We start from the raw sequence: 57,671 nt of genomic DNA, 5'->3' as shown, positions 1-57,671 counted from the left end.
CGGACGGAAAAACATCAATTGCTGCACCTGAAAGTTGGTCTTTGTCGAGAGCATTTTTTAACGCTTTCAGATCAACGACATCGCCTCGGCTGTAATTGAGCAAGATACCGCCTTTTTTCATCGACTTAAGCGTATCGGCGTTGATCATGTTTCGCGTGGTCGCGTCCGACGGCACGTGGAGCGTCACGATGTCAGAGTTTTTCAATAGCTCTTTCAAATCCCGAAACTGTTTTGCATTCCCAAGCGGCAGCTTTGTCGCGATGTCGTAATAAATAACCTGCATCCCCAACGATTCAGCCATCGCCGAAACCTGCGAACCGATATTGCCGTAACCGACAATGCCAAGCGTCTTGCCGCGAAGCTCAAAGCTGCCTTTTGCTTCCTTCAACCATTCCCCACGATGTGCCGCCGCGTTCTTATCCGGAATCTTCCGTATCAACATCACGCACAGCCCGATCACAAGCTCCGCGACCGAACGCGTATTAGCATGAGGCGCATTAAACACCGCAACACCTTTTTCGGTCGCCACTTTGAGATCGACCTGATTGACCCCAATACAAAAACACCCAACCGCAAGCAGCTTATCCGCCGCTGCGATTACATTTTTGGTGATTTGCGTCTTTGAGCGAATCCCAACCAAATGAACACCCTTGACTGCCTTTATCAACTCAGCTTCGCTCAACGCGCCGTTGATCTTCTGAACATTCGCATACCCACCCACGCGCAGTTCCTCAACCGCTGCATCGGAAATGTTCTCAAGCAGAAGAATATTGATTTTATTGCGAGGGTACGAGGTTGACGCCATTACATATGTATCGTCAGATCGTGCACGCCTTCGGCGGCTTCCATTACGGATTCGCTTACTGTGGGGTGGGCGTGGATGATGCGGCCTAGTTCGTCGGCGGTGGATTCGAGGGCCATGGCGACGCAGGCTTCGGCTAGCAACTCGGTCGCGTGCGGGCCGATGATGTGGACGCCAAGGACCTCGTCGTATTTCTTTTCGGCGACGATCTTTACAAAACCGTCGGTCTCGCCGAGGATGCGAGCTTTGCCGGAAGCGGAGAACGGGAATTTGCCTACTTTGACGTCATAGCCTGCTTCTTTGGCTTTGGCTTCGGTAAGGCCGACGCTTGCTACTTCGGGGTCACAGTAGGTGCAGTTGGGGACGAGGTTTTGTTTGATCGGCTCGACCTTTTTGCCGGCGATCTTTTCGATGACCAAGATGCCTTCTTTTGAAGCGAGATGGGCGAGCCAGGCAGTGTCGATGACGTCCCCGATGGCGTACACGTTAGGTTCGCCGGTTTCGCAATATTCGTTGACCTTGATCGTTCCGCGCGGGTTTACGACTACCTTGGTGTTTTCGAGGCCGAGATTTTCTAAATATGGCATACGGCCGACTGCAACCAGCAGCATTTCCGCTTCAAACGAAACATCGTCGCCTTTCGCGTTTTTGCCCGAAACCTTAACGCCTTTTTTGTCTTTCGTTAGCTTATCGAGCTTTACGCCCGTTTCGCATTTGATGCCCTGTTTTTTGAAACTGCGTAGCAATTCCTTAGAAACGTCAGCGTCTTCGATCGGAACGATGCGGTCGAGTAACTCGATCACCGTTGTGTCGCAACCAAACCGAGCATAAACGCTTGCAAACTCAACTCCGACAGCACCAGAACCCATTACGATCATCGATTTTGGAACGTTGGTCAATTCAAGAATATGATCGGAATTAACAACCTGCTTGCCGTCGGTTTCAAAACCTGGGATCGGCCGCACGACTGAACCAGTTGCAATGATAATGTTCTTGGTTTCGATGGTTTCTTTTTTGCCGCCGTCAAGAGCGACCTCGACCTTACCTTTGCCCGCGATTTTGCCAAATCCGTTGAAAATAGTGACCTTATTCTTTTTCATCAGATAGGTCACGCCGGCTGAGTTTTTTGAAACGACATCGGATTTGTATTTCTGGACAGCCGGAAAGTCGTAACTCAAGCCATCCACTTTCAAGCCGAAATGCTCGAATTCGCCGGCTTTTTGATAAAGATGAGCTGCGTTTAGGAGTGCTTTTGTCGGGATACAGCCTCGCAGGCCGCAAGTGCCGCCTAGTCGTGCGTCTTTCTCTTTTTCGATGATCGCGACCTTTAATCCAAGTTGTCCGGCACGCACCGCAGCGACATAGCCGCCAGGTCCGGAGCCGATAATTGTTACGTCAAATTGTTCTGCCAATGTAGTTAACCTCGTCTAAAATAATTAAAAAACATGCGTAAGACTCATTATATGGCTTTAGCCCGACTCAAGCTAGTGAATCGGTCGCGGTTTGCGGTAAACTGAAGGCATTATGATACTTTCTGAAGAGTTTTTGGCTATAGTTCACGACGCAAAAAGCCGTGTCAACGAATGTGGTGTTGTAAAGGCACGCGCACTGGTCGCAAAAGGTGCCGTGCTGATCGATGTTCGCGAGGACAACGAATACGCCGCCGGACACGCTGCCGGTGCAAAACACATGGGGCGCGGCATTATCGAACGCGATATTGTTCAAGCCCATCCTGATAAATCGACAGAGATCGTTCTTTATTGCGGCGGTGGTTATCGCTCTGCCCTTGCCGCAGATAATTTGCAAAAGATGGGCTATACCAACGTCTGGTCGATGGACGGCGGCTGGGCGGCGTGGAAGGAATCTGGAGCTCCGACCGTATAAAATGGGCGAGACTAAAGATATCGAAGAACGAAGAGCTCGCGTTCGAGCCATCCAGGAAGAGTTTGCCGCGCGCGGCGACACCTTAGGTTGGTTTGACGCACTTTACAAAGAAGCGGCTGGCGATAATGACGTGATCCCGTGGGCCGATCTCGAGCCGAATTCGTATTTTCGAAAATGGGCAGAGGCCAACGAACTGAAAGGCAATGGCCGCAGTGCGTTGGTTGTCGGCTGCGGGCTTGGCGACGATGCCAAGTATCTGCATGATCTTGGCTTCAAGGTGACTGCGTTTGATATTTCACCGACGGCTATCGAGTGGGCAAAGAAATTGTACGGCGAGACGGAGATTCAATTTGAGGTCGCCGACCTTTTTCAGCCGTCTCGCGGGTGGTTAAGCGCATTCGATCTTGTGCTTGAGATCTATACGATACAGCCGCTGCCACCCGAAATGCGGCCATCTGTCATTGATGCAGTCGCTGCTTTTGTTGCAGAAAACGGTAAGTTGGTTGTTGTGACACGCGGGCGCGAGGACGAGGAAGAGCCGAATGAAATGCCTTGGCCTTTATCACGTCGTGATCTAAGCCGATTTGAGCAGAATGGCTTGATGCAGACAGATTTTGTAGTTATGGATGCGGAAAACGAGAATGAACCGCATCGGTTTGTTGTCGAATATACCCATCGTCCCAATTAGCCGAACATAGCGCTTCGTTCATTGAACCGCTGCTTCAAACTGCCGCAAACTACGTCGCAAAGAGCGAAGACAGATTCGTCGGCGATGCGGTAATAGACCGTGTTTCCATCCTGGCGCCGAGCGACAAGATCTTCATCCTGAAGTATCTTCAAGTGTTTGCTGATATTTGGCTGAGTTGAATTTACGGCCTGAGTTGTTGCGGAAACGCTCGATTCACCCTTCTGCAGATGCTGAAGTATCTGCAATCGCAGCGGCTCCGACAGCACCTTAAACCTTCCGGCTACATAACTTATGGCCTCGGCAGACATTTCTTGATCATTTTGCATTTTATTAGTTGACAATATAACGATATAGTTATATGCTCATACATAAGTTGAGTATATAGACCAATAGGAGAGAAATCAAGAAAAATGATCAAACAAGCAACTGTAAATGAGGTCAATGAGATGCTGGGAGCCGGCGGCGAATGTCAGGTGATCGACGTACGTGAATTTTCTGAGTTCCATAGCGAGCGCATCGCCGACGCGCAGTTGATGCCGCTATCCAATTTTGAAAAGCACGCGGAAGAGATTGATCATTCTAAACCGGTCTATCTGATGTGCCGTTCGGGCAATCGTGCGAAACAAGCCGCAGAAAAATTGGCAGCGAAGGGTTTCAGTGACATTCACGTCGTTGAGGGTGGCATGACAGCATGGGCAGGAGCGAATCTGCCGGTTGTTAAGGGCGAATCAAAAGTCTGGTCACTTGAACGACAGGTTAGATTCGCGGCCGGCAGCATCGTGCTCATAGGCGTGCTGTTGAGCCTATTTGTGCATCCATATCTCGTGCTGTTGTCTGCGTTTGTCGCAGCCGGCCTAATGTTTTCAGCTCTCACCGATACATGCGGAATGGCAATGGTGTTGGCACGAATGCCTTGGAATAATGGACCGGCAGCTTGCGAAAAGACCAATTAGGTTATCAAAGGAACAAAATGTCAGTACTTTTCATTATCGGTTTGATCCTGAGTGCGGTCATAGGATTGTCTTTAGGGTTGATCGGCGGCGGCGGATCGATCTTGACCGTACCTATACTGGTATATTTTCTAGGTGTCGGGCCGCATGAAGCGGTGACCATGTCGCTCGCGGTCGTCGGTGCGACGAGCCTTTTTGGATCGTTCATGCATTACAAAAAGAACAACATTGACCTTAAGGGCGGTGCGATTTTCGGAGCGGCTGGCATCGTTGGGGCGTTCATCGGTTCGCCACTGACGACCTTAGTCTCGCCGCAGGTCTTGTTGTTGTCGTTCGGCCTGCTTATGGTGGCAGTTGCCTTGTTAATGATATGGCGACGTAACGCTTCAATTGAAAATACCGAGCATTCACCTCATCTGATCCAAGGCGTCTTTGCCGGGTTAGGCGTGGGGGTGTTGACAGGCTTCTTAGGAGTTGGCGGCGGCTTTATGATAGTACCCGCACTGGTGCTGTTTGGCGGCCTCGATATGAAAAAGGCTATAGGCACGTCACTATTTGTGATCTTTCTTAACTGCGTCGCCGGCCTCATCGGTCATTTGGGCGAAGACGTACTCGATTGGACTCTGACCCTAGGGGTGATAGCGTTGGCAGTAGGCGGAGCCATAGGTGGAACGCTGTTTTCTCATAAATTGCCAGCGAATCGCCTACAGAAGGTGTTTGCTGTCTTGGTCCTAGGCGTTGGAACTTTTCTCGTGTTCAAAAATTACACGATCATTTTTTAGGCTGATAGAATTAAATAAGGAGAACAAGGGCATGCAATTCAAGCAATTTTATTTAGGATGTTTGTCTCACGCGTCTTATTATCTCGGCTCCGATGGTGAGGCCGCGATCATCGATCCGCAGCGTGATGTGCAGCAGTACGTTGATGAAGCCAAATCGCACGGGCAAAGGATCAAGTACGTCATCGAAACGCATTCGCACGCAGATTTTGTGTCGGGCCACATTGAGCTGGCCGCAAAAACCGGAGCTGAGATCATTTACGGACAGCGGGCAAATACGCAGTTTCCGACGCACAAGGTGAAAGACGGCGATGAGCTAAACGTTGGCAAAATAAAGCTAACGTTTCTCGAAACGCCGGGACATACACCGGAAGGCATAACGATAGTTGCGACGGATAAAGAAAATCCTTCGGAGCCGCTGAAGTTGTTTACCGGCGACACACTTTTTATTGGCGATGTCGGACGACCCGATCTGATCGGTTCGAAAGGCTTTACTGCTCAGCAGATGGGCGAGATGCTTTATGATTCTCTGCATAACAAGATTCTTCCGCTGCCCGATGAGACTGAGGTTTATCCGGCACATGGAGCGGGAAGTCTGTGCGGCAAATCATTATCAAAAGAGACTTGGTCAACGCTCGGCAATCAGCGTAAATTCAATTACGCACTTCAGCCGATGAGCAAAGATGAATTTGCAAAGATCGTAGCCACTGACCAACCTGAGGTGCCAGCATATTTTCCGAAAAGCGCCGCCAAAAATCTCGAGGGCTCCTCGGACCTTTCAGACCTGCCAAAACCCAAAGAATTGTCATCCGAGGAGGTTAACGGATTTGCCGGTGTCGTGATCGATATTCGGCAAAACTTTGAGTATGGCGCCAGCCATATTCCAAACTCAATCAACATCGGCCTCGGCGGACAGTTTGCATCGTGGGCCGGAACACTGATTCCTATTGGGACGTCGATCGCGATCGTTGCTGACAATCAAGAAAAGATCGACGAGGCCATTATGCGTCTTGCTCGCGTCGGCCACGAAACCGTGACCGGCTTTATTATGTTCGACAATTATGAAGGGGAGAAAAATACTGTAGAACAGGTATCGGTCGAGGAGGTTAGCGAACTTACTAAGGCTGACAAAGGTATACAATTTGTCGATGTCCGCCGGGCTGGCGAGCATGCAGCCGGACACGCGGTCTGTACATTCAATATCCCACTCGACAAACTCGCCGCTGATTTTTACAAGATCGATCCAAGCACGCCGACGTATGTCATCTGTCAGGGGGGATATCGTTCTAGCATCGGCACGAGCATCCTGGAAAACGCAGGATTCAAGAAAATATTCAACGTCACTGGCGGTACGGCTGCGTGGATCGCCGCCGGACTCGAGACAGAAGTTTCGGCGACCGCCTGTGCAAACTCGAAGTAGGAGGAGACAATGAAGATCTTAATATTTATTGCCGCGACAGTTTTTATTCTTGGCGGTTGCCAAACGACTTTATTAAGTAAAACCGATTCGAATGTCGCGACGGATGTTAAAGAAGTTTCCCCGGCTGAGGCTCAAGCTGCCGTGTCCAAAGCATATTCTCAGTTTGTCGATGTTCGCACACAGGAAGAATATACCGGCGGACATGCGGCTAGGGCGGTAAACATTCCGCTCGATACGCTCTCGACCAGGCTCGATTCACTCGAAAAGAACGAGCCTGTATATGTTATTTGCCAAACCGGAAGTCGTTCAAAAAAGGCGGCAGACATTCTGAAAACCGCCGGATTTAATAACGTGCTGAGCGTCATTGGCGGAACCGCTGCTTGGCAAGCCGCGGGATTGCCGATGGAGACCTTATCGCCCCATACGGCTGCTTTCACTTCGAGCAAGCTTGATCAGAAGACGCAGGATGCTCTGATCGCCGCAATAGCTGATGAGCGTCTCTCTCAGGCAACATATCAGGCTGTGTTGAACAAATTCCCGAGTTCACGCCCTTTCATCAATATTGTCGAGGCGGAGAAAAAGCACGAATCATTTCTACTGCCTTTGTTTGCAAAATACGGTGTCGCGGTTCCGGCGAACGAATTTGATCCGGCCAAGATCACCGTGCCGGCGGATCTGATCGAGGCCTGCAAAGCAGGAGTAAAGTTGGAAAACGATAACATTGCTCTCTACGAAGGGTACTTTCGGTTTGTGAAGGAACCGGATATCAAAGAGGTTTTCACGCGGCTTCAAAGTGCGTCACGCGACAATCATCTTCCGGCGTTTATGCGTTGCAGCGAAGGCGTCACGGGTGGTGGACGAGGAAAAGGACGGCCTTTCTAGGAGTGAGATAAAATGTACGAGCTTTTAATATTGGGTGGAATTTTGGGGTTGTGGCTCTTGCTGCAGCTTGTTGTCTTGCCCCGGCTGGGCTATAGCACCTGACTGCGCGGAGCATGTGACGTCGGGTCCCGAGGTCAAGATATTGAAAAAAAGGTTGGTTGTTCCGACAAGAACGGGGAGGTGTGAAATGGAAAAGAAACAACACTGGGAAAATGTGTATTCGACAAAGGCCCACGATCAGGTCAGCTGGTACCGTGACCACCTGGACAACTCGCTGCAAATGATCTTGAATACCGGTGTTGAGAAAGATGCTGCGATCATCGATGTCGGCGGCGGCAGCTCGACCCTTGTTGATGATCTCTTGCTCAATGGCTTTGTAGACGTTTCGGTTCTGGACATTTCTGGGACAGCTATATCAAAAAGCAAACAAAGGTTAGGGGATTCGGCAGAAAAGATCGAGTGGCTGGAGGCAGACATTACCGAAGTTGTTCTGCCGGAGAACCACTTCGACATTTGGCATGATAGGGCTGTATTCCACTTTCTGACCGATGCCGAAGATCGCCGCAAGTATGTCGAACTCGTAATGCGTTCGCTCAAGGTTGGCGGCCACATAGTTGTTGCTTCTCTTGGGCTTGACGGCCCGCAAAAATGCAGCGGTCTGGATGTTGTTCGTTATGATCCCGAATCGATGCACAATGAATTTGGCGAACAGTTCAAAGTCATCAAGAGTGTCGGCGAAACTCATGAGACGCCGTTTGGAACCACTCAGGAGTTCATCTATTGCTACTGCAGGAAGGTGGTATGAGTTACAAATTTGATCCAAGCAACGCTATTCAAGACTTTTTGATTTTTGGCGAATTTGGCGATGTAAATCCATCTATCACTGATTCGTCGACATTCACCTTCATGAACCCGGACCGTATGGAGGAGCTTTTTGAGCACGAGATCGAAGGGTGTTTCCTTTATTCGAGGCATTGGAATCCCACCAACAAGTTCCTTTCTGACGCTTTAGCCCGAATGGAAGACAGTGAGTCCGCGCAGGCAAAGGCTTCAGGAATGGCAGCGATCTCCTCGACCATACTCCAGCTTTGCGACAGTGGCGACGAAGTTATCTCTTCAAGAACGATCTACGGCGGTACGTACGCATTCTACAAGAACTTCGCTCCGAGATTTGGGATCAATGTTCATTTCTGTGATCTTAACGACATTGACAGAGTGCGTTCGCTGATAACCGATCGAACGCGTGTTGTCTATTGTGAATCAATGAGCAACCCACTGCTCGAGGTTGCCGACATACCAACTCTTACTGCCCTTTGCAAAGAATACAGCCTGAAACTCGTCGTTGATAATACTTTTAGCCCGATGATATTGTCGCCGATACGACTCGGTGCCGACATCGTCGTTCACAGCCTTACAAAATACATCAACGGGACGAGTGATTGTGTTGCAGGAGCAGTCTGTGCGAGTGACGAGTTCATTCATAAACTAACTGACATAAATTCCGGGGCTTCGATGCTTCTTGGTGCCGTGCTCGACAGTACTAGAGCCGCCAGTATCCTAAAAAACATGCATTCTTTACATTTGCGAATGCGGCAGCACAGTGCGAATGCGATGTTTCTTGCTGAAAAATTTAGTGGGCTCGGCCTGACCGTCCATTATCCCGGCCTGCCCGAGCATCCGCAGCATCAATTGTTGACGCAATTAATGAATCCCGGTTATGGGTATGGGGGAATGCTTACGCTCGACGTTGGCAGTCTCAGTAATGCAAATATGCTAATGACTCGGATGCAGCAGGAAAAGGTTGGATACCTTGCGGTGAGTCTTGGTTATTTCAAGACGCTTTTTAGCGCGCCGGGCCACAGCACCTCGTCCGAGATCCCGATCGAGGAACGCGAAGCGATGGGCCTGAGCGAGGGGCTCGTGCGATTTTCGGTGGGGCTTGACAACGACATCGGACACTCATTCGAACGTATCAAACGCTGTCTAGCCGACATTGGTGTGATCTGATCTTTTGGTTGATCCAGATCCAAAACTGTTTTGTTGCCTCAGGTCTTTTGGGGTTTGCGAAACTGTTGTAAAATTGCGTTTTCGGTGGAAAGCAAATATATGTCAGACGCAACAAAAAAATGATAAAGACTAGAATTGAAACCGATTCGATGGGCGAGATCGAGGTGCCTGTTACGGCGTATTGGGGAGCGCAGACTCAGCGTTCGTTAAAACATTTCGACATTGGGTTCGATGTGATGCCGCGTGAGGTTATTCGAGCACTTGGAATTTTGAAAAAGGCCGCTGCGATCGTTAATTTCGATCTCGGCAAATTGGACGGCGACAAGCTGAAGCTTATCGAACAGGCGGCGGATGAAGTGATCGAGGGAAAACTTGATGATCATTTTCCTTTGCGCGTTTGGCAGACAGGTTCGGGAACGCAGACTAACATGAACGCCAACGAGGTCATCTCGAACCGTGCGATCGAGATCGCCGGCGGGGAAATGGGTTCGAAGACGCCGGTCCATCCGAATGACGATGTAAATAAATCGCAATCGTCGAACGATACTTTTCCGACGGCGATGTATATTGCGGCGGCAGAAAGAATGACTGCGTTAGTTCCCGAAGTTCAAAAAGTTCGCGATGCTATCGACGCCAAAGCACAGGAATACAAAGATGTCGTAAAGATCGGCCGGACGCATTTGCAGGATGCGACTCCGATGACAGTCGGGCAGGAATTTGGCGGCTGGGCTTCGCTTGTCGAACGCGATATAGAGCGCTTGCGACTGGTAATGCCGGGCCTGTTTGATCTTGCGATCGGCGGCACGGCGGTTGGTACAGGATTGAACGCTCATCCCGAATTTGCCCAGCGCGCGGCGGATAAGATCGCAGAACTTACAGGATTACCGTTCAAATCACATCCTGACAAATTTGCGGCGCTTTCCGCGCACGACGAAGTTGTCTTTGCATCCGGCGGATTGAAAACGCTTGCGGGCAGCTTGATGAAAATCGCCAATGACATCCGCTGGCTTGCGTCAGGGCCGCGATGCGGTGTTGGCGAAATTTCGCTGCCGGAAAACGAGCCGGGAAGTTCGATCATGCCTGGAAAAGTTAACCCGACTCAATCCGAAGCAATGACGATGGTTGCCGTTCAGGTTTTTGGCAATGACGCGGCGATAGGATTTGCCGGTTCACAGGGCAATTTTGAGCTGAATGTTTTCAAGCCGGTAATGATCCACAATTTTCTGCATTCCGTGCGGTTGATTCACGACGCCTGTCACGGTTTTGTCGATTACTGCATCAAAGGCATCGAACTCAACCGCGACCAGATCGATCATTATTTGCGAAATTCACTGATGCTCGTTACAGCGCTAAATCAGCACATCGGCTACGACAACGCCGCAAAGATTGCGAAAAATGCACATAAAAAAGGCATTTCTCTTAAAGAATCTGCGGTTGAGCTTGATCTGCTGACAGCAGAGAAATTTGACGAGCTTGTAAAAGCTGAAGACATGACACATCCGTAATAAGTCGAACGGAAAACTGAAAATGAAGATTCTAACAATAGCATTGGTGTTGCTCGCAAGTGCGAGCGCTTTTTCTCAAAAAACTTTCGATATCAAAAACGCCTCGAAGTATTTCGACATTTCGGTCAGAGTCGAAAAGTGTGAAGACAGTGTTTGCTCCGGCGAGACAGCGTTTTCGTTTTTCAAGAAAGGCGGAGCTAAGCCGTATCAGGTCATAATGCTTGACGATACTTACATGGATATTTCGAATGACGGTAAGCCGCTGGTGAATACGACCATGCTGTATGACGAGCAGAGCGTTATCAGTGTCGATGATTACAATTTTGACGGCATGGAGGATGTTGCATTGTGTAATGGACAAAACGGATCGTACGGAATGCCGTCGTACGATGTGTATCTTTCATCGAGAAAGCAAGGAAAGTTTGTCCACAGCAAAGCATTTTCGGATCTTGGAGCACATCTCGGATTGTTTTCCGTAGTGAAAAACAAAAAGCAACTCGAAACTTTTGATAAAAGCGGCTGCTGCTGGCATATTACCGAGCGTTACGATGTCGTTGGCAACAAGCCGAGAAAGGTCTTTGAGATGGTCGAGGACGCAACCATTCCTGATGAAGCGAAAGTAAAAGTCACGACAAAAACGTTGGTCAACGGCAAGTGGAAAAAGTCCGTTAAATATGAAAAACGCGAAGAGTAAACGGAAACGAGTTCATTGGGTCTCGATCTGACAAGCTTCAATTCAGTAGACTATTTCTTCAGCGCAAGAAAATAGTATAAGGCTCCTAAGACTACCGCAATGATCAACACCAGAACATAAGCAGAAAAACCAGATCCAGCCGTGTCAGGCTTCGCTTCGGTTGTTTCCAAGGATTCTTTTGCGGTAACTGATATCGGTTTTGGCTCGTCGATATTGGGTGTCGTCGGAGCATCTGCGGGAATAGTCGTTTTTGGAGTGGGTTCGGTTTTGATTTCCGGCTCGGTTTCGAGAATATCTTCTTCGTCGGATACGGCTAAATTTTGAACGTACTGATCTGGCAAAGACGCATCCATGATGCCAAGGATGTCGTCGTCTTCATCGATCTCTACAGTTTCTGCATTTGCCATAAATGATGTTGAGATCGTTTCTTCGAGGCTTCTTGGCAGCGAGCCCTCGGAACTCTTAAAGACCGGTTGCGGCATTTCCCAATTGTCGTCTTTTTTATCACTCATGATTTGTCTCCAGTGAGCTAAATCGGCAGATCTAAAACATCCGATCGCGTAATTATAGCAGTAATTCGTTTAAAATCTTCAATAAGCACAGCAGGGTTTCGCTGTAATTTGGATTTGATCTCGACCAGGCTAGCGTCCACATCAAGAACAGGAAAACTCTTGTCCATAACCTCGCTGACTTTGCCATTGAGCAATTCGCGGTCCTCTAAAAGCTTTGCCAATATGTGACTTTCGCGAAGACTGCCGATAGAGATGTGGTTTTCTAAAACAGGCATCTGCGTCACGCCGTTCTCGCTCATCAGCGTCAGGGCCGCGCTAAGCGTCTCATCGGGCGAAACGAATATGAGTTTTGCCGGCGAACCCGAATTCTTTGTCTCGGCTAGCAGTCCGGCAGTGATGCGCTGCGGTTCGAGCAAGAGTTTTTCTTTCATCCACTCGTCAGAATGGAATTTCGAAAGATAATGTTCGCCGGTGTCGCAGACAATAAACACGACCAATCCGGAATCATCAAGATCTTTCGCAACCTTTAACGCTGCGGAGAAATTCGTTCCGGTCGAACCTCCGCAAAAAATGCCCTCGCGACGCGACAACTGCCTTGCAAGATCAAACGAATCGCGGTCGGTTACATTTATGATCTCGTCGATCACGCTCATATTAGCGTTGGTCACAGGCAGCGACTGGCCGATGCCTTCGACCAAATACGGCGTCGCCTCCGGCACGCGGCCGGATTCCTTATATGTTTTAAATATCGAGCCGTATGGATCGGCTCCGATGATCTTAATGTCGGGATTTTGTTCTTTTAGGTATCTACCCGTTCCGCTGATAGTGCCGCCGGTTCCGATGCCGGAGACAAAATGGGTGATCTTGCCATCGGTGTCATTCCATATTTCAGGGCCGGTCGAGATATAATGTGCCAGCGGATTTGCCGGGTGCTGGTATTGATCGGGATAAAAAGAATTCGGTGTTTCGCGGGCGATGCGAGCTGCGGTCTCATGATAATGGTCCGGCGTGCCCAATTTTGCCGAGGCGGGAACTACGACAACGTCAGCTCCCATCGATTTCAGATAACGCACCTTTTCGACGGAAACCTTATCGGTTAGAACGAAGACGCATTGGTACCCGCGAACCGCTGCAACAAGTGCCAAACCGATTCCTGTATTTCCCGAAGTTGCCTCAACGATCGTGCCGCCTTTCTTTAAGGTGCCGTCCTTTTCGGCCCAATCGATCATCGAGATACCGATGCGGTCCTTTACCGAGTAGCCGGGATTCAGGCTCTCCATTTTTGCCAGGATCGTCGCCTTTATCTTGTGCTGTTTTGTGATGTGGTTGATGCGGACGAGCGGTGTATTGCCGATCAGACCAAGAATGTCATTGTAAAATTTCATTTTCTATAGAGCGCTCAGATTGATGTGCAAGTAGTTTATGCGGAAAGCGGTTTCGAGGCAAGAATAGGAGCGTATGAGAGCCGCTTTTGATAAATTTTTGTTTCATTGCATGTGAAGTTGGGCTTATCGGAGAGTACGCCAATGTTTGATGTTAAATCCACCCTCAATGCTTGACATCCGGTGCATTATGGATATAAATGGAATTGATTTTGAGTCTATAAAAATTTAAGCAATAGCATTTACTTGGCCGTGTGTACTAAGCGTAGCGTGCAAAGACTTGTTATATCAATCGACCGAGACTTATTGCCCAAGAATCGAACGGAGGAGAATAGTTATGTTTACGTCGTCAAGAGTGTCGTCCCGTCTAATTGTTGTTTCACTTGCCCTGATCGTTGTAGCCGCCATTGCAGCAAACGCAAAGTGGGGCAGCGGAGCAATTTCATTTGCGTCTGAGCCATCTATATCTATGACCGAGGCTAAGCAAGAGTCTGCTGGTGCGACCGCGATGTTTACCATCGGCACCTGCGACACTGCCGGCCCGATCGAGGTCGAGGCAACGGCGGGAACGACGGGGCCAACAGCCTACGCTGATCTCAAGACAGCCTTCGATGCGATTAACGCCGGAACCCATCAGGGAAGCATCGATGTTGAAGTATGCGGCAACACTACTGAGACTGCGACGGCTGCTCTTAATTCTGGAACGGTGGCACCCGCAGCTTACACTAGTGTAACGGTTCGCCCGGTCGGAGCCTCCAGAACGATCACCGGCAGTATCATCGGTGCCATCATTAAACTCAATGGTGCTGATAACGTCACGATGGACGGACGCATAGGCGGTACCGGTCGCAATCTGACCGTGTCGAATTCGAACACAGCCGCGGCAACAGCCGCGATCTGGTTAGCCAGCGTGGCTGCCGGCAACGGAGCGAGCAATAACGTGATACGCAATCTTGAGCTTGCAGCAGGCGCTACTCAGAATACGTTGACTGTCTCCACGTTCGGAATAATAATGTGCGGAACTACCATCAGTACTAGTTCCGATGGCGTCGATAATGATAATAATCAGTTTATTTTCAATCGCATTATAAGGGCAAGATACGGCATAGTGACGCGTGCAGGCACTACAGATTTCGCCATAAATCCTGTGGTAACTGACAATATCATCGGGCCATCAAGTTTCGGTGCGGATCAGATCGGAAAAGTGGGAATTCTCATGCAGTCGGACACTGGGGCCGTCGTCAGCCGTAATACCGTCCAGTTCGTTGGCGGCGATTTTGCGAATACTACTGGTGGAGCCGATCGCGTTGGAATAGGAATTGGCAGCGAATCGTGGGGTATTGCGACTCCCGGTACCCGTGCATCCAGTAATTACACCGTAACCAAAAACATTGTTCATGACGTGATCGAAGAAAGGACATTCTCCGCCGCCGGTATTGTGTTGGCCACCATCAACGGAACGTCTGCGACAAACGATCTGGTTGCGAATAATTTTATCTACAACGTCAAAGCGAATGGAACCTTTGGCGATCAAGTAGTGGGACTTGGTATTGCCGGAGGCCATACTTCGACCGTCGCGTTCAACTCAATTTTCTTGTCCGGTGACGTTGATCCGAATGCTTCCGCGGGAGCTACAACAATGTTTGGAAACGGCATCCGCGTTGGTAACAACAGCAGCACCGGTTTTGCCAACCTCACAGTAAAAAATAACAGTGTACACATGGATCTCAGTTCTTCAAGCGGCCCAACGGTTAGGTTTTACGCGATCACGGGACCAGCTGCAGCCTATGACTGGGGAACCGGCGGCGAAAATAACAATAACCTCTACATTAATCCTGCCAATACGCAGCAGGTCACAGGTGGTTTAGCTACCGCAAGTGGAGCTACTACAACAACTCAGTTCGCAACACTTGCAAATTGGCAGACGGCGTACACGACTCCTGCTACACAGGACGGAGCCTCGATTCAGGCAGATCCGCTCTATGTAACAGGGACGGACCTGCATATTCAGCTAGCATCTCCGAATGAAAGCTCGGCGGTAAGCATAGCGGGGGTTTCTGATGATATTGATGGACAAACTCGTCCGGGCACACCTGATATAGGTGCGGATGAGATTTTCCTTGGAACGCCGACAAATACAGCAACAGCATCGCCTACTCCAACAAATACGTTTACGCCGACAAATACCGCAACGGCGACTAATACGGCAACAAGTACGCCGACTCCTCTCGGCTGTGGAGGTACTTTTAGCTACACAGGACCTGCGGTTGCTATAACCGACAATGTTCCGGCCGGTATTAATTTCACGATCCCGGTCAGCGGCATTGGAAATCCGATCGCGGATATCAATTTCAGTTTTGATGGTACACAAAGTGCCGATCCTCTCTCGACTACTCCCGGCATCAACCATTCTTGGGTTGGTGATCTTATAGTAAAGGTTACGTCTCCTCTGGGAACTACCGTAACAGTCTATGACCGTCCCGGTGTTCCGTTATCAACATTCGGCTGTAGCAGTAACAACCTTGCCCAGTTGGCATTGGATGACGACGGAGGATTCCCATCGATCGAGACGCAGTGCGGAGTAGACACGAATGCAGCATTCCCGACGGGAACATTCTCGCCGAACAACCCACTGAGTGCGTTTGACGGTCAGACGACAAATGGAGACTGGATTATAAACATTAGTGACAACGGCGGCGGAGATACAGGCTCAGCGAGAGCATTCTCGCTTACGATCGACAGTTCGTGTGGTACTGTAACGCCGACAAACACGACGACCCCAACAAACACGACGACGCCGACAAATACAACAACTCCTACAAATACGGCGACTCCGACCAATACCGCAACTGCAACCAATACGCCGACTGCATCACCCTCGGCTACGTTCACGGCAACTCCGACAGCTGCTTGTACGCCATTCAATTATGCAAATACGACGGCGATCACTATTAACGATAACGCCGCTGGTGCTCCATACCCTTCTGATATTGCGGTTTCAGGGCTTACAGGCACCGTTTACAAGGTTAGCGTTAAACTCAATGGCCTAAGCCATACGTTCCCGGACGACATTGACATTATGTTGGTTGGCCCAGGCGGACAGAATGCTCTTGTCATGTCGGATGTGGGAGGATCTGATGATGTCACGGGTATAACACTAACTATCGATGACGATTCCGCTCTAGCTCTGCCTGATGGCACTCTGCTTTCTACAGGATCCTATCGAGCAGCTAACTATGACACTACGACAGATGTTTTCCCGGCTCCGGCCCCGGCCCCAGCGGCTCCACCGGCGAGCGGATTGTTACTACAGACATTTGCAGGAACAAATCCAAACGGAACTTGGTCGCTTTATGTGCGAGACGATGTTGGCACTGATCTCGGCAGCATTGCTGGTGGATGGGAGTTGAACATTACGACGGATTCGCTGACATGTGCAACGCCAACGAGTACGGCAACAGCATCACCGACGCCTACGAGTACATTTACCGCGACAAATACGGCGACCGCGACAAGCACGGCGACGGCGACCTTAACAGCATCGCCTACTCCGACGAATACGAATACTGCGACCGCAACTGCGACAGCGTCACCGACGCCGGGCGGGGAGTTGGTGGTGGTTGATCTGACCACAGCAAACCAGATCACGATCACCGCGACCAGCGGTGTGTCAGCGGCCACCGTTAGCGGCGACACCACCACGGGCTTCTACTTTGAGAATATGTTCGCTAATGCGGGAGCATTCACGTTCACCACGCCGACCTTGGTCAGCGGTACTCTGACGGCGGCCTCGGTGCCGACGGACAACTCGCCGGCGCTGTTCCGTTCCAGCAGTACCACCGAACCGGGTCTGAACTCATGGAGCTACTCTGCAACAGCAACAACAACCTTTACCTCCGGACAGGTGGCATTCAGCGGTACTGGCACTTGGACGACCAATGCAGTCGTATATGCGGCCCTCTTGACCGCTTCGACCACCGGCAACATCTATTTCCCTGCGGATGATGTGAGCGACTTGGGCACCGCCACGCTGCTCGGTACTTACAGCGTTATCCTGCCCGGCGGCTCGACGCCGACGGCGACAAATACGGCCACAGCGACTGCTACCAACACTGCAACGCCGACTGCGACTGTAACTCCGGGCGGAGCGTCATCAGTTGCCGGAACAGTAACCTACGGCAACCCTGCATCGCCGACCACTAAGTTCATCTCGAACGCGACGGTGGCGAGCACGGTTGGTTCGCCGCTCGTTACGACGACGACAGCGGCACCGGGCGGAACAGCGGGACAGTATACGCTGACCGGATTCGGTGCGGGTAACTACACGATTGGTGTTACGAAGACGACCGGTCAGAACGGCATCTCTTCAGCTGATGCGGCGAGGATTGCCCAGCACGTTTCAGCTGTTTCTGTTATCCCAACTTCTCGTCAGAGGATAGCGGCAGACGTAACGAATAACGGAGCACTGTCATCGACCGACGCAGCACAGATCGCGAGATTTGTGTCGGGCCTAGGGCCACCAATTGGTATCACCAACACGTGGAGGTTCTTTGTCCCGAGCGTAACCGAACCGACGTTCCCGATCGGAGCATCACCGACTACAAGGTCATACACAGACCCGATCGGTGTTCAGACCGGACAGGACTACATCGGTATCCTTGTGGGCGAGGTGACGGGTAACTGGGCAGCAGGTCCGCTTCGACCGGCAGCAGGTCCTGAAAGGAGCACGGCAATAGCAGCTCCGAGACTTGTGACACCGGCAGACAGCGAAGTGATCATACCTGTGGCTATCAACGGAGCGGTGAATAAGGGAATTATCTCTTATGAATTCGATCTCCGTTATGATCCGACAGTGATCCAGCCTCAAGCAGAGCCTGTTGACCTGGCAGGAACGGTTAGCCGCGGCTTAACAGCAGTGGCAAACCCGAACGAGCCGGGACTGCTGAGAGTGGTCATGTACGGAGCGTATCCGATCGACAGCAACGGATTGCTGCTCAATCTCAAGTTCACGGCAGTCGGAGCCCCTGGTTCCACCTCGCCGCTTACTTGGGAGAACGTGATGTTCAATGAAGGCGATCCGGGAACACTTACAACGGACGGAGCGATCGAATTGTCAGCCTCGGCACCAAACCAGGCCGAGCTGACAGGCCGTGTGGTGAACACGATGGGACAGGGCATTGCAAATGCCCGCGTCACATTGACGGACACCACAACGGGAGCTGTCCGTTCTGCAATGTCGAATGGATTCGGAGTCTATCGTTTCGGAGGGCTGACAGTCGGCCAGACGTACACGGTCAGCGTCGATTCCAAGCACTCAACATTCGCCCCGCTGACAGTCAGCATCACCGGCCAGTCAGTTAGCACAGACATGATCGCCGCTCAATAACGAGACGACGATCAATAAGACTAAAGGGCGGGCTTCGGCTCGCCCTTTTTATTTGAATAAATTAAGTTCTTATTTTCCTTAGTGGTTAAGCCATATAGTATAATCTGGCTATTCGTCCAGACACTTCCGACGCGGACTTACGGATTTTGTATTATGAGCCGGTCAAAGAACCTTATAAAAACCACCTCAGAACGTATCGGGCAAAACAACTCCGCTCTTACATTCATTCTTCGGCGGGCAAGAATCACATTGGTGAGTATATTTTTGATGGTGTGTCTCATCATTGGGGCAGACCACTACAAGGCTACCGCAGGTTTGATGACATCAAAAGAAGTAATTATTGCCGATAATAGAAGGTTGGCCAGCCGTCCGTTTGAGGGAGGCGACTCATGCGGCGCAGCAACTGCTATAGGAGCGTTTCCCTACAATGATACCGGAACAACGCTGGGAATGACGGACGACTATGACCTCCCGGTTTCAATCGTAGCTCCGACTGTAACCGGATGTCCGACTTGTATCGCTACCGGCGGCGGCCCGGTCGAAGCGGCCCCGCGCGGGGGCGTTTTTCTCGGTACGGGCACGGGGCCTGATGTGGCATACAGCATCACGTTTACAAGTTCGAATAACAGCATTGACGTAACTTTGACGCCTACCGGCTCTGAAGATCTGGCTTTGATCGTGTATACGGATGTATGCAGCAATTCATTGGCTGATGCGATTGTTGTGGACGATGATAACGCCGAGGGCGAAGCCGAGCATGTTGTTATTTCCAACATGCCTGCCGGAACATATAATATTGTGGTTGATGCCTACTCGACTGGAGGAACGCCTCCGGGCCCGAGCGGACCTTATTCAATCGCGATCACAGGCACGGGAACGATTGCCGGCGGAGCGACGCCGACTAATACTCCAACGTCAACACCAACTAACACACCAACCTCAACGCCGACGCCTTCCGGCACTCCGGAAATATATGGAACGATAACCTACGGCAATGCAGCCGTTCCGCCGAAGTACATTTCAAATGTCACGGTCACCGGAACGGGTTCGCCCAACGTTAGCACTACGACCGCTGCTCCGGGAGCCACGGCTGGCCAGTACGTATTGAGCGGTTTTGGTGCTGGTTCATACACCGTTTCACTGTCTAAAACAACCGGACAAAACGGCATTACATCGAATGACGCCGCGCGGATAGCTCAGCACGTTTCCGGTACTCTAATTTTGGCGACGAATAATCATAAAGTATCGGCTGATGTCAGCAATAATGGCGCTATTTCGTCATTTGATGCGTCGCTGATAGCTAACTTTGCTGTCGCCGCTTCGCCATCAGGCATTGCTGGAACCTGGAGATTCTTCGTCCCGCCCGGGCCGACATTTCCAGTTGCTTCTTCGCCAACGAGCCGTACATATCCGTCAGTGTCTGGAACCATCACCGGAGAAGACTATGTCGGCCTATTAATGGGCGAAGTTACGGGTAATTGGGTGCCAAGCGCTGCAAGGCCGGTCAATATAGGTCCTGAGAATAGCGCATCCGTAGAACTGCCGAATTTGGCAACCGTGCGTGAAAAGGAAGTGGTCATTCCAGTGAAAGTACAGGGCATTGCAAATAAGAATGTTATTTCTTATGAGTTTGATCTCAGATACGACCCAACCGTGATACAGCCGCAGGCCGATCCTGTAGATCTAGCGGGAACAGTCAGCCGCGGTCTCACTTCGGTAGTTAACGCTCGGGAGCCTGGACTTTTGCGAGTTGCGATCTACGGCCCGATGCCGATTGACGAAAACGGATTGCTTTTAAATCTTAGGTTCGTTGCGGTTGGAACGCCTGATTCAGCATCTCCGCTCACTTGGGAAAGATGGGTGTTCAACGAAGGAGAGATTCCGACCTCACTGACAAACGGCAAAGTCGAGTTGGATTAGCTGTTCAGATCGCGACAGCACATTTTGTGGCGTCTGATTCTCTGGCAGCATCAAGCACACGCTGAATTTGAACGCCGTCATCGAACGTCGCAGCATTTTCTATAAAATTCTTACCCTTACTTATTGCATCCACTATCTTCGGGGCAAAGGCCGTAAATCCGCGTGCAAAGCCTGTATCGGGCACACCTTTGATCGATTCGCCGAGTTCGACTTCGATCTCATTCCAGTCATCTTCACCGGTCTTGGCGACAAAAAGTTCGCCGCGGTGATCGATCCTCATGACACCATCCGTGCCGAATATTTCCATGCGATTCTGATATTTAGGACCCGCAGTCATTGAAACAGAGACCATTCCTGTCGCATCCTCAGTCAGTTCGCTGTCAGCAAAACGCAGCAGCATATTCGCTTCGTCGTCTGATGTAACTTGCCTAAGAGTTCCGGACTGATCTCGCCGTTCTTTAATGACCGTGTGCAATTGGCAGAACACACTTGAAATGCTTGTTCCAAGAAGCCAGTGAAATGAATCAACTATGTGAGAATTTATCGCTCCCAAAGCTCCGCCGCCCTGCTCTTTGTCCGACCACCAGTTCCATTGCCTGTTCGGATCGCCGCGATGCGGAGCTTGGAAATTATATTTTGCGTGACGGACCTTTCCGATCTCACCAAGCCGCAGCATCGCAAAAGCGGTCTGCCTTCCATGTTGAAAACGCAGCTCGTGATCGATGAGAGACAGTACATTTACTAAATCAGCCGCCTTAGCCATCTCAACCGCTTCGGCGATGTTCATCGACATCGGTTTTTCACACAAGATGTGCTTTTCATGTTCGAGAGCCAGAAGGACCATCTCGCGGTGAAGGTAAGGCGGTGTTGTGATACAGACAAGATCCAACTCGTCGTGACGAATGGTCTCTTTCCAATCATCGGTATAATGTTCAACGCCAAACTCGTCGGCTGTCGAACGTGCGTTTTCGATGCTGCCGCTTGCCACCGAAACTATCCTTGCATTTTCGCAGGACAAAAAAGCCGGAATCTGAACACTTCTGGCGAAACCGGTTCCAATAATCCCAATACCAACCATGTTTTTCATAATAAAAAAAGCGTAAGGATTTATCCTTACACTTATTCAGCTACTGCACAATGATTCTACTACTCAATTGCCAAGCTCCATACTTGCCGCGCCACGTGCGGGCCGATTGCCGTTTTGTAGGAATGTTTCGTAGTTTTCTTTGTCGACGCCCGTGAGATTCAGTATTTGAGCTCCTACGAAAAAACGCTCCGCTGACAAGTGGACACCTACTTTTTCGTAACGGCATCCGACTGCCCGCATAAAAATTTTCCCGGTGGGAAGTTCAATCTCAATATTGAGGTTGCGTTGCTGGCCGACCAGATATTTCTCTTTGATACGAATCGATGGAACTATGAATCCGATGCCGGTTCGACTTATATCAGCGATCTCACCACAAATGCAGGCCGAAAGAGCTTCATCTCGCGCTTGATCCGTATTCACTTCCGGCTCGAACCAAACCTTCATCGGAGCCTTATGACGACGCCGAGACGAGACCATGCGTTCGGACAGCGAGCGGTTGAATCTGGTTATTAGTTCACGTATCATACCGAAACCAATAAGGAACTACACACAATATATAGTACTCTATTACACAAATATCAATAGATTTTGTACATATTTTTACTTAGTCATCGGCTTGCCGCCGGTGTCTTTGCTCTTAACATGGGAAACATTTTTTGCATCGAGCTGCAAAAGATATGATATTTTTCCGCTCTTACCGTATTCGGCGGGAGTTGCGGTTGCGGTGTATTTTCTCTTGTCAGCGGCCAGATTGATCGTGTAATTATAGCCAGTGGACGCGCTTGTTTTTATGTCCTCAGGCAGCAAGCCGGAGCTGACCAAGGTGTCCATATCGGCAAAAACGCCGCCGTTCTGGAGACCGTGCACAAGCTCAGCTTTGGAAATGCGCTCAAGCATCTTCTTAGCTTCTTCCTCATGCGTTTTTATCCGAAGGCTGTAAAAATAATTCTTACCTTCCTTTTTAATGTCGCCTTCTGAAGCCTCGTCAACGATCAGGATTACCCAAACTTCGCCCTCTTTCCGCAGCCTCATCGTCTGTGTCTCAATCTTTCCGTCTTCTTCATTCGGAAGATCGAATGTGACCGTTGCCTGATCGCCGGTGACTATCTCGCCATTAATCTTTACCTCTGCCGGAATCTGGCCGGCTATCGCTTCAAAATCTAGTGAAAAGTCTTTTAGTTCGATGTCGTTAAGGCTAGCTATCGCGGGCTTTAAATTCGTCAAAAAGATCGCTTCGCGGAATTTTTGTTCGCGAAGGTGTTTGTAAAACACACGAACAGTGTCCGCCGGCCCATTAGGATCGATCGGAATAGTGGCTCCCTGAGGATTTGCGGATGTGGAATTTACAGAATCTGACTTGCTAGCAACTGTTTTGGAATCAACATTTGCCGAGATCTTTGGCTCGGCTACAGAACAGCCGGCGATACAACTGGAGAGGAGCAGTAACCCGCAAAGGCTCCGGCGCGAAGAACTAAAAGGATTCAAAATTCTCATTCGTAAAGATCTGTTGGAAAACGTCAAAAGGTGGAAAACCTTATAAGTAACCAAAAAGCGACACGTCTTAACTTCATAATAACGTGTCGCATCAAAAATGTAAAACAATATTTTGCGCTTCGGACTAAGCCGTCTTCTTACCCGCCAACCACCATTCGCGGCCGACCGTATAGAGCACAACCATCAATACGACAAAAGGCAGAATACCGAGAATGTCCGAGTAATCTCCGGTAAAGAAAGGATTGCTGCCTTTCGACCAGTGTTCAGCCGCATCCTGAATTCCTTTAAGCGTCGGCTGAACTGCAAAAAGAGCAATAAGGATACCTGCTATCGCTCCACCGGCGATGTAGCCTGATGCCATCAGAACGCCGCTCGATTTGTCGGTTTCGGCAATGATCTGTTCCTCTGTCAGATTTTCGGCCGCCAGTTTGCGTTTCAGATATATATCGACTAGATATCTGACGATGCCGCCGAAAAAGATCGGTGCCGATGTCGAGAGTGGTAGATATATCCCAACCGCGAATGCCAGCGACGGCACCCCCGCAAGTTCAAGAACAATGGCGATCATTGCGCCGAGAATCACGAGTCCCCACGGCAAATTCTGACCAAGTACGCCTTTGATGATATAGCTCATCAGCGTCGCTTTAGGTGCGTCATATCGCGTTAGATCGTTGCCGTCTTCGTCTTTTTTGAGAATACCGTTGATGCCGGGATCGACGAAATATACAGGCTTTCCAGATTGATCGATCAGATACTTGCCGACCTGGCCGTCTTTTGGCTCAGTGTTCTGCCAAACACGATAGGTAGTTGTATCCGTATCTTTGTATTTGCCGTTGCTGACCTTCTCGATTTGTGGCTGGCCGCCCTGTTTGAAGAGTTTATCCTCAGTGATCGTTTTTGAGAAAACAGGATTTGCCGCGTCTATTTTTTGGAAGTATGTCTCATTGTTGTTGAGCATAATGAGCAGCGAACCGAGGACCAAGGCAGATGCGAGAGCACCTACAAGGATCGCGATCTGCTGGCGCCACGGAGTTCCGCCAACCCAGAAACCTGTTTTCAGATCCTGTGAGGTCGTGCCGCCATTTGATGCCGCGATACATACGATGCCGCCGATCGACAACGCCGTTACAAAGTAAGGGTCAGCCGCCGTCCATCCCAATCCAAGAAAAACCAGACAGGTAATTAGCAGGGTCGCGACCGTCATTCCCGAAATCGGATTTGAGGACGAACCGACCTCACCCGTCAGCCGTGACGAAACAGTCACAAATAAAAATCCGAGGACAATAATAAGGATCGCGCCGAATAGCGACACAAACGGGCTGACAAAAACACTCAGCCCCAGTTGAGGGAACAGCATTATTGCGGCGATCAAAACTATCACACCGATAATGACCCATTTCATCGAGAGGTCCTGATCGGTTCGAGGCAGATTAGCGTTCGATTCCGCCGATCCTCCGCGAAGATCTGCAAGGCCGCCTTTCAGCCCGCTCCATATCGTCGGCAGACTGCGAGCAAGTGAGATCATACCTGCCATCGCAACCGCACCGGCTCCGATATAAAGAATATAGGCGCCGCGAACCTGTCCGGGCGACATCTCGCTAATAGTTTTGCTTATTTCTGGTGCGACCGGGCTTGTCACTGCGTCGCCAAAAAACTTGATGATCGGTATAAGGACGAGGTAAGACAATACACCGCCGCCCATCATCAAACCGGCGATCTTGGGGCCTATGATGTAGCCGACTCCGAGCAGTGTCGGGTCATTGTCAGAACCGATAGAGCCACCTTTAAACCCTTTTTCAGAAAAATCATAACCCGGCGATTCTTTCCAGAAAAAGAGTACCTTCATCAATGCATTGAATAGAAACCCTATCGCAAAACCTATCGAGATGATCTTGCCTCCGCGAAGAGCAGCGCCGTCGTCACCATGAGTGTCCCCTTCGTGCGACGCTTCACGAGACTCTTTAGATGCACCGGCCTTAAGGACCTCGGCGCAAGCCGTACCTTCCGGATATTTGAGAAAGCCGTGCTGTTCTTTTATAAGCGCCCGACGGAGCGGGATCATCATCAAAATTCCCAGTAAACCGCCCAGAATCGCGACCAGCATCACTCTTGTGATATCTAGATCAAAGCCGAGGATCATAATCGCCGGCATGGTCACGCCGATACCAAAAGCAATCGATTCGCCCGCCGAGCCGGCCGTCTGCATCACATTAGCTTCGAGGATCGTTGCGTCTCGCATTCCGATCTTTGAAAGAAGCCGAAACAACGTGATCGCGATAACGGCCACCGGAATCGAAGCCGAGACCGTCAATCCGGTCTTGAGCACGAGATAAAGAGACGAAGCTCCAAAGACAATGCCCAGCAGCGTGCCTACAATCAATGGAACCGGTGTGAGTTCGCGCAGAGTGGTTACATCAGGTATATAAGGCCGGAAATTCTCGAGAAAAGGATTTTTCATGCAGTTCGATCTCCTTTGCGTTGTTTACATTGCCTGCTTTTGAGGTCGCAGGCTTCGATTTTGGGGAAAGGTCTTGACTTGCGTTAATTTACATCGCATTTGCCAAACAAGCAAGTCATATTCACCACAAAGGCACAAAGTTCACAAAGGTTTTGCTTGAGTTTTAAGGTGCCTTTGTGATTTCAAATGTGGTAGATTCTAAATTTCGTAATGACAGAAGATATAAAAGAAACGCGGCTCGAAAACGGCTTGGTTATTCTCACAGATCGCATGGCGGGCGTTCGCTCAGCAACGTTGGGGTTCTTTTTTCGCGTGGGATCGAGGCATGAGCCTGATCATTTGAACGGCATCTCGCATTTTATTGAACACACAGTATTTAAAGGCACTGAGAAACGCACGGCTCTCGACATCGCGATTGAGCAAGACCGCCTTGGCGGTAATCTCGATGCTTTTACGACGCATGAGGAAACTGGCTTTGCCATCAAGGTGATCGACGACCAACTACCGAATGCGTTCGATTTAATTTCCGACATGCTCATCAATCCACGCTTTAACGAGGTCGATCTCGAAAGCGAACAGCGCGTGATCATCGAAGAGATGAAAATGATCGAAGACTCGCCGGAGGATTACCTCGGCGAGATCTTTAGCGAAGCATTTTTTTCGGGTCATCCGTTAGGAATGAACATTGCCGGAACGCCAAAGACTGTTCGAAGTTTTGATCACGAAGTCACGCGAAGGTATCACGAGGAAGTTTTTAACTTCTCAAACCTCGTCATCGTTGCCGCAGGTAACGTCGAGCATCAACAGATAGTCGATCTGGTTTTGAATACCAATTTTAATCGCCCTAAAACAGAAGGAAGCCTGCTAAAGCAGGGACTCAAGACGCATAAGCCGGTTTTGGCAGCGCCGTTGTTGATCAAACAAAATCCGAATCTGGAGCAGGCTCACTTAATTATCGCAACGCCTTTTGTGTCCGAGACCGACGAGCGCCGTTACGCCGCTGATCTGCTTGAAAGCATAATCGGCGGCGGCACTTCGAGCCGTTTATGGCAGAAAGTGCGCGAGGAGCGCGGCTTGGCATATAGTGTCGGTGCTTCGGCGATCATGTACCAGGATTGCGGGATGTTCTCGATCTTCGCCGGAACTTCGCCGGACCAAGTTAAGGAAGTCGTCGATATTTCAATTGCCGAAATGAGGGACATGGTAAACAATGGAATTACGGCTGAAGAACTCGAACTTGCCAAGCAGCAGACCGTTTCATCGATCCTGCTGAGCCTTGAAGATTCCGCATCGCGTGCAGCATCACTCGCACAATGCGAAATTACTCACGGACGCCAGATCTCGGTTGAAGAATCTATCGAAAATGTTAAGGCTGTCGAGGCAAATGATATTAAGGCTCTAGCTCGAGAATATTTCCGCTCTGAAAAACTGGCGTTTGCGGCATTGGGTGACTTGAAAGACTTGGAGATAGAGAGGTCAAGACTTACGATCTAAAGATGAACTATCGAAAGTTGCTTTATAGTGGAGTTATCATTTTCCTTCTTAGCATTTTGCTAGGGATTATTGGGACTCTGTGGAATATTTATGGTAGTTTCGATGCCTTGGAGAAAACTGAATCCGCAGGGATTGGGGCAGTCGGTGATGGAATTGCGCGTGCCTTGATCTTCACTATTGTTAGCCTGGCAGGTTGCGCGGTTGGATTTGGAATGATGATATATGCAGGCGTGAAGCTCAGAAAGTAATTTTACTTCTCGTATGTGATAGGGTCTGCGACGCAGGCTTTCTCAAACCCCCTCAACCGCAACGCACACGAATCACACGTTCCACATGCCAGATCTTCGCGGCGATAACATGACCAAGTCAGTTGCAGCGGGGCATCGATCTCTATTCCTTTTTTAACTATTTCTGCTTTAGACAATTGAATGATCGGAGTACGGACCTCGATATGCGTGTCAGGTTTTGTTCCGGTGTTTATTGTCTTTTGAAACGCCGCATAAAATTCGGGACGGCAATCTGGATATCCGCTTGAGTCCTCTGCAACCGCTCCGATATAAATGCTGTTTGCTCCTATAACCTCAGCCCAACTTACCGCTATCGACAACATATTCGCATTGCGAAACGGCACATAGCTGGTTGGCACTTCGTTGGATTCTAGGTCGGCTTCGGTAACATTGATATTCTCGTCCGTCAGCGACGAGCCGCCGATCTTGGCAAGATGCTCGATAGAAATATCAAGCCGCGTTTCGACGCCGTAATGGTCTGCAATCTCGTTAAAAGCCTTTCGCTCGCGGTTTTCGGTTAGCTGGCCGTATGAAATGTGCAGAAACGCGAGGTCATCATTTTCAGTGCGCGCAATTGCCGCAGTGACGCACGAGTCCATTCCACCGGAAACTAGAATTATTGCTTTAGACACCTCGTGCATCCGCTCCCCAAATGTACTTGTGTAATTGCAGATTCAGCCGCACCTTAATGCCGCTTTTTGAAACAGCTTCCGCAATTTCTGATAAATTTTTGATTCCGTGAACCGGTGAGATCAATATCTCTTTTGCCTGGTTTTCGAGATCGTATTTTACGATAGTTTTCTTTGTAAATTCCCAATCGGGTATATCGGCGATGACAAATTTCACTTCGTCTTTATCGGCTCGGAGGCGTTCGAGATTTGGCCAATGGTTGCGTTCGGCTTCCTCTGAAGCGGGGCATTTTATGTCGAGGATGAGCTTTGCACGAGGATCGACTGTTTCGGTTGAAACATAACCGCCGGTTTCGATTAGAACCTCGTAGCCGCGATCACAAAGTTCTGTGATAAAAGGAAATACGTTCTTTTGAGCAAGCGGCTCGCCGCCGGTGACCTCAACCAAGTTGCAGCCAAATTCTTCGAGTTTCTCAAAAATATCGTTAAAACTTATGTGTTCGCCGCCGGTGAAGGTATATTCGCTGTCGCACCAGACACACCGCATCGGGCAGCCCGTCAGACGCACAAAAGAACACGGCCGGCCGGCATGAGACGACTCGCCTTGAATTGAAAGAAATATTTCGGTTATTCTCAGGTCCATTAAAAAATGAAAAGACAGATTAACACAAATGAACTGACAGTCTTTCATTTACGATTTTTCGATAGTCTGAAAAAGCCATCGGACAACCCCCAAAAAGCCATCGGAGACACCCAAAAAGCCATTTCACTACCCCCAAAAAGCCGTCAAAAAACTGGGCAGCTTTGCTTAGCTGATATGCTCCTTCATCATTTTGCGGACATCGATTCATCAGGCAATTTGATAGTGCCGTTCATCACTACATACATGTCTCAAGATTTTTATGACCTCAGCGGGAAAAAGATCTCCCTCGAAGCCGCAAATCGCAGCGTTGAATACTACTTATTTTTCAGGGAGAATCCTACTTAACAAGGAGCTGGTCATTAGTGTTATTTGTATGGCACTTTTGTTGGTCAATCTGGACGCTGTTATATGCAACATTCCGTTAATTAAAATTAGCGTCCGCCCTGATGTGCTTGGCCTTTTGGCGATATACAATCATCTTACGCCCTCCAAATAACGTCAGCCTGCATGAACTACATATGTTCACCCGCGGGCTGGATATAGAGGAGTTTTGTAACGTGCAAGATTATTTATTTTAATTGTTGGGCGTTATGGCTGATTGTATTACAATGCTTGATTCGGGTTTTTCACGCAAGTGCTTTGTCGGCAGTAGCGCATTTATGAAAAAGGAAGATCATTCAGCTTTTTTTATTCTGTTATCTATTGGGAAAAGTTTGTTTCCCGAAAGAAGTATAGCGATATATAAAAAATAAGATCTATTTGGCGCTCACGTATAGCTTTGGTCGCCAAAATAAGCGGTTGGTTTAGGCCTGAACGCCAGCCAGGATTCCAATTATGTTTCACTCAAAATATTCGTCTCATCTCTCATTTGTCCGAAATGGTGCCGCTGCGGTTCTTCTCGGTTTTGTACTTGTATTATCTGCCAGTGCTTCGACGGGCGCAGGTTATTCGTTCCTTGATTCTGTAGCATCTTTCCTTGGCTTCGAACAGTCAGAGCAGAATAGCGCCTCGGCGGCTTTTACCAACGTGTCTGTAGAACCGGTGATGTTTTTTGCTCCTTGTACAAAAACAAGTACAGGTACCGGACCATGGACCACCTCGGGAACTTGGACACCTAGCGGAGTTCCTGGAGCGGGCGACGTAGTTTGTATTGCGAATGGTCACACGGTAACAATTGCAGCATCAACGACAATTGCCGAATTGCAAGTTGGCGGCGGTGCAAGCGGAATCTTGTCGCTTAGCAGCAATACGGATTTTGCACTTACAGTAACCGGCGATGTTTTGATAAACGCAGGAGGAACTCTGCGCGTACTGGATTTAACTGGTACAGATACTCACGCCATTAACGTTGGAGGAAATTACACAAATAACGGTACTTTCACGGCAACTAATGGATCGGATATCCTGAATGTGACCCTCAATGGTGGAACATCTCAAACGATGGGCGGTACTTCCACAACGACTTTTGAGAATTTGACCCTTACTCCCACTGCGACTGCAACAATCACCGCGAATACGAACATCAACATCAATGGAACGTTCACGGTCAACGCGAATGCTACCTTTAATCCGGCTGCTGCAGTCATTATTGGCGGGGCGACAAATGCGATCACCGGAACCGGCACGATTAGGGTTACTCGCGTTGCCGCAACCGCTGACTATAACACTCAATATCCGTTTTCAACGGACACCTTGACGGGAATGACAGTTGAATATTCTGGTTTAGGTGCTCAGACGGTTAATCCTTTCACCTACGGAGCTCTTCGCACCAGCGGAAGCGGTACAAAAACTATGGGAGGGGCAGTCGTTGTCAACGGTGTTTTGGACGTAGGTTCCGGAACAACGCTCGCGACGGCAAATTTTGGTCTTACATTGAATGGAAGTTTTTCAAATGGCGGCATCTTTACGGCAGGAAGTTCAGCAATAGCTATAGGCGGTACTGCGACGCAAAGCATCGATGGTTTTACTACCACGGGTCTTGTAACGATGAGCAAAACTGGCGGTATTGCTACTTTTCAAAGCAATGTAAACAGTAACGGCCTCACAATAAACGGAACGGGTGGAACTCTCAATTTAGGAGCCGGCCTTACTCATACGCTTACGGGAGTAGTAACACTTACGGCGGGGTCGTTGAACGGCGGATCTAGCACACTAAATGAAAACGCAACAAGCGCAACAGCTTGGAACGGTACGGGTTCACTTTTCACGGCAGGAACGGGAACGGTTAATTTTGGCGGAGCCTCTCAGACGATCGCTACCGCAACTACATTCAACAACCTGACCACCAGCGGCACAGGCACGAAAACTCTCAGTGCCAGCGTTGTTGTGAACGGTACGATGAATATCGGAGCTACTGCCCCGCTTTCAATTGGAACCACCACGTTGACACTCAACGGAGCGATAACCTGCGGCGGCACTATCACGAGTGGTGGAGCGGGAACCGTGATCTACGGAGCATCAGCGAACCAGAGTGTTTGTTCAGGCACATATGGAAACCTGACGTTGCAGGGCAGCGGAATAAAATCCTTGGGAGCTCTTACAGGGGCGGCTGGAAACCTGACATTAGCCGGAACAGCGTCGGCAATAACAGGCGCAAATTTTGCAGTTGGCGGCAATTTGAATGTTGGAAGCGGTTCGAGTCTGACGGTTGGCGCTAACTTTACGTTTGGCGTGACCGGAACAACAGCGGTAACAGGAACACTAACACTAGCTGGCACAGGAACTAAGACATTTACAGGAGATACAACATTAAACGCCGGCAGCGTGTGGAATGAAACGGGTCTGGCCTCGATCAACCACGGCGGCAGCTTAACGAATAATGCCGCAACATTTACTGCCAACTCCGGTACGCATACATTCAGCGGCACAACCGAGGTGTTTAGCGGTTCAACCGCTACTTCGATCCCGAACGTAACAGTCACCGGAACTTATACCAACAGCGGAACGCTTACAGTTGGAACTGCTTTGTCAGGAGCGGGCTCTTTAACAAACGGAGCAACCGGCACATTGAATTTAGGCGGTTCGGCCGGAATCACAACACTTACCGCAACAGCCGTAGGCAACACGGTCAACTACACTGGAACCGGCCAAACACTCAAAGTGGTCCCATATCATCACCTAACGCTTAGCGGCGGTGCTAAAACATTTGGTGCCATCACAACTGTCGCAGGCAATCTGACGGTGAGCGGAACAGCGACCGCAACAACTGCAGCTAACCTGGCCGTTGGAGGCAGCCTGAATATCGGAAGTGGAACAACCTTTTCGGTAGGGCCGAATTTTACCCTTGGCGTCACCGGCACAACCATTGTGAGCGGCATTTTTAATCTTGGTGGAACAGGAACTAAAACTTTTACCGGCGACGTCACTCTTAACGAAGGTTCTGTATGGAATGAAACAGGGATCGCGTCGATCAACTTTGCTGGAAGTCTCATTAATAACGCCGAAACATTTACTGCCAATACAGGGACACACACATTCAGCGGAGCAACAAAAACACTAAGCGGCGGAAAGCTGATCTCAATTCCGACGGCAACTTTCACCGGGGCGTACACTAACAACGGAACATTTACTTCCACCGCAACACTTACGGTTACGGGTGTGACTCTGACCAATGCCGGAACCATGACTGCGAGCGGCACTTTGGCCGGGACAGGTGGAGTTACGAACAATGCAACGCGCACATTGAACCTCGGCGGAGCATGTTCTATTACGACACTGACAAATGCCGGAACTATTGCACGAACAGGCAGTGGAAACACGACGACAGCACTCGCGAGTTTCACAAACACCGGAACTATCAATCTGAACGGTTCGGGAACAATAGCCGGCATCACAAATAATGCCGCCGGCGTTGTAAATCTTAATAGTTCTGGAACGATCACATCGTTCAACAATGCCACCGCAACCAGTACAATAAATATAGTCCCCGCGACGGTTCCGATAACAACTCTTACCACAACAACCGCGGGGAACACAGTCAACTACACAGGCGGAGCACAAACCGTTAAAGTCCAGGCGTACAGCAACCTTGGTTTCTCAGGAACGGGAGTAAAATCAATAACAGCGGCGAACCCTGTGTCGGTAGCTCGTAATCTCGATATTGGTAACAGCGTTGCCAAGGCAAATATCGGTGCTGGCCTTTCTGTAAATGTTAACTCACTTTCTCTGGCCGGTGCTGCTCAGGTTTCAGGCACGTGGGGATCGAATGCCAGCGCTGCGACCAATAAGACAGACACATATTTCAGCAGCACAACAGGAATACTCAATGTAGCAAGTTCACTGGCGACAGCAGCAGGCACCGCGACAGCTACGACCGCCAGCAATACTTCGATAAACGTATCGATGCCCTACACTCTGGATTCAAATGCTAACAACACTTACACAGTTGATTACTGTTTGACATCTTCAAACTGTCCGACAAATGGCGGCTGGACCAATCACGTCACAGCAGCGGCACACGTCGCATCACCCTACACAACAACGATAACCGGACTTTCAAATGGAACGAGTTATGACGTAAGAGTGACGTATAACGATGCTGACGGTGTAACCGGAACAAATCCACAGACGATCACCGGAGTTATAACCCGAACCCGTTTGTATTTGCAGAATGTTGCTTCAGGAGTTACCACTACTAATCAAGGAACCTGGGGCGTAACGGCAGGAGCACCAACATTTGTTCTGTCACGAACAAAGTCAGGAGCAATATCCAGTCGAGGCGTACAGCCTGGCTCCACTTTGACAACGAATGTTCTGGTTTACAAACTCGTTGGCGAACCGCTCGCGGCTCAAACCATCGCAGCAGCATCAACTCTCGACTGGGTGATCGGTGCTCAAGAAAATAACTCCGATGCTGATATGGCATACCGCATCCATGCGTATGTGGTAAGTAATGACGGGACAACAGTAAGAGGTACCCTACTTGGAAATAACAACGATGGTGACGAGTGGACGACAACAGCGGCGGGAAGGGCTCCTTCGGCGGCGAAGTCATTGTCGGCAGTTACGGCGCAGACCGGAGACCGAATAGTGATCGAGATCGGCTACGTGGCAACCACACCTGGAGCCACAAACCGTGTTGGTACCCTTTGGTATGGCGGCACCGGCGCTACTGATCTGACGGACGGAAGTACGGCCCACACTACCAATCCCGGCTGGTTCGAATTTAGTCAGGGCATCGCGTTTCAGCCTCCGGGCCCGACGCCGACGGCAACCGCAACATCGACCGCGACAAATACTGCGACTGCTACCGCAACCGCGACCCCGACATGCGGGAACACGTTCAGCTACACGGGACCTGCAGTTGCAATAGCTGATAACGTCGCCGCCGGAACTAATTTCATTATTCCTGTGAGCGGAATTGGGAACATTACTGATCTTAATTTCCGCTTTGACGGCACACAGGTTGCGGATCCTGCATCAACTACTCCGGGCATTAACCATTCATGGGTTGGTGACCTGATCGTAAAGGTTACCTCGCCCGGCGGAACCACCGTAACGATCCTTGATAGGCCCGGCTCTCCGGCGACTACAAACGGCTGCAACAGCAATAATCTTGCTCAGCTCTTGTTGGATGACGACGGTGGATTCCCTGCGGTTGAAAGTCAGTGTGCGGCGGACGCCACAGCGTTCCCGACCGGAACCTTTTCACCGAATAATGCTTTGAGCGCTTTTGACGGACAAAATCCTAACGGGAACTGGACGATCAATATCAGTGACAATGCCGCGGTTGACACCGGCTCTGCGCGTGCATTTTCGTTGGTCATAGACAGCGCGTGCTCTACACCGACCGCTACGCCCACAAACACAAATACCAACACGCCGACGAATACACCTACAAATACTGGAACAGCGACAGCAACGTCAACTGCGACATCAACTGCGACCGCAACAGCAACGGCAACGCCGACAGCATCTCCCGGCTGCACTCCTCAAGACGTTACTACGACCTTTGCCGGCGGTAATGAGCAAAGCGGAAATATGTTTGATATTACCGCGATCAATACGATAAGCATTTCGTCATTTGAAGAGAATCTCCTTCATAGTGGAAACATCGAAATATACTACAAGCCCGGCACACATGTCGGTTTTGAACAGACTCCGGGAGCGTGGACGCTTATTGGAACTGCCTTCGGAGTAGTGACGAATGGGCCAGGTGTCGCTACGGCGATACCATTACCTGTAAATGTCGTGATTCCGGCGGGACAAACTTACGCGTTTTATATTACATATAATGATCCATTGGATCAGTCGCGGCTGATCTATACAAACGGATCAGCGATAGGAAGTGTTTTTGCCAGCGATGCCAATATACAGGTCAGGGAAGGAACAGGAAAAGCATACCCGTTTCTGAACAGTTTTGCTCCGAGACAATTCAATGGGGTCGTTAACTATACAAGCGGTGTAGATTGCCCGATAGTTACACCGACAAATACTGCAACTCCAACAGCAACTGCAACATCGGCATTCACGCCGACAGCAACTGCGACGGAGACCTTTACTCCAACCGCCACAGCGACGGAAACATTTACTCCGACAGCTACTGTCACAGCAACACCGTCGGAATCGCCGACCTTTACCGCTACCAATACGCCCTCGGCGACGGCGACCAACACCTCCACTGCGACCGCTACCGCAACTGCATCAGCGACGTCTACACCGTCATGTCTCAGCGGCAACGTGACAACAACTTACACGGGCGACCGGGCGAACAATGGAAATATGTTCGACATCACGGCCATCAATTCCATAACGATCGACTCATTTGACGAGAATCTTCAAAACAATGAGCCGCTCGCTATTTATTATAAAGCTGGAACCCATGTCGGCTTCGAAAATGATCCGGGAGCATGGACTTTAGCAGGAACTTATACCGGCGTGGTATCGAACGGTTCTGGAAATCCGACTGCCGTACCGATTCCCGTAAATGTTACGATCCCGGCGGGCGAGACTTATGCGTTTTATATAACCTACACGACGGGCCAGGGGTCGATGGTATATTCGGCCGGAACGACCATTGGCGCCGTTTATGCAAGTGATGCGAATATTCAGGTCAAAGAAGGAACTGGCAAGACGTATCCCTTTGCCGACAGTTTTGCTCCGCGGGTATTTAACGGCACCGTTTATTACACTGCCCTTTGCCCAACACTAACTCCAACGGCCACAGCTACGGAAACATTCACTCCGACAGCAACTGCGACTGAAACGTTTACACCGACTGCGACAGCCACGGAGACGTTCACACCGACTGCAACCGCAACGGAAACGTTTACTCCAACAGCAACCGCAACGGAAACGTTTACTCCGACGGCCACAGCTACGGAAACATTCACTCCGACAGCAACCGCAACCGAAACGTTTACTCCGACTGCGACAGCTACGGAAACATTCACTCCGACTGCTACAGCCACGGAGACGTTTACTCCAACGGCGACAGCCACGGAGACGTTCACACCGACTGCAACCGCAACGGTAACGTTTACTCCAACGGCAACTGCGACGGAAACGTTTACACCGACTGCGACAGCCACGGAGACGTTCACACCGACTGCAACCGCAACGGAAACGTTTACTCCAACGGCAACTGCGACGGAAACGTTTACACCGACTGCGACAGCCACGGAGACGTTCACACCGACTGCAACCGCAACGGAGACGTTTACTCCGACGGCCACAGCTACGGAAACATTCACTCCGACGGCTACAGCGACTGCAACATTCACTCCGACCGCTACTGCAACCGAGACGTTCACTCCGACTGAGACAGCGACTCCAACTGTCACGCCGACGTGTGCGCCACCGCCGCCGAATATGATCGCGTGGTACAAAGGCGAAGGTAATTTTGCCGATAGTGCGCCTCCGACCTATGAGACCGGTTCAGCCAGCGGTACGGTCGGTTTTGCGTCAGGAATGGTCGATCAGGCGTTCAGCTTCAACGGAAGCGGTAGTTTTGTGACCGTACCCGCGGACTCTGGCTCGCTGAATATCACCGGTAACGCCGTCACGATAGACGGTTGGATCAATCCATCCGTTTCCTCTGAGGCAGTTTATTTTGGTAAGACGGTTAGCGGCGGTAACGATTACTTGCTGTATAACGGTTTTGGCGTTGGTGTGTTTGCCATCGTCAACACCACTGCCGGCGAAAATCAGCTCGCTGCGTTTGCCGACTATCCGGCGAACACTGCCTTCTACCAGCCGCCGACAAACCAGTGGACACATCTTGCACTTACGTATGACGGTTCGCTCGTCAAGATCTACGCGAACGGAGTCCAGGTCGGCCAAAGCTCACATAGCGGCAATATTGCCGGCGGAAGTGCTCCGTTCAACATCGGCGGTCGCGCCGACGGCCTTTCGTTCAACGGACGTGTCGACGAGGTTGAGGTATTTAACCGTGCGCTTCTAGAAACCGAGATCGACGACATTTACAACGCCGGACCAACGGGCAAGTGCTCGATCCCGACACCGACTGCAACGGAAACATTTACTCCAACGGCAACCGCAACCGCAACGGAGACGTTTACACCGACCGCAACCGCAACGGAAACGTTTACTCCAACGGCAACTGCGACGGAAACGTTTACTCCGACGGCCACAGCTACGGAAACATTCACTCCGACAGCAACCGCAACGGAGACATTTACACCAACGGCAACTGCGACTGAAACGTTTACTCCAACAGCGACGGCAACGGAGACGTTCACACCGACTGCAACTGCGACGGAAACGTTTACTCCGACTGCTACAGCGACTGAAACATTCACTCCGACTGCAACCGCAACGGAAACGTTTACTCCGACGGCCACAGCTACGGAAACATTCACTCCGACAGCAACCGCAACGGAGACATTTACTCCGACTGCTACAGCTACGGAGACGTTTACTCCAACCGCGACTGCCACTGAAACGTTTACTCCAACGGCCACAGCTACGGAAACCTTTACTCCAACGGCTACGGCTACAGAAACGTTCACTCCAACCGCAACCGCAACTGAGACTTTTACTCCGACTGCAACCGCTACGGAAACATTCACCCCGACAGCGACTGCAACGGAAACGTTTACTCCGACAGCTACCGCAACTGAGACTTTTACTCCGACTGCAACCGCAACGGAAACGTTTACTCCGACTGCAACTGCGACAGAAACGTTCACCCCAACAGCGACAGCCACGGAGACATTTACTCCAACGGCAACTGCTACCGAAACATTCACTCCGACAGCGACTGCAACGGAAACGTTTACTCCGACAGCTACCGCAACTGAGACATTTACTCCAACGGCGACGGCAACCGAGACATTTACTCCGACAGCTACCGCAACCGAGACATTCACTCCGACTGCAACTGCAACGGAAACTTTCACTCCGACTGCAACTGCGACGGAGACGTTTACTCCGACTGCTACGGCAACGGAAACGTTTACTCCAACGGCAACTGCGACTGAAACGTTTACTCCGACTGCTACGGCAACGGAAACGTTTACTCCAACGGCAACTGCGACGGAAACATTCACTCCGACTGCTACCGCGACTGACACGCCTACGGCTACGCCGACCATTCCGCCGTCGGTATCTGGCAGCGTGACATATGGCAACTCTATTGGTTCGCCCGCGACGCGTCCTGTTCCGAGTGTGTTGCTTAGCGGTAACGGATCGGTGTTTGTTTCTGACACCACCGCAGATCCTGGAACTTACTCGCTCACCGGCTTCGGATCAGGCTCTTACACAGTTACTCCATCCAAGACCGGCGGAGTTAACGGTTCGATAAGTTCATTCGACGCGGCACTTGTAGCCCAACATGCGTCATCGGTCATCGTCTTTAACCCGACACAGCTAATTGCGGCGGACGTCAGCGGTAACGGCGAGGTCTCGTCATTTGACGCGGCAATGGTTGCTAGTTACGCAGTCGCCGCACCGTTGGTACCATTGGGATCATCGGGAACCTGGAGGTTCACTCCGTTGAGCAGAACTTACGGGTCTGTTGAAGGTGAGACAACGAACGAAAACTACACCGCGCTGTTAATGGGCGAAGTTTCCGGGAACTGGACAGGTTCGTTTGGCGGACGTCCTGCGGGTAGCGGCGGGCCTGAAAGAAGCTCGGCAGTGGCTGCTCCGCATCTTGTCACGCCTGCTGATGGCGAGGTTCTTATACCTGTAAGCATTCAAGGAGCGGCGAACAAGGGCATCATCTCTTATGAGTTTGACCTGCGTTATGATCCTGCTGTGATACAGCCTCAGGCCGAACCGGTTGAGTTGACCGGAACTGTCAGCAATAGGCTCTCGGCTGTTTCCAATTCGTCTGAGCCGGGACTCTTGAGAGTCGCGGTATATGGAGCACTACCGATCAACAACAGCGGACTTCTGCTTAACCTCAAGTTCACTGCCGTCGGAGCACCTGGTTCCATTTCGCCGCTTACTTGGGAACGCTTTACATTTAATGAGGGCGATCCTGGAACAGCAGCAGTTGATGGACAAATTGAACTTTCCGCTGCAGCGCCAAATCAGGCAGAGATTACCGGAAGGCTGATCAGTTCGATGGGCCAAGGCGTTCCAAATGCCCGCGTTACATTGACGGATAGTGCTGGTCAATCTCGCGTCGTTCTTTCAAACGGCTTTGGCCTTTATCGCTTTGGCAACCTTCAGGTTGGCCAGACCTATACGATAAGCGTTCAATCGCGAAACTACTCATTTACGCCACTGACGATCAGCGTTACAAATCAGGCGGTAAATGCCGATGTGATCGCCGAACCGTAAAATGACTTTGATCAGGGCATAAAGGGCGGGAGCGATCCCGCCTTTTCTTTGCTCAAAAGCTGGCAAGGTGTCTTTGCGGCTTTGCACGTTTGGGTTAAACTCTTGTCATATGCGAGGACAACTAAAACGATTTATTGAGGCGATGGACGAAAATTCGATCGCGATCATTCCGGCGGCACACGAAGCGACACGCAGCTACGACACCGAATATAAATTTCGGCAGGACTCAGATTTTCTATACCTGACAGGCTTTCCCGAGCCTGATGCAGTTGCAGTCATAGATCCGAAAGCGAAAAAGCCGTACACGCTCTTCGTCCGCCCGCGCGATCTCGAAATGGAAACGTGGTTCGGGCGCCGCGAGGGCGTCGATGGCGCTGTTAAGAATTACAAAGCCGATAGAGCTTTTCCAATAGAGAAATTTGAATTGGAACTCGGTAAATTGCTTGATGGCCACGACACGCTTTATTACCGATTCGGCGTTGATGAAAAACTCGATCAGCAAATTATTCGATACCTGTCTAATCAACGTCAGCGCCGGCTAAAGTCGCCATATCCGCCGCACACGATCGTCGATCCGACGATCCTCATACACGAGATGCGGCTGCACAAAATGCCAAACGAGGTCGAATTGATGCAAAAGGCTGCGACCATTTCTGCCGAGGCACACATTCTCGCGATGAAAAAGGCCAAGCCCGGAATGAACGAGTTTCAGATTGAATCGCTGATCGAGGCTTACATGCGTGACAACGGCGCGAGCGGCGTTGCGTACAATTCGATCATCGGCAGCGGCGAAAACGCGACGATCCTTCACTATGTCGAGAACAATCGCCCGCTAAAAGACGGTGATCTGCTCCTGATCGACGCCGGTGCTGAGTATCAAGGCTACGCTGCCGACATCACTCGCACATTTCCGGTCAACGGCAAATTCAGTAAGGCCCAGCGTGAGATCTACGACGTTGTACTTGATGTTCAGCTTCAGTGTATCGAGGCAACAAAGACAGGCAACACTGTTGTGAAACGCCAGGAACTTTCGATCGAGCTTTTGACCGAAGGGATGAAAAAACTCGGACTCCTAAAAGGCAAGACGAAAGATCTCATCAAAAAGAAGTCTTACATGAAATACTACATGCACGGCGTCGGCCATTATCTTGGCCTCGACGTTCACGATGCCGGAAGATATTTCACCGACCAAACCGCAAAGAATTCACGCCCCTTCGATCCGGGCATGGTACTCACGGTCGAGCCGGGCCTTTACATTCCACCTGATGACAAGTCCGCACCCGCAAAATATCGCGGCATCGGCATCCGCATCGAAGACGACGTTCTCGTTACAAAGGAAGGCAATTTAAACTTAACCGCCAAAGTGCCAAAAGATCCCGCCGAGATCGAAGCAATAATGCAGAAGCCCGTGCGTGCAGAAGCCCGCACGAAGTAAGGGCATGATTACTGCCATGCAGCAAAACGACATCATCGGCAATCTCCCCGTTTTATTCAGCGCTCTGCTGATGAGCATTCTCTTTATTCAATCAGGCCTGGATAAAGTATTCGACTGGAAAGGCAATCTCGAATGGCTCACCGGCCATTTTTCCAAGACGTTTCTGAGCAGCATGGTGCCGATGATGCTTGCGACCATAACCGTGATGGAACTTGCCACGGGATTTTTGTCTCTAGCAGGGATAGTTTATTTCCTTGCCATCGGCTCGACGGTTTTGATCTTCTACGCTTCGGTGCTTGGAGCGGCATCGATTACCGCACTCTTCTTCGGCCAACGAATCGCCAAAGACTATCCCGGCGCCGCCGTCCTTGTTCCTTACTTCATTTTGCTGATCGTGATGATGTATCTGACAAAGATCACGTCGTGAAAATAGTTGATTCGTATTCATGTCTACTGACTCGATCAATACCCAATAACAAAGTCAATCACTCGATAGTCTTGTCCGCGTTTTTCTATCCAAATCGTCATGTCTTCACCCCACTGATGTTTTTGGGACATGTGATTGTAGATTAATTCAGAAGTGCTATTTTTTGTTTCTGTATCGATCAAATGCCATCCCTTCAATGGATACTCAATTTGTCTCCGGCAAATATAATCCGACTTTTCATCCGCTAGATCGGCTGTGGCTTCTAAGCATTTACCATCTCTCAGTTGTTCAAAAAAAGATTCTGCTACAGCTTCCGGTTCTTTGTCGCGAAACGGATTCAAAACTAAAAACAGCGGCTTTCCTCGGATAGAATCTGGGTCGGGAATTCTGATCAGAAATGGCGACTGGTTGACGAATAAAATCAGCGGAACAATTATTGCGGTCCCCAAAAGTAACCCAAACAAAATTGCTATTTTCTTCCCAACCATAATCTCAACAAAAGTGGTGTCTGACACCTTTTTGTTTATTCTATCTAATAATATGACCACGGAACGTTGCGCGGTATTTTGAAGCTGCGTTCGATTTCCGTGACCTCAAAAATAGGTCTAGACGGCGAACTGGTAGGAGCGGGAGGAACTACGAGTTTGCCTATTAAAATCGCTTCAACACGGACGACATCGCCATTACCATCACTATTGGCAGCCATTCGGTTTCTGGCTTTGTCGCATTTAGGTTCTCCCGAACAATTAAACAATGGTTCAGGACTTATCCCGTTGCATTCACGGGAAGCCATGTATTTACTGTGAAAAAGAGCTAGAACTGCTACTCGGACACGCACCGTCTTTCCGGCGTATTTTCCCGGTTGAGCCACCAAGTCACAATATGCAACCGTCGGAACTTTCTGTTTTTGTCCAAACACCGTTGCCGGACCTACAAATACCCCAAATAACAACATTGGGCACAATGATAAGAATATTCGATTAAAAGATTTGCTTTTCATCATAATTCATCGCCATTCTCGAAAATAAGCTTTCTGTTGCGGCATCGCAACGCAGGCTTGGATCTCAACTACAGCCTTTTTCATATAATAGCCTTTGTTTAGCGGTTTTCATGTGTTTCGTGTGAAAAAACTCTAAAAAGTGACGTCTTGTCAGAACCGGGAGCAATAGCGACTGGTTTTTGTGAAACACTTCGGAAAGTTACGTCATATTGAGAAAACCACGTCATATCGAGAAAGTTGGTATTTCAATTTCTGCGGCTTTGTGTTAGCTTGATGCGGGATCGTTGTAATTGCAGCGATCCGTTGATCTTTGACAAGCTAATTGGTTAGTCTGGAGTCTTAAGTCTGGAAGTCTTGAGTTGTACATATCGTTCCAGCGAAGGTTGCCGCGATTCGCCGCAAGGTGTTTCCGTAACCTCAATATACGCCGCAGTTACGTTTTTTGTAATACATAGCTTACTTTTTTTCAAAAATCGTGGAATGCAGTCATTTTACAGGACTTAAGTCGTTCAATCACAAGGTTTACGCCGTTCCACCTCAATGTGGAACGGAGCGGAACGGCGGAACGATGATTGGCGTGAAAAAACGGGTGGGACAGTGGGACGGGGGGAATAAAAAAGAGCGGCCAAAGCCGCTCTGTTGATTAAGTCTTATTCCGCAATTATTACTTGTCTGGCTTTGCTTCGTCTGTTGCTGGAGAACTGGTGCTCAAGGGTGCGATTCTCGGCTTCCTTTTTTCGGTAGGTGCGGCCATTTCTTTTGGAGCGGGTTTTGCAGCGTCTGCGGCGATCTCGCTGCTGTGATGAGAGACGATCATCCATTTGCCTCCGCGATTTACCCAGACGTGCGTGCTGCGGTACTGAACCGGCTTTTCTCCTTTCACAGTGCCGCGATGTGTCATGATGGCAACATCGCCAAAAAATCTGACCGCATATTCATCGGCTACATCAGTATCTTTTGTCGCCTTGATCTCGGCGAGATATTGGGCCTTAGTTTGCGTTTTTCCGTCAGGGGTCGTTCCTTGGTAATCATCGGCGACATATGTGCTGATGGCTTTCATATCGCCCTTTAGTTCAGCGGCGGTCCATGCCTTATCCATCTCGATCAGTGTGGCTTCGAGTTTGGCATTCTTTTGCTGTGCAAAAGCGACAGCACTTACGGCCAAAATAAATGCCGCAACGAAAAAAATCCGTTTCATAGTAGTATCTCCTTCAAAATAATAGAACATTCTTACTATGTAACGGATTTTGATATTCGTCAAGGCAATGGCTATCGCATTGATTTACCTGAATAATCGGGTGATGTTAAAGGTTGCGACGTAGCTTTTCGGTTTTGTCGTCTTGTTGCTTTTGGGCAGCGGCGTAAGTGATGTAAGGTAGATTGCCCAGCCGTTATGCTGATCGCCCAGCGGGCCTCCGGTGGTCGTATTCATTACAGACTTTTTCGAGCCGCCGTTCTTGTCTGAGATAATCACTTCGATCTTGGCATTACCGGCCCAAACGCAATTTACGTCGGTCGGACAGCGCGAATCTTCGAGAACCGAGACAAATTTCAGAATGATCTCGCCATTTGCGGCTCTCTTTTGCTGTCCGCGTTTTAATGTGAGTGTTTCGGTTTTCTGGGCCATGCCAATTGTGGCTAATGCTAGGATCGCTATCAATGTTAGAAACGCTGTTTTCATAATAACCTCTTTTGTTTGCGGCGGGTGCCGGCCACAACATTAGAACGAGACTGCGACAGTGGAGTTGCAATGAAAATAAAAACTGGACATTTCATTTAAAGAAACCGAAATGGCCCTTTCCCGTATAATTGCAGTACAAAGTTACTCCAGGAGATATTATGCATAGAATTCACAAGCAAAAGATAGTTGTTCTACTGTTACTGGCCAGTTTTATTACTTGGGTTGTTCCTGTTCAAGCTCAGTCGATCGGGCTGGACATCGCCGGAATGGATCGGTCGGTCGATCCGGGCGACGATTTTTTTGGCTTCACTAACGGCGGCTGGTATAAGGCAACGGAAATTCCGGCTGATCGAACTTCGCTGGGCATTTTTCAGGGTATCGCAAACGAAGTGAACAAGCGAAATGCCGAATTGATAACCGAAGCAGGCAAATCAAATACGCCCGAAGGCAAAATGGTTGGTGATTATTACACTGCTTTTATGGATGAGGCAACGATAGAGTCTCGCGGCCTCGAACCGATCAAAACTGACTTGTCTGCGATAGCTTCGATCAAGAATAAAGCACAGCTTTCGAGCATGCTGGGATCACAGCTTCGAGCTGATGTTGATCCGCTGAATGCGACCAATTATTACACGGACCGCATTTTTGGCCTTTGGGTTTCAGCAGATTTTAATAATCCGAAGATGAATGTGCCGTATTTGCTGCAAGGCGGACTCGGCCTGCCGGACCGCGAGGTTTATCTTGGCACTGACGAAGAAAGTAAAGATACGCAGGAAAAATATCGAACGCACATAGCCAATGTTCTCCGTCTTGCAAATATCAGCGAGCCGGAAGCAAAAGCTGCGCGCATTTACGATCTTGAAAATAAGATCGCCCAGACACACGCCACGCGTGAGGAATCAGCCAACGTAGCCAAGTCAAACAATCCGTGGAAGATGTCGGATTTTGCCAAGGCCGCTCCGGGATTGGATTGGAAGTCGTATTTTAAATCGGCTGGCCTCTCATCGCAGCCGATGGTAATGGTTTGGCATCCAAATGCGATCAAAGGTACGTCAAGCCTCGTAGCGGGCCAAGGCATTGATGTGTGGAAAGAGTATCTTACATTTCGCATTCTCGAACGCTCGTCAGGCCTATTGCCGAAAGCTTTCGCTGACGAAAGTTTTAACTTCAACGGAAAACAACTCGCAGGCCTGCGTCAGCAAAGGCCGCGCAACATGAGAGCGATCAGCGTTACGAGCGGAGCACTTAGCGATGCTGTCGGTAAGATGTACACGGAAAAATACTTTCCTGCAAAAGCGAAGACTGAAATTCAAACTCTTGTAAAAAATATCATCGCCGCTTTCCGGCAACGGATCGACAAGATCGAATGGATGTCACCCGAAACACGCGCAAAGGCTAAGGCAAAGGTCGATACCATCTATGTAGGTGTAGGTTATCCCGACAAATGGCGCAGTTATGAGGGGCTAAAGATCATTCCTAATGATGCACTTGGCAACTCTCAGCGTGTAAGCATGTTCAACTACAAACACCACCTGTCAAAGCTCGGCAAACCCGTCGATAAAGGCGAATGGTGGATGGCAGCACAAGTGGTCAACGCTGTAAATTATCCGTTGCAAAATGCCTTAAGTTTCCCTGCAGCGATCCTCAATCCGCCGTTCTTTGATATGAACGCCGATCCGGTCGCCAATTATGGAAGCATCGGTTCTGTGATCGGTCACGAGATCAGCCACAGTTTCGACGCGACAGGATCTCTGTTCGATGCTGAAGGAAAATATCAGAATTGGTGGACACCACAGGACCTTGAGCATTTTCAGAACGCGGCGCGAATGCTGACAGCCCAGTTTGACACCTACGAACCGCTCCCGGGATTGCGTGTCAACGGCAAATTAACACTCGACGAGAATATAGCGGATCTTGCGGGCCTTGCCGCAGCTTATGATGGTTACCGCGCGGCATATGGCGGTAAAGAAGCTCCAACCGTTGACGGCCTGACCGGAGACCAGCGTTTCTTTATCGCGTATGGCCAAGCTCATCGTGGTAAGATGCGACCGGAAACAATGAAATTCATAGTCACGAATGACGGACACGCGCCGGACGAATATCGAGCAGCTACAGTTCGTAATATGGATTCGTGGTACAAGGCATTTAACGTACAGCCCGGAAAGAAGCTGTACCTCGCTCCTGAGGCGAGAGTTAAAGTCTGGTAAGTATCTGTTTTGAGGCCTGCCTTCGGGCGACACTCTGTTTGGGATGAGGTCGCCTAAAGGCAGGATTCAAAATGATCATTTGGCCGAGGCAGATGCTCCGGCCTTTATTTTTTCTTCGATGGCTCGCGCAAATTCGTTGGTTTTTGCGTTGCCGCCGAGGTCTTTGGTGATGGATCTGCCTTCCTCGAATACCGCAAACAAGGCTGTTTCAAAACGCTCCGCCGCATCTCTTTCGCCGAGATAACGCAACATTTGAATTGCCGAAAGCATCAGCGCGGTCGGATTGGCAATCCCCTGACCCGCGATGTCCGGTGCAGAACCGTGAACCGCCTCAAAGACCGCCCCCAATTCGCCAATATTTGCTCCGGGAGCAAGACCGAGTCCGCCGATGAGACCTGCACAAAGATCCGAGACAATGTCGCCATAGAGATTTTCCATGACCATAATGTCAAATTGCTCGGGCTTCATCACAAGCTGCATACAGCAGTTGTCGATGATTTTGTCGTCTGCTTCGATGTCGGGAAAGTCCTTTGCGACATTGTAAAAGCACTCAAGGAAAAGGCCGTCCGACAGCTTCATAATGTTCGCTTTGTGGACGGCCGTGACCTTTTTGCGGCCGTTGTCGCGGGCATATTCAAAGGCGTATTTGGCAATACGTGTCGAGGCTTTTTCAGTGATTATCTTGAGGCTTTCAACCACGCCGGGAACGACCGTATGTTCAAGCCCCGAGTAAAGGCCTTCGGTATTTTCGCGGACTATGATCAGATCCAGTTCAGGGTAACGGCATTTGATATTTGGTAAGGCCTTGATCGGGCGGACATTCGCAAACAGGTCAAGAGCCCTCCGCAGGCCGACGTTGACCGACGTAAATCCTTTGCCGATAGGCGTCATGATCGGCCCTTTGAGCGAGACTTTATTCCGCCGCATCGCTTCGATCGACGCGTCTGGCAGCGTGTCGCCATATTTTTCCAGTGCCTGCGCACCGAGGATCTGCGTTTCCCATTCGATATCGACGCCGGTGGCCTCGATCACTCGAACGGTTGCCGCGACGATCTCAGGGCCGATGCCGTCGCCGGGAATAAGTGTAATGGTATGTTTCATAAATAATATCCTATAATTAAATTTACAACGGCCTGTGAATAAAGGACAAATTGGCTTTTGAAATGCATCCAGAAGTACTAATAATCGGTGGCGGCGTGATCGGCTTGAGCATTGCCAGAGAACTGCACAAACAAGGCGTCAGACGGATCACTTTGCTTGAAAAAAAGGCTTGCGGCCAGGAAGCTTCGTGGGCCGCAGCCGGAATGCTCAGCCCGCAGGTCGAGGCTGACGAGCCTGGAGCATTTTTTGATCTGTGCTGCACTTCCCGTGATTTCTATCCGGCGTTTGCCGACGAATTGTTAGAGGAGACCGGTATTAATGTAGAACTTGATCGTACCGGGACACTTTATTTGGCATTCAACGACAAAGATGTTTCTGAGATTAATAGGCGTTTTGAATGGCAAGAAAATACCGGCCTCGCAATCGAGGTTATTTCTGCGAACGAAATTCGACACCGCGAACCTTCTATATCGCAAGATGTGCGAAAAGCCCTGTTCTTTCAAAACGACTGGCAGATTGAGAATCGAAAATTAACTTCGGCACTAAAACGCTACGCGGAGATAAACGGCGTCGATATTCGTGAAAATACCCAAGTAGAAAGACTCGTTGTCGAAAATGGACGTGTGGTTGGTGCAAAAACGCCTGAAAGCACGATAACCGCTGACCTTATTGTGGCTGCAACCGGAGCATGGACATCGCTCATCAAATTGGGCGATGTTGATATGCCGTTAGAGGTCGAACCGGTTCGCGGTCAGATCATCGCGTTTCGCTCGATGCATACGTTGATCACGCATGTTATTTGCAGTTCGTTTGGCTATTTGGTGCCGCGACTGGATGGGCGGCTGTTGGCTGGTTCCACGACGGAGAATGTAAATTTTGATAAATCGGTGACGGAAACAGCGTCGGTGTCCCTAAGAAAAATGGCGTGTAAGCTTGTCCCAAGTATTGACGATATGGAAATTGCCGATCAATGGGCCGGCCTGCGTCCCTTTGCTGCGGATGGTCTGCCTGTGCTTGGTTCCGTCGGTGGTGTCGAAGGCCTTTTCATTGCGACGGCTCATTATCGCAATGGGATTTTGCTCGCTCCATTGACAGCAAAGTTAACCGCGGATAAATTGGTCAACGGAACAGATTCTCATTATTTTGCGAGGTTCAGAGCAGATCGGTTTTATCCGCGTAGTGTTGGCATAGGTTCATAAATGATACGAGTTATTTCATTATTCCTGATTCTATTTTCGTCTGTCGCGGTGATGGCCCAATCGGGCCGTGTACCCCCAAACTCGCCTGATAGGTTCGACACTCCTGCCTTGGTTGGCGAGTTAACCCTCAAGCAAATGTTTGATGAAGCAAACGGATACCTCAAGGCAAAAGCAATCGAGTATGACGCGAAAAAAATTGTCTTTAACGAGCGAGTTCTAAAACAATCACAACTCGAACAGCGGCAGCTCTCCGCAAAATATGCTGCAATGGCAACGCAGCGTAAAGATCTAGTAGGAGATGATTTTTATTATCTTGGAATGCTGTACTGGATAGCAGAGAATCTAGATGGCACGGCTGATAACCTTCGTAATTTTATCGCTTTTGATGGATTATCTCCCGATCGCCGTCAGACTGCGCGTTCGATAGTCGTAGTTGTTTTGGCTAAGCAAAAAAAGCTTGCCGACGCCGAACATCTCTTGGCAGAATATTTGAAATCAGAGCCAAAAAAACTTGCGGAACGTGCAAAAATGGAGGGCGAACTTGCCAAAGCCTATCAGGCCCAAAAGGATTTTGCCCGCATGGCTCCGCACGCAGATGAGGATTTCAAAGTAGCCAAACTGATGCTGAATGAGCCGTCTTTAAAAAACCGCGTTCTTGATGAGATCTTTGATGCGGGGTTACTTGTTTTTGAGGCTTATCGCGAACTCGGCAATCAAAAAAATGCAGAAACTGCTCTCGAGGATCTTCGAGTTGTAGCGGCGGCAACATCTTCCACCGACCTTTATTATTATTCCGTTGATCAACGGGTCAAATATCTTATTGAAACAGGACGCAAGCCGCAAGCACAGGAGTATTTTCTGACATCAGTCATCAAAGCAGAAAAGGCCTTTGACTCTGCGGCCTTGCGAACCGATGTTATTTCACGTCTGAAGAAGCGTGAAAAACACTATAAATTACTCGGCGAGCCTGCACCGGAATTGCAGATGATCGATCAATGGTTTCCAGGCGAACAAAAATCTTTTGCTAACATGAAGGGCAAGGTTATTCTGCTTGATTTTTGGGCGACCTGGTGCGGGCCATGCTATGAAGCATTTCCATTGCTGAAGGAATGGCATCAGGATCATTCGCGGGAAGGCTTGGTTATACTTGGCGTGACAAAATACTATGGCAGAGTGAACAGCGTTGCGGCCGATAATCTTGGCGAGATAGAAAGTCTCAAGCGTTTTCGTGAGACTCAAAAACTGCCATATGATTTTGTCGTTGCGAAGGATGCCAGCAGTCAGCTGCTCTACGGAGCAACGGCGCTGCCGACGACTATTTTGATCGATCGAAAAGGTGTAATACGTTACGCTGAATCAGGCACCAGCCAAGTGCGGCTCGCCCAAATTCGCGAAATGGTCTTAAAACTTCTTGCGGAAAAATGATGTAATGCCAGAACCCATTCAACAGGAAAAAAAAAAGACGCTGGAACTGTATGACCGCATTGCCGATGTGCAAAATCTGGCAATGAAGATCAATGGATATCGGGCCTCGGTTGCCAAATTTCTCCGATCGCTCGAGTTAAAGATCGACGAAGACTCAATTGTTCTGGATGCCGGCAGCGGCACGGGCATAGTAAGCATGGCATTTCAAGATGCAGGTTTTCATCCACGAAGATCTATAGCATTGGATCTCTCATTGAACTCATTGAGAATTTCGCGCGAGGAGTTTTCCAAACATCAAAAATATTCAATGACGATAGAGGCAGTGCAGGGTAATATACTTAGGCTGCCTTTTCCTGACACCACATTCGATCTTGTATTAATGTGCGGTGTACTCGAATACACACCGCTTGATGAAGGGCTTCGTGAGGCGGCTCGTGTGCTGAAGCCGGGATCCGCTCTTGTTTTACTTCCAGTTAAGCAGTCGCTGGTCGGTTCGATGCTCGAACTGTTCTACAATTTTAAGATCCACAAATTGGAAGATGTTCGTTCTGCCGCCGCGAAATATTTTAATATTGTCGGCAACTACGAATTTCCAATTACCGAGCCCATAGCTTGGTCGAAAACTATCTTTCTTTTGGAGAAAAAATAGTAAATTGACATAGCAGATCAGTTCCGCTCTAGAACTGTGAATGAATTCGGTACGTCACGAAAGATATGTATGAACACACAGCCACTTATCATCGGCCATCGCGGCGCAAGTGCATGCGCTCCGGAAAATACGCTTGCGGCAATTCAGGCGGCGCTGGATGCCGGGGTTGACGGTGTTGAGTTCGACGTTCAATTGGCTTGTGATAAGGTTCCCGTCGTTATACACGACCCTACGCTTGAACGTACAGGATCGCGGCTAGGCAACGTATCAGAATCGACATCTATGGAATTGGGGAAGATCGATGTTGGGTCATGGTTCAATTCGAAGTATCCTGAACGAGCTATTTCCGATTTTGCTCTGCAGCATGTGCCGACTTTGCTCCAAGTTTTAGAGCTGTTAGAAAATTTTCAAGGACTGATCTATATCGAATTAAAGCCAAACAAAACGAACTATCGTGAACTAGTAAAGGCTGTCTGCGAAGTGCTCTACGACTCACCTTTGCTGCCGCAGATAATTCTCAAAAGTTTTAAATTGGCTGTAATCCCTGAGATCAAACAGCAATTACCAAACGTGCAAACTGCCGCACTATTTGAACCTAACATAATGAGGCTACTACAGCGGCGAAACCAAATTGTAACAATAGCCCGAGAGATTTCTGCCGATCAAATATCACTGCATCACTTACTTATCACAAAGAAATTTATGTTGCTCACCGCCTTTTTGCAGATACCTGTCACGATCTGGACGACCGATGATCCAAAGTGGGTAGCCCGCAGTCGAAATCTGGGCATCAGGGCATTGATAACAAATGATCCGGCTAAGCTGCTCAAATATCGGTAAACCAAATTCTTAAATAAAAAAGGGCGAGCCGAAGCCCGCCCTTTGATTTAGTTGATCGCTGTCTCGTTACTGAGCGGCGATCATGTCTGTGTTAACTGACTGGCCGGTGATGCTGACTGTCAGCGGGGCGAATGCAGAGTGCTTGGAATCGACGCTGATCGTGTACGTCTGGCCGACTGTCAGCCCTCCGAAACGATATGCTCCGAATCCATTCGACATTGCAGAACGGACAGCTCCCGTTGTGGTGTCCGTCAATGTGACGCGGGCATTTGCAATGCCCTGTCCCATCGTGTTCACCACACGGCCTGTCAGCTCGGCCTGGTTTGGTGCCGAGGCTGACAATTCAACCGTTCCGTCCGTTGTAAGCGTTCCCGGATCGCCTTCGTTGAACATCACGTTCTCCCAAGTAAGCGGCGAGGTGGAACCAGGGGCTCCGACTGCCGTGAACTTGAGATTGAGCAGCAATCCGTTGCTGTCGATCGGATACGCTCCGTACATGACCACTCGAAGCAGTCCAGGCTCGTTCGGGTTTGCCACTGCTGTTAAGCCGCGGCTAACCGTTCCTGCCAGGTCAACAGGCTCTGCCTGAGGCTGGATCACTGTCGGATCATAACGGAGATCGAATTCATAAGAGATAATTCCCTTATTCACCGCTCCGTTGATAGCCACAGGTATGATCACTTCGCTGTCAGCCGGTGTCACAAGTCTCGGAGCTGCTATTGCCGTGCTCCTTTCAGGACCTGCTGCCGGTCGAAGCGGACCTGCTGCCCAGTTACCCGTCACCTCGCCCACAAGGATACCGATGTAGTCCTGTCCGGTCTGAACACCGATCGGATCCGTGTAGCTCCTCGTCGTCGGTGATGCTCCGACCGGGAACGTCGGTTCTGTTACGCTCGGAACGAAGAATCTCCAAGAGTTGGTGATGCCGGTTGGTGGTCCGAGGCCCGACACAAATCTCGCGATCTGTGCTGCGTCGGTCGATGACAGTGCTCCGTTGTTGGTCACGTCTGCCGCGATCCTCTGGCGAGAAGTCACGATAAGGCTCGTTCCAGCCACGTGCTGTGCGATCCTAGCAGCATCGGCTGATGAGACGCCGTTCTGTCCGGTCGTCTTCGTCACTCCGACAGTGTAATTACCCGCACCGAATCCGGTCAGCGTATACTGTCCGGCTGTTCCGCCCGGTGCCGCTGTCGTCGTCGTAACAAGCGGCGAACCAACCGTGCTTGCCACCGTCGCGTTCGAGATGAACTTCGTCGTCGGCGATGCAGGGTTTCCGTAGGTTACCGTTCCGGCGACGGACGATGATCCACCAGGTGTTGGCGTAAAGGTTGCAGTTGCTGTCGGAGTTGCTGTTCCGCAGTGATATTCGACTGTATCGATACCAATGAAATCGGAGTTAGCTCCCGTCGTACCGCCGTTTTCAACAAAGTAACGGAAAGCGAGACGTCCCTTAGCCGGCGCTCCCATTCCACTGATGTTGACAGTGAACTGTGTCCAGGTATTCGGATAACCTGCCAACGTGTAGGTTGGATTGATGTCGAGCAAGAGTGTCGTAAAGTCGCCAACATCAGTGGGTGAAGTTCCAACGTTGGAGCTCGTTCCGTTTGTGCTCATGCGGACCTGCAGACGATCCGGGAACTGAACTACATCAACAGTTCGAGTATAGAAGGTCAGCTGGCCACCATTTTGCAAAAGAACAGGAGGTGTCAACAACCAGTTGCTGATCGTAGCCGTTCCGGTGGTGTTGTTAAAGTTAGCACCAATATATGGAGCCGGCGCCGGGGGCGTTGGAGTCGGTGACGGAGGAGTAGCCTGTCCCTGTGCAGGGAATACATTTAACGCACCTTGGAACCAACCTGTGAGTCCGCCCGGAGCGCTGTTGTTGTCCTGTACCCAACCCGGCAGATTTGTAATATCGTCGAAGTTCTCGACTACATCACACACCGTATCCGGAGGTGTCGGCGTATTCGTCGCCGTATTCGTAGGCGTTGACGTGTTAGTAGGAGTGGATGTGTTCGTCGCCGTAGGCGAGGCCGTTGCAGTTGCCGTTGGCGTACCGCAAGCCAGTGGCCCATTCAGAATGAATGGAACATCCTGCGGAGCAAGGGCGGTACCCGAGTCGATGATTGCTGCAAACGTCGTTCCGGGAGGGGCTCCTTGCAGTGCGTTCGATCCCGGCTTATTAACCAGGCCTAAGTACGAAACCGGTGGCACGAACGGACCCGAAGCGAGTGTTCCGCCAAGTATGTACTCGATCCAATATGTTCCTGCCGGAAGCGTTGTGCCGATGTTAGCCACTACCTGCATTATCGGTCGCGTTGTACCCGTTGGAGCCGCGTCGGTGGCACGGTATGCACCCGTCCAGGATGTAGATGAAAGTCGGTTCGTTGTCAGATCTCCGAACACGACTGTTCCGCCGCCGCCCGGGGTTCCGCTCCATATCTGGACTCTCGCATCGTTGAACGTGCTTGTTGTCGTGGAGCCTGTCTGGTAACCAAACAGTGTCACAGAGTTGATCGTCCATCCGCCAGATGGGACTACGAAATCATCTACAAGCGAATTGTTACCAGCCACAGTTGATGCAAAACCAAGTATGTTCAGGCCAAGTCCAGTTTGCAGTGCACTCAAAGGAGCACCGCCTGAGCCGCCCGTCGGATTAGTAACCAATGGACCATTATCGTGCAAAACATTGGGTACGCACGGAGTTGGTGTCGGCGTATTGGTCGCAGTGGCCGTGTTAGTCGGCGTTGCCGTATTTGTAGGCGTAGATGTGTTTGTGAAAGTCGGTGATGATACAGGGGTATTCGTAGGCGTTGCTCCTGCTGTTTCTACAGAGCCTTTTTCGCACGCACCGCCAACTGGACGTGCAGTGCCACGCTGATCGACAGTGACAACTGTTCCGCAGTCGTTGGTTCCCGAAGGGATCGTATTGATGACGGGACTTCCCACAACAGGACTGTGTGTAAGCGTGGTGCCACCGTTATTTACCAGACTGCCGATGGCCGGATCGCTACCAGTAACATCATTAGCGGCAGGCGTGAATGTGCCGCCTGTGGTGCTTTCGACGTGATTGTAATCTTGAGAAGTAATAACACCGACAATGTCGGCTCCGCCAACTCCAGTGTTGTTTGCAACAATGCTGTTTTTCAAATTGGTTACGCCGCCTACGGTTGTGTCCTGAACAAGACCGCCGCCAGCCGGACCAGTCGCATTGAGTGCCGAGTTATTTGAAACAGTTGAAAAATTTAAATTGACAGAAGCAACAGCTCCGTCGCTATAAATTCCACCTGCAAAATCGGCGCTGTTTCCGCTTATTGTCGAGTTGGTTATATTGGTTACAGCAGCTCCTGTCGAAGTGCTGAATTGCTCAATTCCGCCGGCAACAGTGTTTAGTCCCGGAGCATTTAACACTCGGGCTTCATTGCCGCTGATGGTTGAGGAATTGATGTTCAATGTTGCAGAGCCCGCTCCACCTGAAAAGGTTATGACTCCGCCGCCTTCGCCCGGGGCAGCCGCTCCATTAATACCCTGAGCAATGTTATTGCTAATTGTTGAGTTATTAATAGTCGTTACGGTAGCTGCTGTGGATGCGAGCGAACGAATACCCGCGTGGAAACTGCTGGATGTGTTTCCGCTCACAACACAATTGTTGAGGGTCATCGTTCCATGCTGGTGGTAAATACCGCCTGCGAAACCGTTGACAGCAGCTCCTGTATGAACCGCACTGTTATTCGTGATCGATGTTCCAGTAAGAGTAATGGTAGCGCCGATGGCGATCAAGCCGCCGCCAAAAGCATTGACACCGGAATTCGGAGCCAATCGGTTAGCCGTGAGCACCGAATTGGTCATGCTGAACGTGGTCGCTACCGAGATAAATATTCCACCGCCGGCATTAGCCGTTCCGGTCTGATTTCCGTTGCGGATCGTTACATCATTGAAAGCCACGGTATTACCCGCAGTAGTTACAATGTGAAATACTCTTTCCGTTGCTGTTGCAGCAGCGGCATTTGCCTGAATGATCGTTGTGCCGGAACCGGCACCGTTGATAGTAATTGAAGATGAAATGTCATAATCGCCATTGGCATTAGCATCTTCAAAAGTGCCAGCAGTCGTTGTTGTATAGGTGCCAGCCGGAAGCGTAATAACATCCGCGCCAGCAAAGGCATTTGCTTCGGTGATGGCCGCACGGAGTGAACATACTGCTCCTGCAGTAGCACATACTCCATCGCCAGGTGTGGCGTCATTCGCATCACCTGCGTCATTGACCACGAATGTCGCGGCGCTCACATTTACCGCGAACGCCGTCATTACGGCGAACACGAATGCAAGCATGAACCGCATTGTGACATTCTTTTTATTAGAAAGTTGTTTGTCCAACATAATTCAAAAATCTCCTCTTCCTTAAGTTTTCGGGGTTTTTCCGGTCAAAGGCACGAAACGGGTATCGCTCGGCATTATCGAATTTCGGAAATAAGTTTACAGAATTGACCAGTTTATTATGAGCGGTTTTGCAATAAAGTCAAGCTGGCAAACGCCCGAAACACAATTGTAAAGGCACAAATGCGACAGACCCCTAAATTGACGAATTACCTGCTATTCAATGCTTTTAAGTTCCTCGCCCTCGACCCATTTCTCACCGTCGGCGTAAACTTCTTTTTTCCAGATCGGTACGGTGCGTTTTAGTTCGCGGATTAGCCATTCACAGGCTGCAAAGGCGGCTTTGCGGTGAGGTGAGGCGACGGAGATGACTACGCTTGTTTCGCCGATCTCAAGTTTGCCGGTGCGATGAACAATGCCGACGCCTGAGATCTCAAACTCCTTCTTAGCCTGATCGACCAGTTTCTGCATCTCTTTCAGGGCCATTTCTTCGTAGGCTTCATAAATGAGATAAAGAGTCTCAATCGTCGTCCCGTCCTTTTGTTTAGTGAATTGCCGCGCATATCCGTCAAGCGTCACCGTCGCCCCGCAATCCGGCGGCACAACGCGCCGTGCAACGGATGTGATGTCTATTGGTTCGGTTGTGAGTTCGCAGAAATCCATGACAGCCTTTGTCTAAACATTATGACCTTTTTGCTGGTAAGAACGGTTGGATCAATTGTCCCAAATAGCCTTTTGCCGATTTCACCCCGTCAATAACGCCATAAGAGGTCGGCCACACACCCTTAGGAAGATAATAGGTCCCAAACAACCGATCCAACACAGGCAAATGGACCGCAAAATTCTTGTCAAGCAGGGCTTGGTCGGCACAATGATGCCAATGATGAAACTGTGGCGTGGCCACTAACCACCGCAGCGGACCAAACTCAAAACGCAGATTTGAATGAATAAACGTCGCATGCACACTGACAAAAGCGATATATGCGAAGAACGGAGCTTCGGCAAAGCCCAGCAGATATATCGGAATATATGAGATGCCACGGGTCACGGCGATATCGACAAGATGAAGTCGGGAGCCAGCAAGCCAATCCATCGATTCTGCCGAGTGGTGAACGGCATGAAATCTCCAAAGAACAGGAACCGAATGAAATAGTCTATGTACCCAATATTGCGTGAGATCGGCAACAAGGAGAATTCCCACAAACTGCAAAAAGAAGGTCAGACTTCCGATCCACGCCTGTATTTGGGCATTTACTGCCCAGGAAAAAAAGATCATGGCGGGCTTTAGTGTCAGTATCGTAGTTAGCTGGACCAAAACTGCACTAATAAAGAAGTAGGTCAGATCCGTCCTCCAACTTAGCCTAAGTATTGGTTGCTCGACTCTTTTAGGAAACAACTGTTCGAGCGGGACGAACAACGCGGAGAATGCTATGAGGTTTAACAAAAACCAGTCCAGCCCAAGAAAAGGCCCGTTTGTCATCTCGCCATCGATAGGCACCCGCGAGCCGCCCATCAAAGCCGCAGCGAGAGTGAATCCGATCCCGGACAATCCTGCCGCTTTGCTGCGACGCAGGATCAAACTGATGACACCAAGAACGAATGAGCTAACAAGAATCAGGTGAAGCAGTGCGCGAACATATGGTACGGGATACAAGTCGCGTAATTCGGGCATGGTCAA

General features: G+C 50.0%; 42 protein-coding genes (2 of these 42 cut by a window edge). 23 read left to right on the top strand and 19 right to left on the bottom strand.

The genetic code is table 11. The features are described from left to right. Together serA and lpdA are read right to left on the bottom strand one after the other, a co-directional pair. Positions 1 to 805 carry the 5' portion of a phosphoglycerate dehydrogenase gene (serA, locus tag IPL32_05410; protein MBK8465250.1) on the bottom strand. It extends 425 nt beyond the left edge of the window, so only the first 805 of its 1,230 coding nucleotides appear in the window; the start codon lies at positions 803 to 805; its stop codon lies beyond the left edge, outside the window. After that, positions 805 to 2,214: a dihydrolipoyl dehydrogenase gene (gene lpdA, locus IPL32_05405; protein ID MBK8465249.1), complete on the bottom strand. Its 1,410-nt coding sequence runs from the start codon at positions 2,212 to 2,214 to the stop codon at positions 805 to 807. Before lpdA ends, serA begins: the two co-directional genes overlap by 1 nt. Before the next feature lie 112 nt (positions 2,215 to 2,326). Between lpdA and IPL32_05400 the strand changes: the two genes are divergently transcribed. Further along, complete coding sequence (locus IPL32_05400; protein MBK8465248.1) at positions 2,327 to 2,686, top strand: sulfurtransferase; 360 nt, start codon at positions 2,327 to 2,329, stop codon at positions 2,684 to 2,686. 1 nt (position 2,687) lies between these two features. After that, on the top strand, positions 2,688 to 3,374 hold the full coding sequence (locus tag IPL32_05395) for a class I SAM-dependent methyltransferase (GenBank protein ID MBK8465247.1): 687 nt from the start codon (positions 2,688 to 2,690) through the stop codon (positions 3,372 to 3,374). Here the strand turns inward: IPL32_05395 and IPL32_05390 are convergent. Further along, a complete protein-coding gene (locus IPL32_05390) occupies positions 3,371 to 3,682 on the bottom strand; it encodes a winged helix-turn-helix transcriptional regulator (GenBank protein MBK8465246.1) in 312 nt (103 codons plus the stop codon). The two genes, IPL32_05395 and IPL32_05390, sit on opposite strands and share 4 nt — an antisense overlap. Positions 3,683 to 3,784: 102 nt before the next feature. Here IPL32_05390 and IPL32_05385 point away from each other — a divergent pair, with 102 nt between their 5' ends. The 8 genes from IPL32_05385 to IPL32_05350 all read left to right on the top strand — a co-directional run bounded on the left by IPL32_05385 (position 3,785) and on the right by IPL32_05350 (position 11,611). After that, complete coding sequence (locus tag IPL32_05385; GenBank protein MBK8465245.1) at positions 3,785 to 4,327, top strand: rhodanese-like domain-containing protein; 543 nt, start codon at positions 3,785 to 3,787, stop codon at positions 4,325 to 4,327. Between the two features lie 17 nt (positions 4,328 to 4,344). Further along, complete coding sequence (locus tag IPL32_05380) at positions 4,345 to 5,106, top strand: sulfite exporter TauE/SafE family protein (protein ID MBK8465244.1); 762 nt, start codon at positions 4,345 to 4,347, stop codon at positions 5,104 to 5,106. Positions 5,107 to 5,137: 31 nt separating this feature from the next. Further along, complete coding sequence (locus tag IPL32_05375; GenBank protein ID MBK8465243.1) at positions 5,138 to 6,523, top strand: MBL fold metallo-hydrolase; 1,386 nt, start codon at positions 5,138 to 5,140, stop codon at positions 6,521 to 6,523. 9 nt (positions 6,524 to 6,532) lie between these two features. Next, positions 6,533 to 7,405: a DUF2202 domain-containing protein gene (locus IPL32_05370; GenBank protein ID MBK8465242.1), complete on the top strand. Its 873-nt coding sequence runs from the start codon at positions 6,533 to 6,535 to the stop codon at positions 7,403 to 7,405. Between the two features lie 187 nt (positions 7,406 to 7,592). Continuing rightward, entirely contained in the window at positions 7,593 to 8,210 is a 618-nt protein-coding gene (locus IPL32_05365; protein ID MBK8465241.1) for a class I SAM-dependent methyltransferase, read from the top strand. Then, the gene (locus IPL32_05360) at positions 8,207 to 9,412 is read left to right on the top strand and encodes an aminotransferase class I/II-fold pyridoxal phosphate-dependent enzyme (protein MBK8465240.1); all 1,206 of its coding nucleotides are present in this window, start codon (positions 8,207 to 8,209) and stop codon (positions 9,410 to 9,412) included. Before IPL32_05365 ends, IPL32_05360 begins: the two co-directional genes overlap by 4 nt. A gap of 122 nt (positions 9,413 to 9,534) precedes the next feature. Further along, the gene (fumC, locus tag IPL32_05355) at positions 9,535 to 10,917 is read left to right on the top strand and encodes a class II fumarate hydratase (GenBank protein ID MBK8465239.1); all 1,383 of its coding nucleotides are present in this window, start codon (positions 9,535 to 9,537) and stop codon (positions 10,915 to 10,917) included. A gap of 22 nt (positions 10,918 to 10,939) precedes the next feature. Then, positions 10,940 to 11,611, top strand: a complete 672-nt coding sequence (locus IPL32_05350) for a hypothetical protein (protein MBK8465238.1) — start codon at positions 10,940 to 10,942, stop codon at positions 11,609 to 11,611. A gap of 50 nt (positions 11,612 to 11,661) precedes the next feature. On the opposite strand, the gene IPL32_05345 is transcribed toward IPL32_05350, so the two are convergent. Together IPL32_05345 and IPL32_05340 are read right to left on the bottom strand one after the other, a co-directional pair. Then, complete coding sequence (locus tag IPL32_05345; GenBank protein ID MBK8465237.1) at positions 11,662 to 12,123, bottom strand: hypothetical protein; 462 nt, start codon at positions 12,121 to 12,123, stop codon at positions 11,662 to 11,664. Between the two features lie 17 nt (positions 12,124 to 12,140). Continuing rightward, positions 12,141 to 13,508: a pyridoxal-phosphate dependent enzyme gene (locus IPL32_05340; protein MBK8465236.1), complete on the bottom strand. Its 1,368-nt coding sequence runs from the start codon at positions 13,506 to 13,508 to the stop codon at positions 12,141 to 12,143. A gap of 334 nt (positions 13,509 to 13,842) precedes the next feature. Here IPL32_05340 and IPL32_05335 point away from each other — a divergent pair, with 334 nt between their 5' ends. Together IPL32_05335 and IPL32_05330 are read left to right on the top strand one after the other, a co-directional pair. Next, the gene (locus IPL32_05335; protein ID MBK8465235.1) at positions 13,843 to 18,891 is read left to right on the top strand and encodes a proprotein convertase P-domain-containing protein; all 5,049 of its coding nucleotides are present in this window, start codon (positions 13,843 to 13,845) and stop codon (positions 18,889 to 18,891) included. 153 nt (positions 18,892 to 19,044) lie between these two features. Beyond that, positions 19,045 to 20,811 carry a hypothetical protein gene (locus IPL32_05330; protein MBK8465234.1) on the top strand — a complete coding sequence of 589 codons (1,767 nt, stop codon included), beginning with the start codon at positions 19,045 to 19,047 and terminating at the stop codon, positions 20,809 to 20,811. 4 nt (positions 20,812 to 20,815) lie between these two features. Here IPL32_05330 and IPL32_05325 read toward each other — a convergent pair whose 3' ends face one another. From IPL32_05325 to IPL32_05310, 4 genes are all read right to left on the bottom strand, one after another. Further along, complete coding sequence (locus IPL32_05325; GenBank protein MBK8465233.1) at positions 20,816 to 21,898, bottom strand: Gfo/Idh/MocA family oxidoreductase; 1,083 nt, start codon at positions 21,896 to 21,898, stop codon at positions 20,816 to 20,818. Between the two features lie 63 nt (positions 21,899 to 21,961). After that, positions 21,962 to 22,423, bottom strand: coding sequence for a PilZ domain-containing protein (locus IPL32_05320; protein MBK8465232.1), 462 nt, complete (start codon positions 22,421 to 22,423; stop codon positions 21,962 to 21,964). Positions 22,424 to 22,498: 75 nt separating this feature from the next. Beyond that, complete coding sequence (locus tag IPL32_05315; GenBank protein ID MBK8465231.1) at positions 22,499 to 23,383, bottom strand: hypothetical protein; 885 nt, start codon at positions 23,381 to 23,383, stop codon at positions 22,499 to 22,501. Between the two features lie 133 nt (positions 23,384 to 23,516). Then, positions 23,517 to 25,850, bottom strand: a complete 2,334-nt coding sequence (locus IPL32_05310) for an oligopeptide transporter, OPT family (protein MBK8465230.1) — start codon at positions 25,848 to 25,850, stop codon at positions 23,517 to 23,519. Between the two features lie 210 nt (positions 25,851 to 26,060). Between IPL32_05310 and IPL32_05305 the strand changes: the two genes are divergently transcribed. Both IPL32_05305 and IPL32_05300 read left to right on the top strand, forming a co-directional pair. Further along, on the top strand, positions 26,061 to 27,344 hold the full coding sequence (locus IPL32_05305) for an insulinase family protein (GenBank protein ID MBK8465229.1): 1,284 nt from the start codon (positions 26,061 to 26,063) through the stop codon (positions 27,342 to 27,344). Positions 27,345 to 27,346: 2 nt separating this feature from the next. After that, positions 27,347 to 27,592, top strand: coding sequence for a MotA/TolQ/ExbB proton channel family protein (locus IPL32_05300; GenBank protein ID MBK8465228.1), 246 nt, complete (start codon positions 27,347 to 27,349; stop codon positions 27,590 to 27,592). A gap of 2 nt (positions 27,593 to 27,594) precedes the next feature. On the opposite strand, the gene queC is transcribed toward IPL32_05300, so the two are convergent. Beyond that, the gene (queC, locus tag IPL32_05295) at positions 27,595 to 28,272 is read right to left on the bottom strand and encodes a 7-cyano-7-deazaguanine synthase QueC (GenBank protein MBK8465227.1); all 678 of its coding nucleotides are present in this window, start codon (positions 28,270 to 28,272) and stop codon (positions 27,595 to 27,597) included. Continuing rightward, a complete protein-coding gene (locus IPL32_05290) occupies positions 28,256 to 28,903 on the bottom strand; it encodes a radical SAM protein (protein ID MBK8465226.1) in 648 nt (215 codons plus the stop codon). Before IPL32_05290 ends, queC begins: the two co-directional genes overlap by 17 nt. A gap of 6 nt (positions 28,904 to 28,909) precedes the next feature. On the opposite strand from IPL32_05290, the gene IPL32_05285 reads away from it, so the two are divergent. The 4 genes from IPL32_05285 (at position 28,910) to IPL32_05270 (ending at position 41,514) form a co-directional block, all read left to right on the top strand. Then, positions 28,910 to 29,248 (top strand): hypothetical protein, encoded by a 339-nt coding sequence (locus IPL32_05285; protein MBK8465225.1) that lies wholly within the window; start codon positions 28,910 to 28,912, stop codon positions 29,246 to 29,248. A gap of 489 nt (positions 29,249 to 29,737) precedes the next feature. Then, positions 29,738 to 39,652, top strand: coding sequence for a proprotein convertase P-domain-containing protein (locus IPL32_05280; GenBank protein MBK8465224.1), 9,915 nt, complete (start codon positions 29,738 to 29,740; stop codon positions 39,650 to 39,652). 109 nt (positions 39,653 to 39,761) lie between these two features. Next, a complete protein-coding gene (locus IPL32_05275; GenBank protein ID MBK8465223.1) occupies positions 39,762 to 41,087 on the top strand; it encodes an aminopeptidase P N-terminal domain-containing protein in 1,326 nt (441 codons plus the stop codon). Between the two features lie 16 nt (positions 41,088 to 41,103). Then, positions 41,104 to 41,514 carry a DoxX family protein gene (locus IPL32_05270; protein ID MBK8465222.1) on the top strand — a complete coding sequence of 137 codons (411 nt, stop codon included), beginning with the start codon at positions 41,104 to 41,106 and terminating at the stop codon, positions 41,512 to 41,514. Between the two features lie 35 nt (positions 41,515 to 41,549). Here the strand turns inward: IPL32_05270 and IPL32_05265 are convergent, their stop codons facing one another. From IPL32_05265 to IPL32_05250, 4 genes are all read right to left on the bottom strand, one after another. After that, a complete protein-coding gene (locus IPL32_05265) occupies positions 41,550 to 42,029 on the bottom strand; it encodes a hypothetical protein (GenBank protein MBK8465221.1) in 480 nt (159 codons plus the stop codon). Positions 42,030 to 42,046: 17 nt separating this feature from the next. Continuing rightward, the gene (locus IPL32_05260) at positions 42,047 to 42,517 is read right to left on the bottom strand and encodes a hypothetical protein (protein ID MBK8465220.1); all 471 of its coding nucleotides are present in this window, start codon (positions 42,515 to 42,517) and stop codon (positions 42,047 to 42,049) included. A 661-nt stretch (positions 42,518 to 43,178) separates the two neighbouring features. After that, positions 43,179 to 43,712 (bottom strand): nuclear transport factor 2 family protein, encoded by a 534-nt coding sequence (locus IPL32_05255; protein MBK8465219.1) that lies wholly within the window; start codon positions 43,710 to 43,712, stop codon positions 43,179 to 43,181. A gap of 84 nt (positions 43,713 to 43,796) precedes the next feature. Continuing rightward, the gene (locus IPL32_05250) at positions 43,797 to 44,195 is read right to left on the bottom strand and encodes a hypothetical protein (protein MBK8465218.1); all 399 of its coding nucleotides are present in this window, start codon (positions 44,193 to 44,195) and stop codon (positions 43,797 to 43,799) included. Positions 44,196 to 44,353: 158 nt separating this feature from the next. Here IPL32_05250 and IPL32_05245 point away from each other — a divergent pair, with 158 nt between their 5' ends. Then, a complete protein-coding gene (locus IPL32_05245) occupies positions 44,354 to 46,402 on the top strand; it encodes a M13 family metallopeptidase (GenBank protein ID MBK8465217.1) in 2,049 nt (682 codons plus the stop codon). Between the two features lie 75 nt (positions 46,403 to 46,477). Here IPL32_05245 and IPL32_05240 read toward each other — a convergent pair whose 3' ends face one another. Next, complete coding sequence (locus tag IPL32_05240; GenBank protein MBK8465216.1) at positions 46,478 to 47,503, bottom strand: isocitrate dehydrogenase (NAD(+)); 1,026 nt, start codon at positions 47,501 to 47,503, stop codon at positions 46,478 to 46,480. Between the two features lie 62 nt (positions 47,504 to 47,565). On the opposite strand from IPL32_05240, the gene thiO reads away from it, so the two are divergent. The 4 genes from thiO (at position 47,566) to IPL32_05220 (ending at position 51,616) form a co-directional block, all read left to right on the top strand. Next, entirely contained in the window at positions 47,566 to 48,702 is a 1,137-nt protein-coding gene (gene thiO, locus IPL32_05235; protein MBK8465215.1) for a glycine oxidase ThiO, read from the top strand. Then, positions 48,703 to 50,127 carry a TlpA family protein disulfide reductase gene (locus IPL32_05230; protein MBK8465214.1) on the top strand — a complete coding sequence of 475 codons (1,425 nt, stop codon included), beginning with the start codon at positions 48,703 to 48,705 and terminating at the stop codon, positions 50,125 to 50,127. It begins immediately after the preceding gene. Between the two features lie 4 nt (positions 50,128 to 50,131). After that, a complete protein-coding gene (locus IPL32_05225; protein ID MBK8465213.1) occupies positions 50,132 to 50,776 on the top strand; it encodes a class I SAM-dependent methyltransferase in 645 nt (214 codons plus the stop codon). A 69-nt stretch (positions 50,777 to 50,845) separates the two neighbouring features. Further along, positions 50,846 to 51,616 carry a hypothetical protein gene (locus IPL32_05220; GenBank protein MBK8465212.1) on the top strand — a complete coding sequence of 257 codons (771 nt, stop codon included), beginning with the start codon at positions 50,846 to 50,848 and terminating at the stop codon, positions 51,614 to 51,616. A gap of 66 nt (positions 51,617 to 51,682) precedes the next feature. On the opposite strand, the gene IPL32_05215 is transcribed toward IPL32_05220, so the two are convergent. The 3 genes from IPL32_05215 to IPL32_05205 all read right to left on the bottom strand — a co-directional run. Beyond that, on the bottom strand, positions 51,683 to 55,996 hold the full coding sequence (locus IPL32_05215; GenBank protein ID MBK8465211.1) for a choice-of-anchor J domain-containing protein: 4,314 nt from the start codon (positions 55,994 to 55,996) through the stop codon (positions 51,683 to 51,685). Positions 55,997 to 56,209: 213 nt separating this feature from the next. Next, entirely contained in the window at positions 56,210 to 56,656 is a 447-nt protein-coding gene (locus tag IPL32_05210) for a molybdenum cofactor biosynthesis protein MoaE (protein ID MBK8465210.1), read from the bottom strand. A 19-nt stretch (positions 56,657 to 56,675) separates the two neighbouring features. Beyond that, positions 56,676 to 57,671: the 3' portion of a sterol desaturase family protein gene (locus tag IPL32_05205; GenBank protein ID MBK8465209.1), read on the bottom strand. The gene runs 117 nt beyond the window's last position; 996 of the gene's 1,113 nt are visible here — the last part of the coding sequence; its start codon lies beyond the right edge, outside the window; it ends in the stop codon at positions 56,676 to 56,678.

Origin of the sequence: Chloracidobacterium sp. (assembly GCA_016711345.1) — a bacterium.
GTDB lineage: Bacteria > Acidobacteriota > Blastocatellia > Pyrinomonadales > Pyrinomonadaceae > OLB17.
This window is presented reverse-complemented; position numbering and strand designations above follow the sequence as displayed.

Excerpts from the sequence above, each read along its gene's own strand:
- IPL32_05400 (MBK8465248.1), top strand. The coding sequence starts at position 2,327 with ATGATACTTTCTGAAGAGTTTTTGGCTATAGTTCACGACGCAAAAAGC.
- IPL32_05395 (MBK8465247.1), top strand. The coding sequence starts at position 2,688 with ATGGGCGAGACTAAAGATATCGAAGAACGAAGAGCTCGCGTTCGAGCC.
- IPL32_05390 (MBK8465246.1), bottom strand. The coding sequence starts at position 3,682 with ATGTCTGCCGAGGCCATAAGTTATGTAGCCGGAAGGTTTAAGGTGCTG.
- IPL32_05385 (MBK8465245.1), top strand. The coding sequence starts at position 3,785 with ATGATCAAACAAGCAACTGTAAATGAGGTCAATGAGATGCTGGGAGCC.
- IPL32_05380 (MBK8465244.1), top strand. The coding sequence starts at position 4,345 with ATGTCAGTACTTTTCATTATCGGTTTGATCCTGAGTGCGGTCATAGGA.
- IPL32_05375 (MBK8465243.1), top strand. The coding sequence starts at position 5,138 with ATGCAATTCAAGCAATTTTATTTAGGATGTTTGTCTCACGCGTCTTAT.
- IPL32_05370 (MBK8465242.1), top strand. The coding sequence starts at position 6,533 with ATGAAGATCTTAATATTTATTGCCGCGACAGTTTTTATTCTTGGCGGT.
- IPL32_05365 (MBK8465241.1), top strand. The coding sequence starts at position 7,593 with ATGGAAAAGAAACAACACTGGGAAAATGTGTATTCGACAAAGGCCCAC.
- IPL32_05360 (MBK8465240.1), top strand. The coding sequence starts at position 8,207 with ATGAGTTACAAATTTGATCCAAGCAACGCTATTCAAGACTTTTTGATT.
- IPL32_05350 (MBK8465238.1), top strand. The coding sequence starts at position 10,940 with ATGAAGATTCTAACAATAGCATTGGTGTTGCTCGCAAGTGCGAGCGCT.
- IPL32_05345 (MBK8465237.1), bottom strand. The coding sequence starts at position 12,123 with ATGAGTGATAAAAAAGACGACAATTGGGAAATGCCGCAACCGGTCTTT.
- IPL32_05340 (MBK8465236.1), bottom strand. The coding sequence starts at position 13,508 with ATGAAATTTTACAATGACATTCTTGGTCTGATCGGCAATACACCGCTC.
- IPL32_05335 (MBK8465235.1), top strand. The coding sequence starts at position 13,843 with ATGTTTACGTCGTCAAGAGTGTCGTCCCGTCTAATTGTTGTTTCACTT.
- IPL32_05330 (MBK8465234.1), top strand. The coding sequence starts at position 19,045 with ATGAGCCGGTCAAAGAACCTTATAAAAACCACCTCAGAACGTATCGGG.
- IPL32_05325 (MBK8465233.1), bottom strand. The coding sequence starts at position 21,898 with ATGAAAAACATGGTTGGTATTGGGATTATTGGAACCGGTTTCGCCAGA.
- IPL32_05320 (MBK8465232.1), bottom strand. The coding sequence starts at position 22,423 with ATGATACGTGAACTAATAACCAGATTCAACCGCTCGCTGTCCGAACGC.
- IPL32_05310 (MBK8465230.1), bottom strand. The coding sequence starts at position 25,850 with ATGAAAAATCCTTTTCTCGAGAATTTCCGGCCTTATATACCTGATGTA.
- IPL32_05305 (MBK8465229.1), top strand. The coding sequence starts at position 26,061 with ATGACAGAAGATATAAAAGAAACGCGGCTCGAAAACGGCTTGGTTATT.
- IPL32_05300 (MBK8465228.1), top strand. The coding sequence starts at position 27,347 with ATGAACTATCGAAAGTTGCTTTATAGTGGAGTTATCATTTTCCTTCTT.
- queC (MBK8465227.1), bottom strand. The coding sequence starts at position 28,272 with ATGCACGAGGTGTCTAAAGCAATAATTCTAGTTTCCGGTGGAATGGAC.
- IPL32_05290 (MBK8465226.1), bottom strand. The coding sequence starts at position 28,903 with ATGGACCTGAGAATAACCGAAATATTTCTTTCAATTCAAGGCGAGTCG.
- IPL32_05285 (MBK8465225.1), top strand. The coding sequence starts at position 28,910 with ATGAAAAGACAGATTAACACAAATGAACTGACAGTCTTTCATTTACGA.
- IPL32_05280 (MBK8465224.1), top strand. The coding sequence starts at position 29,738 with ATGTTTCACTCAAAATATTCGTCTCATCTCTCATTTGTCCGAAATGGT.
- IPL32_05275 (MBK8465223.1), top strand. The coding sequence starts at position 39,762 with ATGCGAGGACAACTAAAACGATTTATTGAGGCGATGGACGAAAATTCG.
- IPL32_05270 (MBK8465222.1), top strand. The coding sequence starts at position 41,104 with ATGCAGCAAAACGACATCATCGGCAATCTCCCCGTTTTATTCAGCGCT.
- IPL32_05260 (MBK8465220.1), bottom strand. The coding sequence starts at position 42,517 with ATGATGAAAAGCAAATCTTTTAATCGAATATTCTTATCATTGTGCCCA.
- IPL32_05255 (MBK8465219.1), bottom strand. The coding sequence starts at position 43,712 with ATGAAACGGATTTTTTTCGTTGCGGCATTTATTTTGGCCGTAAGTGCT.
- IPL32_05250 (MBK8465218.1), bottom strand. The coding sequence starts at position 44,195 with ATGAAAACAGCGTTTCTAACATTGATAGCGATCCTAGCATTAGCCACA.
- IPL32_05245 (MBK8465217.1), top strand. The coding sequence starts at position 44,354 with ATGCATAGAATTCACAAGCAAAAGATAGTTGTTCTACTGTTACTGGCC.
- IPL32_05240 (MBK8465216.1), bottom strand. The coding sequence starts at position 47,503 with ATGAAACATACCATTACACTTATTCCCGGCGACGGCATCGGCCCTGAG.
- thiO (MBK8465215.1), top strand. The coding sequence starts at position 47,566 with ATGCATCCAGAAGTACTAATAATCGGTGGCGGCGTGATCGGCTTGAGC.
- IPL32_05230 (MBK8465214.1), top strand. The coding sequence starts at position 48,703 with ATGATACGAGTTATTTCATTATTCCTGATTCTATTTTCGTCTGTCGCG.
- IPL32_05225 (MBK8465213.1), top strand. The coding sequence starts at position 50,132 with ATGCCAGAACCCATTCAACAGGAAAAAAAAAAGACGCTGGAACTGTAT.
- IPL32_05220 (MBK8465212.1), top strand. The coding sequence starts at position 50,846 with ATGAACACACAGCCACTTATCATCGGCCATCGCGGCGCAAGTGCATGC.
- IPL32_05215 (MBK8465211.1), bottom strand. The coding sequence starts at position 55,996 with ATGTTGGACAAACAACTTTCTAATAAAAAGAATGTCACAATGCGGTTC.
- IPL32_05210 (MBK8465210.1), bottom strand. The coding sequence starts at position 56,656 with ATGGATTTCTGCGAACTCACAACCGAACCAATAGACATCACATCCGTT.